This is a genomic window from Streptomyces sp. NEAU-174 (assembly GCF_052665095.1).
Genome location: NZ_JBQTCE010000005.1, coordinates 115,343 through 172,264, shown reverse-complemented (window position 1 = coordinate 172,264; position 56,922 = coordinate 115,343). Strand labels below are relative to the sequence as shown.

The following is a 56,922-nucleotide window of genomic DNA, read 5'->3' as shown; positions in this document are numbered from 1 at the left end:
CCGTGGGGATCACGGCGCTCGGCACGGAGCGCGGGCTCGAGACCCGGCTCGTACCGGAGCGCGGCTATGAGCTGGGGCTCATCCCGGCCGTACCGCTGCCGCGCAAGCCCACCCCTGAACTGATCACCGTCCCCGGGCGGCTGCGCGGCACCATCAAGGCCGCCGAGCAGATCCTGGAGCGCACCAAGGCCGACTGCGTCGTCGGCTTCGGCGGCTATGTGGCCCTGCCCGGCTATCTGGCCGCCAAGCGGCTCGGCGTGCCGATCGTCGTCCACGAGGCCAACGCCCGCCCCGGCCTCGCCAACAAGATCGGCTCCCGCTACGCCCACTTCGTGGCGGTCTCCACCCCGGACAGCAAGCTCCGCAACTCCCGCTACGTCGGCATTCCGCTGCGCCGCTCCATCGCCACCCTCGACCGGGCCGCGGTCCGCCCCGAGGCCCGCGCGGCCTTCGGGCTCGACCAGAACCTGCCGACGCTGCTGGTCTCCGGCGGCTCGCAGGGCGCGCGGCGGCTGAACGAGGTGGTCCAGACGGTGGCGCCGTTCCTCCAGCGCGCCGGGATCCAGGTGCTCCACGCGGTCGGTCCGAAGAACGAACTGCCGCATGTGGACAACATGCCCGGAATGCCGCCCTACATCCCGGTACCGTATGTGGACCGGATGGACCTCGCGTACGCCGCGGCCGACATGATGCTCTGCCGCGCGGGCGCGATGACCGTCGCCGAACTGTCCGCCGTCGGACTCCCCGCCGCCTACGTCCCGCTGCCGATCGGCAACGGCGAGCAGCGGCTCAACGCCCAGCCGGTGGTCAAGGCGGGCGGCGGGCTGCTGGTCGACGACGCCGAGCTGAGCCCCGAGTGGGTGCAGAGCAATGTGCTGCCGGTGCTCGGCGATCCGCACCGGCTGTACGAGATGTCCCGGCGCGCCGCCGAGTTCGGCCGCAGGGACGCCGACGAGCTGCTGGTCGGCATGGTGTACGAGGCGATCAGCGCACGCCGCCAGGCGTGAGGAGGCAGGGAGCGTGGCCGGACCGTCGACCGCCGAGCGCGGTGCACGAGGGACGACTCCGTCCGGCCCGCCCCCACGCCTGCTCCGGGTGCGCCGTGGGCTCCGGCCGCCCGGCCGCCGCACCCTGCTGGTGACGGTGGTGGCGGTGACCCTGCTCGGCGCCGGGGCCGTCTGGCTGCTCTACGGCTCGAGCTGGCTGCGGACCGAGCGGGTGCGGGTCGCGGGCACCACCGTCCTCACCGCCGAGGACGTGACGGACGCCGCCGACGTATCCCTGAACACCCCGCTGGTGGCGGTGGACACGGGGGCGATCGAACATCGTGTGCGCGAGCGGCTGAAGCGGATTGCGAAAGTGGACGTATCCCGGTCATGGCCGCACACCATCAGTCTGGTAGTGACGGAACGCAGGCCCGAAGCCATTGTCGAAGAGGACGGGAAGTTCCACGAAGTGGACGCCACGGGGGTCAGGTTCTCCACCCTGAGCAAGCGTCCCAAGGGGGTTCCGCTGCTGGAAATGGAGCCGGATCGGTCGCCGAGTTCGCGCCATTTCGGCCCCACCGCACTGCGCCGCGAGGCGGTCCGGGTGGTCACTCAACTCCCCGAGAAGGTCCGCCAGGACACCCGTTCCCTCCGGGTCCGCTCGTACGATTCGATCACCCTGGAGCTGACCGGGGGCCGTACCATCGCCTGGGGGAGCGGAGAGCGCGGCGATGCGAAGGCCAAGGCGCTCACCGCCCTGATGAAAGCGCGGCCGGACGCCGACCACTTCGACGTCCAAGCGCCGAGTGCCCCCGCGGTGTCTCGCAGTTGACGTGGATAGCGGCAGGCCAGCACCCTGGTTGGCTAGCCCACTGGGTGATCACATAGGGTGAAAAGAAAAGCGGGAGGTTCGGCGTGTTCATTGAACGCGCGCCACTTGTCGACTTAGTGTCCTGTTCCGAAGAGTCCGGGAAACAGAGGCACTGGTAACCCTAAACTTCAGCGTTAGGGTTGGGGTCGGCAATCGGAACCGTCCCATTCGGCATCAGTCGGCGCACCGCACAACGGCGGGGTGACGACACGTAACTCGAGGCGAGAGGCCTTCGACGTGGCAGCACCGCAGAACTACCTCGCAGTCATCAAGGTCGTCGGCATCGGCGGCGGTGGCGTGAATGCCATCAACCGGATGATCGAGGTCGGGCTCAAGGGCGTCGAGTTCATCGCGATCAACACCGATGCGCAGGCCCTGCTGATGAGTGACGCGGACGTCAAGCTGGACGTCGGTCGTGAGCTCACCCGGGGCCTGGGAGCCGGCGCCAACCCCGATGTCGGCCGTAAGGCGGCCGAGGACCACCGCGAGGAGATCGAGGAGGTCCTCAAGGGGGCCGACATGGTCTTCGTGACAGCGGGTGAGGGCGGCGGCACGGGCACCGGCGGTGCCCCGGTGGTCGCGAACATCGCCCGCTCGCTGGGCGCACTGACGATCGGTGTGGTCACCCGTCCGTTCACCTTCGAGGGCCGTCGCCGCGCCAATCAGGCGGAGGACGGCATCGCGGGTCTGCGGGACGAGGTCGACACCCTCATCGTGATCCCGAACGATCGGCTGCTGTCCATTTCGGACCGTCAGGTGAGCGTGCTCGACGCGTTCAAGTCGGCCGACCAGGTGCTGCTGTCGGGTGTTCAGGGCATCACCGACCTGATCACCACCCCGGGTCTGATCAACCTCGACTTCGCGGACGTCAAGTCCGTGATGTCGGAGGCCGGATCGGCGCTCATGGGCATCGGCTCGGCCCGCGGTGACGACCGCGCGGTGGCCGCGGCCGAGATGGCGATCTCCTCGCCGCTGCTGGAGGCGTCCATCGACGGCGCCCGGGGCGTGCTGCTCTCCATCTCCGGCGGCTCGGACCTCGGTCTGTTCGAGATCAACGAGGCCGCCCAGCTGGTGAGCGAGGCCGCCCACCCCGAGGCCAACATCATCTTCGGCGCGGTGATCGACGACGCGCTCGGCGACGAGGTCCGGGTCACCGTGATCGCGGCGGGCTTCGACGGCGGTCAGCCGCCCGCGAAGAACCGCGACAAGGTGCTCGGTTCCTACAGCGGCGGCAACCGCGAAGAGGGAACCGGCGGCTCCTCGAACCGCCCGGCCGGCCAGGAGAGCGGCAGCCGCCCGTCCTTCGGCGGGCTCGGCAGCGTCACCCCGCGCGAGGAGGAGCCCGCCCCGGCGGACCCCGCCCCGGTCGCCGAGGTGCCGCCGCCCCCGGCGCCCACCCCGCACCCCCAGGTCCCCCCGGCTCGCCCCTACCCGGAGAGCCAGGCCGAGGAGCTGGACGTCCCGGACTTCCTGAAGTGAGCCGTCCGGTATGGCTCGACGGCGACTTTGAAGTGAACCAGACGTGATAGCGCAACAGCACGACGCGAGCGGCGCGCACTTCGCCTTCACCGACCGGTGGGGCGGGGTGAGCGCCGCTCCGTATGAGGAGCTCAACCTCGGCGGGGCGGTCGGCGACGACCCCCAGGCCGTACGGACCAACCGCGAGCTGGCCGCCAAGGCGATGGGCCTGGACCCGGCGGCGGTCGTCTGGATGAACCAGGTGCACGGCCGGGACGTCGCGGTGGTCGACGGACCGTGGTCGGACGAGGAGATCCCGGCGGTGGACGCGGTGGTGACGCGGCGTCGGGGCCTCGCCCTGGCCGTCCTCACCGCCGACTGCACCCCGGTGCTGCTGGCCGATCCGGTGGCCGGGGTCGTCGGCGCCGCCCACGCCGGGCGGCCGGGACTGGTCGCCGGAGTGGTCCCGGCGGTGCTGAGGGCGATGACCGAACAGGGCGCGGAGCCCGCCCGGATCGTCGCCCGCACCGGTCCCGCGGTCTGCGGCCGCTGCTACGAGGTCCCCGCGGAGATGCGCGCCGATGTGGCCGAGACCGTGCCGGAGGCGTGGTCCGAGACCAGCTGGGGTACCCCCGCCGTCGATGTGGCGGCCGGTGTGCGGGCCCAACTGACACGCGCGGGTGTGCGGATGGACGAGATGGATGGACAATCTCACATCTGCACCCTGGAGTCGGCGGACCACTTCTCGTACCGGCGCGAGCGCACCACGGGGCGGCTCGCGAGCTATGTCTGGTTGGGCGGCTGAGCTGTGACGGATCGCAAGGCGGAACTGGCCGCGAATCTGGCCCGGGTGGAGGAACGTATCGCTGCCGCCTGCGCCGGGGCCGGTCGCAAGCGCGAAGAGGTGACCCTGATCGTGGTCACCAAGACCTATCCGGCGAGCGATGTCCGTTTGCTCGCGGAACTCGGCGTACGGCATGTCGCCGAGAACCGCGACCAGGAGGCCGCCCCCAAAGCCGCGGAATGCGCGGATCTGCCATTGATCTGGCACTTTGTCGGGCAGTTGCAGACCAATAAGGTGCGTTCCGTATCGAGTTATGCCGATGTGGTGCAATCTGTCGATCGCAAGCGATTGGTCGACGCGCTCTCCCGTGCGGCCGTGGGGGCCGCGCGGGAGCTGGGCGTCCTGATTCAGGTCGCGCTCGACGTGGACTCCAGTGACCGGGGAGAGCGCGGAGGGGTGGGACCGGACGGAGTGGAACGGCTCGCCGAGTCCGTGGTCGAGGCCGAAGGGCTCAGGCTCGACGGTCTGATGACCGTCGCCCCGCTGGCGGGTCCCTACGAGGGGCGGCCGCGGGCGGCGTTCGACCGGCTGATGGAAATCTCATCCCGCCTGCGCGTGGCCCATCCGGCTGCGAACATGGTCTCGGCGGGGATGAGCTCGGACCTCGAGGAAGCGGTGGCGGCGGGGGCGACACATGTGCGCGTCGGCACTGCGGTACTCGGAGTCCGACCCGGGCTCCGGTAACGTCGCGAAGAAGTCGGACCACAGCAGAAAATATGGTCATTCCCGTCAAAAGGCGGGCGGGCCACGTGGATCCATGGCATCCGGTGGCGGAGCCGATCCACCACAGAGCGGAGGACGCAGAAAATGGCCGGCGCGATGCGCAAGATGGCGGTCTACCTCGGCCTCGTGGAGGACGATGGGTACGACGGCCGGGGATTCGACCCCGACGACGAGTTCGAGCCCGAGCCGGAGCCCGAGCGGGAGCGGGACCGCCGGCGGCATCAGGTGGTGGAGACCGAACCGCGGCCGGAAAGGGGCGAATCTGTGCGAGTCGTCCACCCTCCCGCACAACGCGAACCGGCTCCACTTGCGGTGGAAACCGGGCGACCCGCGCGAATCGCCCCCGTGGCGTCCATCACACCTGAACGTCAGAACTTGGAGAAGAACGCCCCAGTGATCATGCCCAAGGTCGTGTCCGAGCGGGAGCCGTACCGCATCACCACACTGCACCCCCGGACCTACAACGAGGCCCGTACTATCGGGGAACACTTCCGTGAGGGCACTCCCGTGATCATGAATCTGACGGAGATGGACGACACGGATGCGAAGCGACTTGTCGACTTTGCGGCCGGTCTGGTGTTCGGTCTCCATGGGAGCATTGAGCGGGTGACGCAGAAGGTGTTCCTGTTGTCTCCTGCTAACGTCGATGTCACGGCGGAGGACAAGGCCCGTATCGCAGAGGGCGGGTTCTTCAACCAGAGCTGAGACGCAAAAACGGCAAACCGGCAACACCGAGTCATCCGAGGCCGAAAGGCCGAGTACGAACCAGGGGAGAGGGACGCGCGGGATGGGCATCGCACTACAGGTGATCTACATCGCGCTCTACTGCTACCTGATCGTGCTGATCTTCAGGCTCGTGATGGACTACGTCTTCCAGTTCGCGCGCTCGTGGCAACCCGGTAGGGCGATGGTGGTCATCCTCGAGGCCACCTACACTGTGACCGATCCGCCACTCAAGCTGCTACGGCGGTTCATTCCGCCGTTGCGTCTCGGGGGTGTGGCGCTCGACCTGTCCTTCTTCGTGCTGATGATCATCGTCTGGATCCTGATCACCGTCGTGAGCAATTTTGCGAGCAGGGTGTGAACGATACGGTCTTGCCGATTGCCGACGACTACGTTGAGGTGAAGTAGAGATGCCGTTGACCCCCGAGGACGTGCGGAACAAGCAGTTCACGACCGTCCGCCTCCGAGAAGGCTATGACGAGGACGAGGTCGATGCCTTCCTCGACGAGGTCGAAGCCGAACTGACTCGGCTGTTGCGGGAGAACGAGGACCTGCGCGCCAAGCTGGCCGCCGCGACACGTGCCGCGGCCCAGAGCCAGCAACAAGGCATGCGCAAGCCACCCGAACAGCAGGAGCGGCCGGGCGCACCCGTGCCCGCCGCCATATCTGGACCGCCGCAGCCGGTGCCGCCCGGCCAGCAGCAGATGGGTGGCCCGCCCCAACTCCCGGGCGGAGCCCCGCAGCTGCCGGCCGGACCGATGGGCCAGAACGGCCCCGGTCCCATGCAGCAGGGCGGTCCCGGCCAGATGCAGCAGGGCGGCCCTGGTCCGATGCAGCAGGGCGGACCCGGCCCCATGGGCCAGAACGGTCCCATGGGTCCCGGCGGCCCCATGGGTGGCCCGATGGGCGGTCCCGGTGGCCCGGGTGGCCCCGGCGGTCCTGGCGGCCCGCAGCTGCCGCAGCCGGGGCAGGGCCCGGGCGGCGACAGCGCCGCGCGCGTGCTCTCGCTCGCGCAGCAGACCGCCGACCAGGCGATCGCGGAGGCCCGTTCCGAGGCCAACAAGATCGTCGGCGAGGCCCGTAGCCGCGCCGAGGGCCTGGAGCGGGACGCCCGCGCCAAGGCCGACGCGCTGGAGCGGGACGCGCAGGAGAAGCACCGTGTCGCGATGGGCTCCCTGGAGTCCGCTCGTGCCACGCTCGAGCGCAAGGTCGAGGACCTGCGCGGCTTCGAGCGCGAGTACCGCACGCGGCTGAAGTCGTACCTGGAGAGCCAGCTGCGCCAGCTGGAGAACCAGGCCGACGACTCGCTCGCCCCGCCGCGCACCCCGGCGACCGCCTCGCTGCCGCCGTCCCCCTCGATGAGCGGCTCCATGGCCTCGGCCGGCGCCGGCACGATGGGTGGCCACACGATGGGTGGCAACCAGTCCATGGGCGGCCACAACCAGAACGGTGGAGCGCCGTCCTACGGTGGCCAGCAGCAGATGTCTCCCGCGATGACCCAGCCGATGGCACCGGTGCGGCCGCAGAGTCCGCAGCCGATGCAGCAGGCGCCGAGTCCGATGCGGGGTTTCCTCATCGACGAGGACGACAACTGACGTTGGCGCGGGGCGCGTAGGCGCGGAGCGTTCGGCAATCACAAGGGCCGGGGCCCAGGAGCTTCCTCCTGGGCCCCGGCCCTTTGCCGTGCGCCCGGGGGCGGCGGGGGTTTGTTCCCGTACCCGCCCCTTCCCACAACCGGGGCTCCGCCCCGGACCCCGGTCCTCAATCGCCGGACGGGCTGGTTTCAGCCCGTTCGCCCCGGTCCCTGGTCCTCAATCGCCGGGCGGGCTGGTTTCAGCTCGTTCGCCCCGGTCCCTGGTCCTCAATCGCCGGGCGGGCTGATTTCAGCTCGTTCGCCCCGGTCCCTGGTCCTCAAGCGCCGGAGGGGCTGTTTTCAGCCCGTCCGGCGATTGAGGACACGCCCGAAGGGCGTCCGGGGTCCAGGGGGCGGAGCCCCATGGTTCGGGAAGGGGCGGGTAGGGGAACAAACCCCCGGTCCGGGTTACGCCTTGCGGAGGCGGAACGTCAGGCCCAGGGAGGCGTCCTCGAAGGGGGCGCCGTACGCCGCATCGGCCTCGCCCGCCGCGAAGTCGGTCGCGAGGACCTCGTCCGCGATCAGCTCGGCATGGTCGACGAGGGCCCGACGCAGCTCCTCGTCGGCCGACTGCCACCGCAGCGCGATCCGATCGGCCACATCCAGCCCGCTGTTCTTACGGGCCTCCTGGATCAGCCGGATCGCATCACGGGCCAGCCCCGCGCGCCGCAGCTCCGGAGTGATCTCCAGGTCGAGGGCGACCGTGGCGCCCGCGTCGGAGGCGACGGACCAGCCCTCGCGCGGCGTCTCGGTGATGATGACCTCGTCGGGGGAGAGGGCGACCGTCTCGCCGTCCACCACGACCGACGCGTTCCCCTCGCGCAGCGCGACCGACAGCGCGGCCGCGTCGGCCTCCGCGATCGCCTTGGCAACCGGCTGGGTGCCCTTGCCGAAGCGCTTGCCCAGGGCGCGGAAGTTGGCCTTCGCGGTCGTGTCGACCAGCGAGCCGCCGACCTCGCTCAGCGACGCGAGCGAGGAGACGTTCAGCTCCTCCTCGATCTGGGCGCGCAGTTCGGCGCCGAGGGCTTCGAAGCCGGAGGCGGCGACCAGCGCGCGCGACAGCGGCTGGCGCGTCTTCACACCGGACTCCGCGCGGGTCGCGCGCCCCAGCTCCACCAGGCGCCGCACGAGCGCCATCCGCTCCGAGAGGGCCGGGTCGATCATCGACCGGTCCGGCTCCGGCCAGGTGGTCAGGTGCACGGAGGCGGGGGCCTCCGGGGTCACCGGGACGACCAGGTCCTGCCAGACCCGCTCGGTGATGAAGGGCACCAGGGGCGCCATCAGCCGGGTGACCGTCTCGACGACATCGTGGAGGGTGCGCAGCGCGGCGGCGTCGCCCTGCCAGAAGCGGCGGCGCGAGCGGCGCACGTACCAGTTGGACAGGTCGTCGACAAAGGCCGACAACAGCTTTCCGGCGCGCTGAGTGTCGTACGCCTCCAGGGACTCGGTGACCTGCTCGGTGAGCGTGCCCAGTTCACCCAGCAGCCAGCGGTCCAGCAGCGGCCGCTCGGCCGGGGCCGGGTCGGCCGCGGACGGCGCCCAGCCCGAGGTGCGGGCGTACAGCGCCTGGAAGGCCACCGTGTTCCAGTAGGTGAGCAGCGTCTTGCGCACGACCTCCTGGATGGTGCCGTGGCCCACCCGGCGGGCCGCCCACGGTGAGCCGCCGGCGGCCATGAACCAGCGCACCGCGTCCGCGCCGTGCTGATCCATCAGCGGGATCGGCTGAAGGATGTTGCCCAGGTGCTTGGACATCTTGCGACCGTCCTCGGCCAGGATGTGACCGAGGCAGACCACGTTTTCATACGAGGACTTATCGAAGACGAGCGTGCCGACCGCCATCAGCGTGTAGAACCAGCCGCGGGTCTGGTCGATGGCCTCGGAGATGAACTGCGCCGGGTAGCGCCGCTCGAAGAGCTCCTTGTTGCGGTACGGATAGCCGTACTGCGCGAACGGCATCGAGCCCGAGTCGTACCAGGCGTCGATGACCTCGGGCACCCGCTCGGCCGTCAGCGAGCAGCCGTCGGCGGTGCAGGTGAAGGTGACCGCGTCGATGTACGGCCGGTGCGGGTCCAGACCGCTCTGGTCGGTGCCGGTCAGCTCGGAGAGCTCGGCGAGGGAGCCGACGCAGGTGAGATGGGACTCGGCGCAGCGCCAGATGGGCAGCGGAGTGCCCCAGTAGCGGTTCCGCGACAGCGCCCAGTCGATGTTGTTATTGAGCCAGTCGCCATAGCGACCGGTCTTGACCGACTCGGGATACCAGTTGGTCTTCTCGTTCTCCCGCAGCAGCGCGTCCTTGATCGCGGTGGTGCGGATGTACCAGGACGGCTGGGCGTAGTAGAGCAGCGCGGTGTGGCAGCGCCAGCAGTGCGGGTAGCTGTGCTCGTACGGCACATGCCGGAACAGCAGCCCGCGCTCCTTGAGGTCCGCCGTCAGCGCCTCGTCGGCCTTCTTGAAGAACTGGCCGCCGACCAGGTCCAGGCCCTCCTCGAAGGTGCCGTCCGGGCGGACCGGGTTGACCACCGGCAGCCCGTAGGCCCGGCAGGTCAGCAGGTCGTCCTCACCGAAGGCGGGGGACTGGTGGACCAGACCGGTGCCGTCCTCGGTCGTCACATAGTCGGCGTTGACGACGAAGTGGGCGTCGGGGATGTCCACCAGCTCGAAGGGGCGCCGATAGCCCCAGCGCTCCATCTCGGCCCCGGTGAAGGACTCGCCGGTGACCGTCCAGCCCTCGCCGAGCGCCTTCTCGACCAGCGGCTCGGCGACGACCAGCTTCTCCTCGCCGTTGCTGGCGACCACATAGCGCACCTGCGGGTGTGCGGCCACGGCGGTGTTGGAGACCAGGGTCCACGGCGTGGTCGTCCACACCAGCAGTGCCGCCTCGCCCGCCAGCGGGCCCGAGGTCAGCGGGAAGCGGACGAAGACCGAGGGGTCGACGACCGTCTCATAGCCCTGGGCCAGCTCGTGGTCGGACAGCCCGGTGCCGCAGCGCGGGCACCAGGGGGCCACGCGGTGGTCCTGGACCAGCAGCCCCTTGTTGAAGATCTCCTTCAGGGACCACCACACCGACTCGATGTAGCCGGGGTTCATGGTCCAGTACGCGCCGTCGAGGTCGGTCCAGAACCCCATCCGGGTGGTGAGCTCGGCGAAGGCGTCGGTGTGCCGGGTCACGGACTCCCGGCACTTGGCGTTGAACTCGGCGATGCCGTACGCCTCGATGTCCTTCTTGCCGTTGAAGCCCAGCTCCTTCTCGACCGCCAGCTCGACCGGCAGGCCATGGCAGTCCCAGCCCGCCTTACGGTCGACGTGGTAGCCCCGCATGGTGCGGAAGCGCGGGAAGACGTCCTTGAAGACGCGGGCCTCGATGTGGTGGGCGCCCGGCATGCCGTTCGCGGTCGGGGGGCCCTCGTAGAAGACCCACTCGGGCCGTCCCTCGGACTGCTCGAGGCTACGGGCGAAGATCTTGTTCTCCCGCCAGAAGTCGAGCACGGCGTGCTCGAGGGCGGGCAGGTCGACCTGGGCGGGCACCTGGCGGTACTGCGGCGTCATCGGGGCTCTTCTTCCTCCGGCGGACACGTGCTCTTCCGTTTCCGTCGGAGGGACGAGAGCCGTGCGCTCCCGCGGTACCACCCTCCTTGGCCGGCAGCGGCTGGCTCCCGGCCCCCTCATTGGGATCGCGATGCCGGTTCTACTGACCCAGGGCGGGCGTTCTTCCGGCGGCTCCGGGGTGATCCTTCACATCGCGCTCGCCCCCGGGCTCACACCGTCCCCGGGTCGCTCTGGGCCGCCTACGACGCTACTCGTCCCCATCCACGCCTCTCGCTGCGCCCAGTGTACGGGGCCGAGGAGACCGGGGCCGACCGAATATGGCACTGCTCGGTCACCGCCGGGTCACTGCGCCGAGTGGGGGACGGCCGGGTCCGGCGGACTGCCCCGAATGGCCGGACGCCCGGGGCCGCGATCAGGCCCGTCACGCTGGGTAACCACCGGAGACCGGATCCCGGACGGATTACCGGGCGTGGAGTGGGGCACAACGGTGGAGACCGGGTTGTCGTACGGGCAAGCCGGGCGAATCGGGCGGCGTGCCCCGTTGCCGCCCGCTCGGAGTCGATTTATCGTTCCGGAACGATTCGCGCGCAAGATCACAATATGTGAAGGGGCCGCGGCCATGGTGGCGAGAAAGACCACCGTGCAGAAGAGCACGGCGAAGGCGACGAAGGCCGCGCCCGGCAAGAAGAGCGCCTCGGGCAAGAAGGCCGTCAACAAGACCGTCAACAAGACCGCGGCACCCGGCAGGGCCGCCGCGCAAGGCGCCGCCAAGGCGGCGAAGAAAAGCGCACCGAAGAAGAAGTCGGAGACGCCCGCCAAGAAGGGCGCGCCCGTCGACAAGGCGGTGCCCGCGAAGAAGACGGGAGCCAGGAAAGTGGTTGCGAAGAAGACCTCGGGTGGTGCGCCGACGAACAAGAAGGCCACGACGACCGCGCCGCCCCTGCCCAAGGCCCGTGCGGCGGGCGCTCCCGTCGACCCCGGTGAGCTCGCGGTCCGCCCGGGCGAGGACCCCTGGTCGGCCGAGGAGGTGGACGAGGCGCGCTCCGGGCTGCTGACCGAGGCCGGCCGGCTGCGCACCGAGATCCTCGCCTCCGAGGAGGCGATCACCGGGCTGATGCGCGACTCCGGTGACGGCGCGGGCGACGACCAGGCCGACACCGGCACCAAGAACATCACCCGCGAGCATGAGATGGCCCTGGCCGGAAACGCCCGCGAGATGCTGCTCCAGACCGAGCGGGCCCTGGACCGGCTGGACACCGGGACGTACGGGCTGTGCGAGAGCTGTGGCAACCCGATCGGCAAGGCGCGGATGCAGGCGTTCCCCCGGGCCACGCTGTGTGTCGAGTGCAAGCAGCGCCAGGAGCGGCGCTGACGCCCGTACGTGTGTGCCGTACCCTCGTCCCTCACAGGGGGAGACAGACTCACGAGGTTGAGGGACTCACGTGACAGAGGCGGAGCAGGCCATCGGTACGCCGGACGCGGGGAAGGCGGAGGGGGGCGCCGGGACCAGCGCCGCCGGATCCGGTGAGGCCGTGGCGGGCAGGGGGAAGCGGCGCGTCGGGGTGCTCCTCGTGGTGGCGGCACTGGCCTATCTGATCGATCTGACCAGCAAGCTGGCCGTGGTCGCGAAGCTGGAGCACCACGCCCCGGTCGAGGTGATCGGCACCTGGCTCCAGTTCGAGGTGATCCGCAACCGGGGCGCGGCGTTCGGCTTCGGCGAGGCCATGACCATCGTCTTCACGGTGATCGCGGTCGGCGTCATCGTGGTGATCGCGCGGCTGGCCCGCAAGCTCCACAGCCTGCCCTGGGCCATCGCGCTCGGGCTGCTGCTCGGCGGGGCCTTCGGCAATCTCACCGACCGGATCTTCCGGGCGCCCGGGGATTTCCAGGGGGCGGTCGTGGACTTCATCGCGCCCTCCCACTTCGCGGTCTTCAACCTCGCCGATTCGGCCATCGTGTGCGGTGGCTTCCTGATCGTGATCCTGTCCTTCCGCGGTCTGGACCCGGACGGCACGGTCCACAAGGACTGACGGCGCGGCCCACCAGGGCTGACGGCAGGGTCCACAAGGACTGACGTACGAACCGGGCCGCGCGGTCCGGCATACTCGTCGGGTGAGTACGATTCCCGAGATCCGCACCCTGCCCGTACCGGACGGTCTGGAGGGCGAGCGCGTCGACGCCGCTATCGCCCGCATGTTCGGTTTCTCCCGGACCAAGGCGGCCGAGCTGGCCGCCGCCGGAAAGGTGCAGCTCGACGGCAGTGTCGCCGGGAAGTCCGACCGGGTCTCCGGGGGTGCCTGGCTCGAGGTCGAGATGCCGCAGGCCGCGCCGCCGGTGCGGATCGTCGCCGAGCCCGTCGAGGGCATGGACATCGTGCACGACGACGAGGACATCGTGGTCGTCTCCAAGCCGGTCGGCGTCGCCGCCCACCCCAGCCCCGGCTGGAGCGGCCCCACCGTGATCGGCGGGCTCGCCGCCGCCGGTTTCCGCGTCTCCACCTCGGGCGCCGCCGAGCGCCAGGGGATCGTGCACCGGCTGGACGTCGGCACCTCCGGGCTGATGGTCGTCGCCAAGTCCGAGCTCGCGTACTCCGTGCTCAAGCAGCAGTTCCGCGAGCGCACCGTGGAGAAGCGCTACCACGCGCTGGTCCAGGGCCACCCGGACCCGCTGAGCGGCACCATCGACGCCCCGATCGGCCGCCATCCCCAGCACGACTACAAGTGGGCGGTGACCGCGGAGGGCAAGCCGAGCGTCACCCACTACGACCTCATCGAGGCGTTCCGGGCCGCGAGCCTGCTGGACATCAAGCTGGAGACCGGCCGCACCCACCAGATCCGGGTGCACATGGCGGCCCACCGCCACCCCTGCGTCGGCGACCTCACCTACGGCGCGGACCCGACGCTCGCCAAGCGGCTGAAGCTGACCCGGCAGTGGCTGCACGCCGTGCGGCTCGGCTTCGAGCACCCCGCGCACGGCGGCTGGGTCGAGTTCGAGAGCGTCTACCCGGACGATCTGCGCGGGGCGCTGGACATCGTGAAGGCGGAGAGCGCGTGATCGAGGTCGTGACCGACGGGGACCTGTCCGGCTGCTTCGCGGTCCGCCGGGAGGTCTTCGTGGTGGAGCAGCGGATCCCCGAGGAGGAGGAGATGGACGCGTACGACGCGCACGCCGTCCACCTCCTGGCCACCGACGACGGGGGCCGCCCGGTGGGCACCGTCCGCTTCCTGCACGGCGCGGCCGCGGACAAGAAGTACGGCCACGCCGGTGTGGACGGCGCCACCACCGCCGCGCTCGGCCGCCTCGCGGTGGCCCGGGCGGCGCGGGGCACCGGGCTGGGGGCCGAGCTGGTCCAGGCCGTCGAGGCGGAGGCCCGCCGGCGCGGTCTGGCCGAGGTCTATCTGGAGTCCCAGACCCATGCGCTCGGCTTCTACGAGCGGCTGGGCTACGAGGCGTTCGGCCCCGAGTTCGACGAGGGCAGCGGCATCCCGCACCGCGCGATGCGACGGTCGTTGTAGCGACCTGCCACCGGCTTCACCGCGAGCCGGCTTCAATCGCGAGCCGGCTTCACAGCGAGCGCGAGGAGTCCTTGCGCAGCCCGTCCTCGAAGCGGGCGAAGTGGTCATGGCGCTCACGGCGCCGCTCGCTCTCCAGCAGCGACTGGGGGGCCTGGACGGCCGGGGCGGTGGCGATGCGCGGCAGGGCGTACGGATGGGCGTCCCGCAGCCACGTGATCATCTTCTCGCGCACCTCACAGCGCACCGTCCACGCGTCGTCCGGGTCCCGCGCCGTGATGAGCGCCCGCACCACGATGGTGCTCGGGGTGGTGTCCGTCACCACCAGGTTCCAGTCCCGGCCGTCCCAGGCCGGAGACTTCTGCACGATCTCGCGCAGGTGCTCCCGCATCTCCTCGATCGGCGCGGTGTGGTCCAGGTGGAAGAAGACCGTGGCCACCTTCTGGGTGCCGCCGCGCGACCAGTTCTCGAACGGCTTGTTGGTGAAGTACGACACCGGCATGGTGATCCGGCGCTCGTCCCAGGTCCGTACGGACAGGAAGGTCAGCGTGATCTCCTCGACCGTGCCCCACTCGCCGTCCACGACCACCGTGTCGCCGATCCGCACCATGTCGCCGAAGGCGATCTGGAGCCCCGCGAAGAGGTTCCCCAGCGTGGACTGGGCGGCCACACCGGCGACCACCCCGAGGATCCCGGCGGAGGCCAGCATGGAGGTGCCCACCGTGCGCATCGTCGGGAAGGTCAGCAGCATGGCGGAGGCCGCCACCACGCCGACGATCGCGGCCACCACCCGCTGGATCAGCGTCACCTGGGTGCGCACCCGGCGCACCCGCGCGGGGTCGTGGGCGCTGGAGGAGGCGTAGCGGAAGTAGGAGGACTCCACCACCGCCGAGGAGACCCGCACCATGAGCCACGCCGTGGCCGCGATGAGCACCAGCGCCAGCAACTGGCCGATCGCCGACTCGTGCTCCTGGACGACCCTCGCCCGCGTCTTGTCGTACGAACCGCTCAGCAACGCCGTGCACACGGTCACCTGAAGAGGGAGCCGGCAGCGACGCAGATGGCCCCACAGGGGGGTCTCGGGATGCCGGGCATCGACCCTCCGCAGCAGCCAGTCGACGGCCCAGCCGATGAACAGCGTGATGGCCAGTGAGCCGCCGATGACGATGAGCGGACGCAGCACGTCCTCCATGGACACCTACCTCATCCTTCCCCAGGGAGACTCCAGGGTGTCCTGTCCCGCCTTCCCCGGATCGGGTGTCCTCAGACTGTGACTGGCACGATAGGAGGGGGCGACCCACGGAAAGTGAAACGGGAAGGAAAGTGACGGCGGTGGCCGATACCTCGACGATTGTGCTGTTCCACTCCGCGTACGGGCTGCGGCCCGCCGTGCACGAGGCGGCCGACCGGCTGCGCGCGGCCGGGCATGAGGTGGTCGTGCCGGACCTGTACGAGGGGGAGACCGCCGAGACCGTCGAGGACGGCATGGTGATCAAGGAGCGGATCGGCCGCGACGAGCTGCTGAAACGGGCCATCACCGCCGCCGCGCCGTACTCGGACCGCGGGCTGGTCTACGCCGGGTTCTCGCTCGGCGGCTCCCTGGCACAGAACCTGGCGCTGGGCGACGACAAGGCGCGCGGACTGCTCCTGCTGCACGGCACCTCGGACATCGCCGACGACGCCGCGGCCGACGACCTGCCGGTGCAGCTGCATGTGGCCGACCCCGACCCGTTCGAGCCACACGACTGGCTGAACGCCTGGTATCTGCGGATGCGGCGGGCCGGTGCCGATGTGGAGGTCTTCCGCTACGGCGGGGCCGGGCACATCTTCACCGACCCCGAGCTGCCGGACTACGACAAGGAGGCCGCCGAGGCCACCTGGCGGGTGGCGCTCGGCTTCCTGGCGAGCCTCTGAGCCTCTGACGTACGGGTGAGCCTTCGCCGTACGGGGTGAGTCTCTGACGTACGGGATGAGCCTTCAGCGCACGGGCGCGTCGGCGCGCTCGATCTTCTGGCTGCCCGCCTGGGTGCGGTACGACCGCGTCCAGGCGCTCGTGGCGTGCGGATCGGTCCGGTCGGAGACGGTGTAGTAGTCCATCTGGGCCCGCAGCGGGGTGACATCGAGCACGCCGTAGCCGTGCGAGTCCATGTCCACCCACTTCACATGGCGGTTGGCGGCCCTGATCGCGGCGGCCGCCGCCAGGGACACCGTCTGTGGCGCCACATGCAGCAGATCGTCGAGGTTGTCGGAGGTCACCGAGGTCACCACGAACTCGGTCGCGGCCGAGCGGGAGAGCGGATAGGTGGCGGCCTTCACCGGTACGTCGTTGGCCCACGCCATATGGATGTCACCGGTGAGGAAGACCGTGTTGCCGATCCCGTGGTCGGTGAGGTGGGCGAGCAGCTCGCGCCGGTCGTCCGTATAGCCGTCCCACTGGTCGGTGTTGATGGCCAGCCCGCCCTTGGGCAGCCCCAGCAGCTCGGCCAGCGGGCCCAGCAGCTCGGCGGGGAGGGCCCCGAAGGCGACCGGTGAGATCATCACCGAGTTGCCCACCAGCCGCCAGGTGGTGTCCGAGGCGGTCAGGCCCGACTTCAGCCAGTCGAGCTGGGCGCGCCCGGTCAGGGTCCGCTCCGGGTCGTCCACGTCCCCGCTGCCGGTGGCCGCCTGCTGGGAGCGGAACGAGCGCAGGTCGAGCAGGTGGAGATCGGCGAGGTTGCCGTAGCGCAGCCGCCGGTAGGTGGTGCCCTGGGTGGAGGGGCGCACCGGCATCCACTCGAAGTACGCCTGCTTGGCGGCGGCCACCCGCTGGGCCCACGCCCCCTCGGTGCCGGGCGTGTGGTTCTCCGCCCCGCCGGACCAGGCGTCGTTGGCGAACTCGTGGTCGTCCCAGATCGCGATGAGGGGGAGCGCGGCGTGCAGCGCCTGGGCGTCGGGGTCGGTCTTGTAGTTGCCGTGCCGGACGCGGTAGTCGGCGAGCGTGACGATCTCGTGGGTGGGGGCGTGCGGGCGGACGACGTCCTTGGCCGCCGGGTACTCGCCGCTCTTGTACTCGTAGATGTAGTCGCCCAGATGGAGCACCGCGTCCAGGTCGGTGCGGGCGGCCAGATGGCGGTACGGGGAGAACCAGCCCGCCTCCCAGTTGGCGCAGGAGACCACGCCGAAGCGCACCCCCTCGGTCGTGGCGTCGTGCGCGGGGGCGGTACGGGTGCGCCCCACGGGGGAGCGGACGCCGCCGTCCACGCCGAAGCGGTAGAAGTAGCCGGTGGCGGGCCGCAGCCCGCGCACATCGGCCTTGACGGTGTGGTCGGTGTCGGCGGCGGCCTTGACGGTGCCGTGGGCGACGACCGAGCGGAAGTCCCGGTCCTCGGCGACCTCCCAGGTCACCTCGACGGCGGGGCCGAGCCCCGAGCCGGGCACGGCGTCGGGGGCGGGCGTGATACGGGTCCACAGCAGGATCCCGTCGGGCAGCGGGTCGCCCGAGGCGACGCCGTGCAGGAAGGCGGGTCCGGAGGCGGCGGCGGTGGGGCCCGGGACGAGGGGCAGCAGGGCGGCGGCGGCCGCCGCGGCCGTGACGGCGCTTCGGCGCGATATGTGGAGGTCGGTCACGGCCGAGGAGATTACTGACAAGTAGCCCGCGGGGACAGGGGGCTTGGGGGATGTTCGCCCACCCGTCGCCGCCAGGTCACCGGGGCCGTGGCCCGCGGGGGCCGAACGCCGTCGGCGGGCGCACCCTCGAGGGCACGCCCGCCGACCCGGCCTGAGAGGGGCCGGACGCTACTTCTTGAGGTTCTCCTTGACGAGCGGGGTGAACTGGTCCGGGGTCATCGGCGGGTTCTCGCCCACTTGGAGCTTCTTCCCGTTCAGCTTGAAGGACGGGGTGCCGGTGACGTCCTTGGTGTCGTTGAACGTCTTGGACATGGCCAGCGCCCACCGGTCGTAGGTGCCGTTCTTCACGGCCTTCTCGAAGGCCGTGTTGCCCTTGAGCTCCTTGACCTGCTGGGCGACGTCGATGAGCTTCTGGTCGTTCGCGAAGGCGTCATCGGTCTCCTCCGGGTGGTTCTTCGGCGCGTACAGCGCCTCCTTGTAGTCCAGGAACGCCTGCGGGCTGACATCGAGGGCCGCGCCGAGCGCGCTCAGCGCGTTCTTCGAGCCGGCGCCGGGCTGCTGCTTGTTGTCGTCGAGGAAGGTGCCCATGGTGAACTGCGCCTTGTAGGTGCCGTCCTTGATGTCCTTGAGCACGGTCGGGCCGGTGTACTTCTCGAACTGGGAACAGACCGGGCAGCGCATGTCCTCGTAGACGTGCAGGGTGTTCTTGGCCTTCTTGTCGCCGATGACGATCGTCGTGCCCTGGGGGCCGGTGGCGTTGGCGGGCTTGGCGAACGTCTTCTTCTCGGCCGCCGCCCGCCACTTCTGGTTGGGGTTGTCCGAGTTCATGTTGGTGACGGCGTAGCCGATGCCGCCGGCTATCGCGAGGACCGCGACGACCGCGCCGCCGACGAACAGCTGGCGCCGCATCCGGTCCTTCTTGGCCTGGCGCTCGCGCTCGGCACGCAGCCGTTCGCGCGCGGCCTGCTTGTTCTGCTGGCTGTTGCGGTTGCTCATGATGGTTCGATCTCCGTGGGTGTGCGTCGTCAGTGATGCGTACGGGGGTGTGGAGCGCTGTGCTCAGGCAGCGGCCGAGCGGGGCGGTCCACGACGCACCACGGAGTGCACGAGGAGAGGGAGGGCCGGTGCCGGGCGCACCGGACGTACGGGCCGCGGGGCCCGGCGGTGGGGCAGCAGGGCCGCCGCGTGGACCGCGACGGCCAGCAGCAGCGGCCGGAAGGCGAAGGCGGCCACGGAGGCCAGCAGACGGCTCAGGGCGGCCTCGCCGCGGCGCAGCCAGGCCGAGGCGATCAGACCCACCGCGATATGCGCGGCGAGCAGCAGCCAGGGGGTGGCGGAGCTCACGGCGGCCGCCAGCGGGGTGGCGACGCCGTTCTGCGAGACCCCGGGCAGCGGACCGCCGAGGTCGCCGCCGCACAGCACGGTGACGCCCATGGAGCGCAGGGAGCCCGCCACCGGGCCGCCGGACTGTCCGTAACAGGCCTGCTGGCCGGTGGTGAAGATCGTGTCGGCGGCCAGCTCCAGCGGGATCATCAGGGCCGCTATGGACCAGAAGCCCCGCTCCCGGCCCGCCAGGGCGTACGCGACGGCGAAGACGGCCACCGCGAGCGCGGCGACGGTGCCCAGCGGCAGCGGGGCCCGCGTCAGCAGGACATGCGAAGCCGAGGACAGCGTGACACACAGCGCCGTGAAGAGCGCCGCGCGCACTGTCCTCAGCTGCGGTCCGGTGCCGTCCATGACTTCGAATTCTGCCATGAACGGCTGTAGGGACCATGTGAAGAACCGGCCCGGCGGCCGACCACCCGCCCCTGACCTGCGCGTTTCACCTCTTGAGCGTTTTGTCCACCGCGTCTGTGAACTCCGCCGCGGTCGCGGGGGTGGAGCCGCCGCTGCCGGTGAGCTGGGAGCCGTCGAGCTTGACGGTGGGGGTGCCGCTCACCCCGGAGGCGTCGAAGTCGGCGATCATCTTCTTCGCCCAGGGGTCGTAGGTGCCCTCGCGGAGAGCCTCCCGGAAGGAGGCGTTCGTCTTGAGCGCGTACACCTCCTGGGAGACGGTCAGCAGCTGGTCGTCGTCGGCGTAGGAGTCCTCGCTCTCCTCGGGGTGGTTCTTCGACGACATCAGCGCGGCCTTGTAGTCGAGGAAGGTGTCGGGGCTCACGTCCAGGGCCGCCCCGAGGGCGCTCAGGGCGTTCGCGGAGCCGCCGCCGCCCATGTTCTTGTCGAGGATGGCGGCGAAGTGGAACGAGGCCTTGTACTTGCCGGACTTGATGTCCTTGGCGATGGTCGGCCCGACCGCCTGGTCGAAGGAGGCGCACGGCGGGCAGCGCAGATCCTCGTAGACGTCGAGGGTGTGCTTGGCCCCGGCCTCGCCGATCACCACGGTGGTGCCGCCGGGCCCGGAGCTGTGGGCGGGCGTGACGAGGTTTCCCGGGCCCTGTGAGCCACCGGAGGCGTCCGGCTCCCCGGATCCGTCCGAGCCGCCGGAGCCCGGCGCTCCCGGTGGGCCCTGGACGACATCGTCCGACGAGCCGCCCCGGGAGCCCTTGCCGTCATCCGTGACCACGAGAACGCCCGCGACCACCGAGGCGGCGGCCGCCACCGCGATGACGGCCGTAAGGCCGCCATTGCGCCGCCGGTCCGCCGGGCCAGGGGCACCGGGGGCAACTGGGGCGCCGGGAACTTCGGGAGCGCCGCCCCAGGGCCCGCCTCCAGGGCCCGGCGGCGGGCCCTGGGGCGGCGGGGGAGCGGGCGGGAAGCCCGGAGGCTGATCCGGGGGCGGCGGCTGACCCGGCTGCTGGTACGGATTCTGCTGCGGGTCTCGCTCGCCCCCCGGCGGCTGCTGTCCAGGCCACATGACCGTCAACGATAGGGGGGCGAGCGCACCCCGGCCATGGCCGGGGTGGTGATCAACGGTCCTGGGGGGACGGGTGCCCCCCAGGGAGGCGATCAGAGGCCGGGGATGCGGCCGTTGCGGAAGAGGTCCACGAAGATCTGGTGGTCGGCCCGGGCGCGGGCACCGTAAGAGTGCGCGAAGTCCACCAGGAGCTCGGCGAAGCCGTCCTCGTCGGCGGCGATCACCGCGTCGATGGCGCGCTCGGTGGAGAACGGCACCAGGGAGTGGCCGCTCTGGTCGTCCGCGGCCGCGTGCATGGTGGCCGTGGCCCGGCCCAGGTCGGCCACGACCGCCGCGATCTCGGCCGGGTCGTCGATGTCGGACCAGTCCAGGTCCACCGCGTACGGCGACACCTCGGCCACCAGCTGCCCCGCCCCGTCCAGCTCGGTCCAGCCCAGCCACGGGTCGGCGTGGGCCTGGAGCGCGCGCTGGGAGATCACCGTGCGGTGGCCCTCGTGGTGGAAGTACGACCGCACCTGTTCATCGGTGATGTGCCGGGAGACCGCCGGGGTCTGCCCCTGCTTCATGTAGATCACCACATCGTTCTCCAGGGCGTCGCTGTTGCCCTCCAGGAGGATGTTGTACGAGGGGAGCCCGGCGCTGCCGATGCCGATGCCCCGGCGGCCCACCACGTCCTTGACGCGGTAGGAGTCCGGGCGCGAGAGACTGGACTCGGGGAGCGTCTCCAGATAGCCGTCGAAGGCGGCCAGGACCTTGTAGCGGGTGGCCGCGTCCAGCTCGATGGACCCGCCGCCGGCCGCGAAGCGGCGCTCGAAGTCGCGGATCTCGGTCATCGAGTCCAGCAGCCCGAAGCGGGTCAGCGAGCGGGCGTCGCGCAGCGCGTCCAGCAGCGGGCCCTCCGCGGTCTCCAGGGTGAAGGGCGGCACCTCGTCGTTCTTGGCGCCGGTGGCCAGGGCGTGGATGCGCTCGCGGTAGGCGCCGGCGTACGTCCGCACCAGCTCGGTGATCTTCTCGTCGCTGAGCGCCTTGGTGTAGCCGATGAGCGCCACGGAGGCGGCGAAGCGCTTGAGGTCCCAGGTGAAGGGGCCGACATACGCCTCGTCGAAGTCGTTCACATTGAAGATCAGCCGGCCGTTGGCGTCCATGTACGTACCGAAGTTCTCGGCGTGGAGGTCGCCGTGGATCCACACCCGGCTGGTGCGGTCGTCCAGGTACGGTCCGCCGGAGCGCTCCCGCTCCACATCGGAATAGAACAGGCAGGCGGTGCCGCGGTAGAACGCGAACGCCGAGGCGGCCATCTTCCGGAACTTGACGCGGAAGGCGGCCGGGTCGGCGGCGAGCAGCTCGCCGAAGGCGGTGTCGAATACGGCGAGGATGTGCTCGCCGCGCTGTTCCGCCTGGGTCTGCTGGGTCGACATCGCGGAACGCCTCCTGGGCATGAGAGAGATGATCGGTGGGGCAGATACGACAGGGTATGTTCCGTCTCGCCGGGTGCGCGGGAAGACCGGATGCCCCGTCGGGATCAACGCCTGAGGCTACCCGCGAGTGCCCGGCTCTTGTCAGTGCGGAGGGGTAACCTTCGGAGCTGTCTCGCACTGCCGTCATCGATTGTTCGCCGGAGGTCTTCCACCGTGACCAAGCCGCCCTTCACGCACCTGCATGTCCATACCCAGTACTCGCTGCTGGACGGTGCGGCGCGGCTCAAGGACATGTTCAACGCGTGCAACGAGATGGGCATGACCCACATCGCCATGACCGACCATGGCAACCTCCACGGCGCGTACGACTTCTACCAGCAGGCGATGGGCGCGGGGGTCACCCCGATCATCGGCATCGAGGCGTATGTGGCCCCCGAGTCGCGGCGCTACAAGCGGCGGGTGCAGTGGGGCCAGCCGCACCAGAAGCGCGATGACGTCTCCGGCTCCGGTGGTTACACCCACAAGACCATCTGGGCGTCGAACAAGACCGGTCTGCACAACCTCTTCCGGCTCTCCTCGGACGCCTATATGGAGGGTTACTTCGTCAAGTGGCCGCGGATGGACAAGGAGACCATCGCCCAGTGGTCCGAGGGCCTGATCGCCTCCACCGGCTGCCCCTCGGGCGAGCTCCAGACCCGGCTGCGGCTCGGTCAGTTCGACGAGGCCCTCAAGGCCGCCTCCGAGTACCAGGACATCTTCGGCAAGGACCGGTACTTCCTGGAGCTGATGGACCACGGCATCGAGATCGAGCGCCGGGTCCGGGACGGGCTGCTGGAGATCGGCAAGAAGCTGGGCATCCCGCCGCTGGTCACCAATGACTCGCACTACACCTACTCCCGCGAGTCCGCGGCGCACGACGCGCTGCTGTGCGTCCAGACCGGCAAGAACCTCTCCGACCCGGACCGCTTCCGCTTCGACGGCACCGGCTACTACCTCAAGTCCACCGACGAGATGTACGCCATCGACTCCTCGGACGCCTGGCAGGAGGGGTGCCGCAACACCCTCCTGGTGGCCGAGCAGATCGACAACACCGGCTGGTTCGAGAAGCGCGACCTGATGCCGCGGTTCGACGTGCCCGAGGGGTACACCGAGGTCACCTGGTTCCAGGAGGAGGTCCGCAAGGGGATGGCCAAGCGCTTCCCCGGCGGCGTCCCCGAGGACCGGCAGAAGCTCGCCGAGTACGAGATGGACGTCATCATCCAGATGGGGTTCCCGGGCTACTTCCTCGTGGTCGCGGACTTCATCATGTGGGCCAAGAACAACGGCATCGCGGTGGGCCCCGGCCGAGGCTCCGCGGCCGGTTCGATCGTCTCGTACGCCCTGGGCATCACCGACCTCGATCCGGTCGAGCACGGGCTGATCTTCGAGCGGTTCCTCAACCCCGAGCGTGTGTCCATGCCCGATGTCGACATCGACTTCGACGAGCGCAGGCGCGGCGAGGTCATCCGGTACGTGACCGAGAAATACGGCGCCGACAAGGTCGCCCAGATCGGCACCTACGGCACCATCAAGGCCAAGAACGCCATCAAGGACTCCGCCCGCGTGCTCGGCTATCCGTACGCGATGGGCGACCGCATCACCAAGGCCATGCCCGCCGACGTCCTCGGCAAGGGCATCCCGCTCTCCGGCATCACCGACGAGAAGCACCCCCGCTACAGCGAGGCGGGCGAGGTGCGCGGGATGTACGAGAACGAGCCGGATGTGAAGAAGGTCATCGACACCGCGCGCGGAATCGAGGGCCTGGTCCGGCAGATGGGCGTGCACGCGGCCGGTGTGATCATGTCCAGCGAGACGGTCACCGACCATGTGCCCGTCTTCTCGCCGAAGAACGACGGCCAGGTCGTGACCCAGTGGGACTACCCCACCTGTGAGTCGCTCGGCCTGCTGAAGATGGACTTCCTCGGCCTGCGCAACCTCACCATCATGGACGACGCCGTCAAGATGGTGCGCGCCAACAAGGGCATCGACCTCAAGCTGCTCGATCTGTCCCTGGACGACCCCAAGACCTTCGAACTGCTCTGCCGCGGTGACACCCTGGGCGTCTTCCAGTTCGACGGCGGCCCCATGCGCTCCCTGCTGCGCATGATGAAGCCCGACCACTTCGAGGACATTTCCGCCGTCTCGGCCCTCTACCGGCCGGGCCCGATGGGCATGAACTCGCACATCAACTACGCGCTGCGGAAGAACGGCCAGCAGGAGATCACCCCGATCCACCCCGAGCTGGAGGAGCCGCTCAAGGAGGTCCTGGGCATCACCTACGGCCTCATCGTGTACCAGGAGCAGGTGCAGAAGGCCGCCCAGGTGCTCGCGGGCTACTCGCTCGGACAGGCCGACCTGCTCCGCCGCGCGATGGGCAAGAAGAAGCAGGAGGTCCTCGACAAGGAGTTCGTGCCCTTCCAGAAGGGCTGCCGCGAGCGCGGCTACTCCGACGAGGCCATCAAGGCGGTGTGGGACGTCCTGGTCCCGTTCGCCGGATACGCGTTCAACAAGGCGCACTCCTCCGCGTACGGCCTGGTCACCTACTGGACCGCGTACCTCAAGGCCAACTACCCCGCCGAGTACATGGCGGCGCTGCTCACCTCGGTCCGCGACGACAAGGACAAGTCGGCGGTCTATCTGAACGAATGCCGCCGCATGGGCATCAAGGTGCTGCCGCCGAACGTCAATGAGTCCGAGGCCAACTTCACCGCCCAGGGTGATGATGTGATCCTCTTCGGTCTCACGGCGGTCCGGAACGTCGGTCAGAACGTGGTGGAGGCGATCATCCGCGGCCGCAAGGCCAAGGGGAAGTACGCCTCGTTCCCGGACTACCTGGACAAGGTCGAGGCGGTCGTCTGCAACAAGCGCACCACCGAATCGCTGATCAAGGCGGGCGCCTTCGACGAGATGGGCCACACCCGTAAGGGGCTCATGGCGCACTACGAGGCCCTGATCGACAATGTGGTCGCCGTCAAGCGCAAGGAGGCCGAGGGGCAGTTCGACCTCTTCGGCGGCATGGGCGGCGACGGCGGGGACGGCGACGGGCCGGGCTTCGGGCTCGACGTCGAGTTCGCGGACGTCGAATGGGACAAGACCTATCTGCTGGCCCAGGAGCGGGAGATGCTGGGCCTGTATGTCTCCGACCATCCGCTGTTCGGCATCGAGCATGTGCTGAACGAGAAGGCGGATGCCGCGATCTCCGCGCTCACCGGCGGTGAGCACGCGGACGGCGCGATCGTCACCATCGGTGGCATCATCTCTGGCCTCCAGCGCAAGATGACCAAACAGGGCAACGCCTGGGCGATCGCCACCGTGGAGGACCTGGCCGGCTCCATCGAGTGCATGTTCTTCCCGGCCACCTATCAGCTGGTCTCCACGCAGCTGATCGAGGACGTGGTCGTCTTCGTCAAGGGGCGGCTGGACAAGCGCGAGGACGTGCCCCGGCTGGTCGCCATGGAGCTGATGGTCCCCGATCTTTCCGAGGCGGGCGCCGACGCGCCCGTGACGATCACCATTCCCACGGTCAAGGTCACCCCGCCGCTGGTCGAGAAGCTGGGCGAGGTGCTCACCCACCACCGCGGCTCCACCGAGGTGCGGATCAAGCTCCAGGGGGCGCGGAAGACCACCGTGCTGCGGCTCGACCGGCACCGCGTCACCGCCGACCCGGCGCTCTTCGGCGATCTCAAGGTGCTGTTGGGGGCGTCCTGCCTGGCCGGGTGACGGCCCGGCTACGACGAAGGCAATGAAGAACGTCCAAGGGGCGCGCCCGTGTCGGGCGCGCCCCTTGTGGCCATGTCACACGGCCTGACACCGCGGGGGCCAAGCGCCGGTGGCTCAGCGCCGGTGGTCCAGCGCCGGTGCGCGGTGCGTCAGTTGTGGCCGAAGCTCTTCTGCCGGTCCTTGCGCGGCGTCGAGGGGCTGCCCTCCGCCCGCATCGCCTGCGACTGCGCGTCCATCGAGGACTGCTGGTCGGCGGGGCGGTCGGCCATGCCCCGCTCCTGACGCCGCTCCTGCTGCTGCTTGCGATCGCGGTTCTTGTTCTTGCCCATGGTGGTGTTCCTCCAGTTGGGATCAGCCCCCCGGTGAAGGACCCTCCGGGAGATGCCCTCCGGGACGCCCTTCGGAAGAAGCCCGAAGAAGCCCTTCGGGAAGAACAGTGACATGCTGCGGTGACCCGTGCATTTCGGGCAATTACGGTGAGTGAGAAGGGGGGTCTTGGCGGGTAGGCCGTATCCGCCACGCCGGTGATCCAGTTCGGACTGATAACCCCCGCACGGTCGGGCAGACTCGAAGGAAAGCCGAAAGACCACATCCGGGGACGGCTGTGCGCGGGGGGCGACCGAGGACTGATTCGTCAGGGAAGAGGGTGGAACGTGGACCGCTGCGTCGTCCTGGTGGACGCCGGGTACCTGCTGGGCGCCGCCGCGAGCCTGCTGGCCGGGGAGCCCGCCCGATCGCGCATCTCCGTCGACCACGCGACCCTGATCCAGGGCCTGCGGGAGCGGGCGGAGGCCGAGACCGAACGTCCGCTGCTGCGGATCTACTGGTTCGACGGCGCCCCCGACCGCGTACCCCAGCCCGAGCACCGGCGGCTGCGGGTGATGCCCCGGGTGACCGTGCGGCTCGGCGCGCTCACCCGCAGCGACGGCCGCTGGGCCCAGAAGGGCGTGGACGCCGCCATGCACGCCGAGCTCACCGAGCTCGCCCGCAACCGGGCCTGCTCCGACATCGTCCTCGTCACCGGCGACGGGGACCTGCTGCCCGGGCTGATGTCGGCCAAGGAGCACGGGGTCGCCGTCCACCTCTGGGCGGTGCAGGCCGCCGACGGCGACTACAACCAGTCCGAGGACCTCGTGGCCGAGGCCGATGAGCGGCGCGTCCTGGACCGCGTCTGGATCACCCGGGCGGTGCGCGCCAAGGAGCTTCCCGGGCCCTGTACGCCCGTCTCCGAGCCGCGCCCGGAGATCGCGGCCATTCTCTCCGCCCCGCTGCCGGAGACCGCCACGGCCGCCGCTGCCGCTGCCGCCGCGGCTGCGGCGTCGCCCGGCGCGGGGGAGGCGGCCTCCGGCCGCAACGGTGCCGCCCGGCCCGGCGCCGACGGGAGCGGCCCGGCCGACGACCCCGGGCGTCCCGCCGCCGCGGCCGCCGAGGCGGGCGCGGACGTCGCGGCGGGGGCCGCGGCCAAGGGTGTGCCCACCCCCAAGGACCTCGCCGACCTGGGCCGCGGCCCCGCCGGCCCTGCCGGGCCCGGCGGCCAGGCGGACCGGCCGGCGGCCGGCGCCACGCTGCGCTGGTCCTCCGACAAGGGCTGGATCGACCGGGGCCCCGGCTCCGGGGTGGGGGAGCCGCCGGAGACCGCCAACCTCCCCATGCTGGCCCAGCTCACCAGCGCCGAGCAGCGCTGGGCCGACCGTGAGGAGGACATCACCGCGGTCAGCGGCGACCCGTTCGAGGTCGGCCAGGTCTTCGCCCGCCGCTGGACCGAACGGCTCGCCGATTCGGGCCATCTCCAGCAGCTCTCCACGGAGTACCCCCGCATCCCGCACCGCATCGACGGCGAACTGCTGCGCTACGCGGCCCGCTTCGGGCTGCTGGCCCACAAGGACGACCAGATCGACGAGCACGACCGCTATGCGATCCGGGCGGGCTTCTGGCGCGAGATCGACCTCCGCTCGGCAGCGGAACACGCCCAAACCGGCGGCTAGGCCCATCCAGCGGCCCGCACCGCCCACGGCGTGCTGCTCCCCTCCCCGCCCCTTCCCGAAACCGGGGCTCCGCCCCAGCCCCCGAAACCGGGGGCTCCGCCTCAGCCCCCGAAACCGGGGGCTCCGCCTCAGCCCCCAAGCCGGGGCTCCGCCTCAGCCCCGAAGCCGGGGCTCCGCCTCAGCCCCGAAGCCGGGGCTCCGCCTCAGCCCCGAAGCCGGGGCTCCGCCTCAGCCCCGAAGCCGGGGCTCCGCCCCAGCCCCCGAAGCCGGGGCTCCGCCCCAACCCCCAAGCCGGGGCTCCGCCCCAGCCCCCGGGCCGGGGCTCCGCTCAGGCTCCCGGTTCGGGGCTCTGCCCCAGACTCCGGGCCGGGGCTTCGCCCCTTCCCGCAGTGTCGATTTGTGGCTCTGTCGTGTGGTGGGGCCCGCCATGGGCCTCGGGGTCCAGGGGCGGAGCCCCTGGTATCGGGAAGGGGCGGGGAGGGGGAAAGCGCCCTCTTGCGGCTTCGCCGCGTGGTGTGCCGGACGCGCCGTCGGCCGCGTTGCGGGCCCGTCCCGCGAATCGCGGTTCGAGGGGCCCGAGGGGCCCGAGGGCCCCGAAGGCGGGAGTGGGTGTTTGGGCGCGTACCCTCATAGCTCGTGAGGACGGGCGCGAAACAGGCGACGAGTGGCGATCTGGTGTGCACCGTGCGCGGCCTGGTAAAGACCTATCCCGCGGCGCGCGGCCGCCGCGGCGCGCCCGCCACACCCGCCGTCCGGGCCAGCGACGGCATCGACCTCGATGTGGTGCGCGGCGAGGTCTTCGGGCTGCTCGGACCCAACGGCGCCGGCAAGTCCACCCTCGTACGGCAGCTCACCGGCCTGCTGCGGCCCGACGAGGGCCAGGTGCGGGTGCTCGGCCACGATCTCGTACGCCACCCCGAGCGCGCCGCCCGGCTGCTCGGCTATCTCGGCCAGGACTCGACCGCGCTGGACGAGCTGACCGTCTCCCTCGCCGCCGAGACCACCGCGCGGCTGCGCGGCCTGGAGACCCGCGCGGCCCGCGCCGAGCGCGACGCGGTGATCGAGGAGCTGGGGCTCGGCGAGGTCGCCGGGCGCCCGCTGAAGAAGCTCTCCGGGGGCCAGCGGCGGCTGGCCTGCGTCGCCGCCGCGCTGGTGGGGGAGCGGCCGCTGCTGGTGCTGGACGAGCCCACCAGCGGGATGGACCCCGTCGCCCGGCGCGCCGTATGGGCGGCCGTGGACCGGCGGCGGGCCGAGCGGGGCGTGACGGTGGTGCTGGTCACCCACAACGTGATCGAGGCGGAGACGGTGCTGGACCGGGTCGCCGTGCTGGACCGCGGCCGGGTCATCGCCTGCGACACGCCCGCCGGGCTCAAGGCGCTGGTGGCCGACGAGGTGCGGCTGGAGCTGGTGTGGCGCACCGAGCCGCCGCTGGAGGTGCCCGAGGTCGCCGCCCTGTGGAAAACCGCCGAGGCGGCCCGAGCCGCCGGTGGCGCTTCCGGGCGGCGCTGGACGCTCCGGCTGCCGCCGGACGACGCGCGCGCCGCCATCGCCACCGTGACCGGCGGCCCCGCCTTCGCCGCGCTGGACGATTTCACCCTTGCCACGCCGAGCCTGGAGGATGTGTACATCGCCCTGGGGGGCCGTGCGGAGGGCGCGGAGGGGCTGGTGAAGGCGTGACCGCCGGGGCGAGCCGGTGAACGCGTCGGTGACCGTGACCGTATTCAAGCCGCAAGAGGCGAAGAGGAGCAGCACAACGTGAGTGTCATGCCCGCCGTGTCCGGGGTTTCCGGTGTATCCGGTGTGCCCGGGGCCACTGGTGTGCCTGGTGTGCCTGGTGTGTCCGGTGCGTCTGCTGGGCTGCCCGGTGCGTCCGGCGTCTCCGGTACCCCGGGGGCGTCCGGTGTCTCCGGTGACGCTGGTACCTCGGGTGCGTCCGGTGTCTCCGGGGCGTCCGGTGACGCCGGTGAGGCCGGTGACATGCCCGCGCCGCTGGCGGCCCGGGCGCGGCTCTTCCCCGCGCTCGTCGCGGTCTACCGCGCCCAGCTCTCACGGGCCCGGGTGGCCCGGATCCCGCTGCTCTTCGTGGCCACCTTCCAGTCCATCGGGATCATGATCCTGATGCGCGGGGTGGTGGACGGCGGAAGCGAGGCGCGGTCGGTGGTGGCCGGGTCGAGCGTGCTGGTCGTCGCCTTCGTGGCGCTCAACCTGCTCGCGCAGTACTTCGGCCAGCTGCGGGCCAGCGGCGGTCTCGACCACTACGCGACCCTGCCGGTGCCGCCCTCGGCCGTGGTGCTCGGGGCGGCCGCCGCGTACGCCTCCTTCACCGTGCCCGGGACCGCCGTCACCGCGGTGATGGGCAGTGTGCTCTTCCAACTGCCCATGACCAACCTGTGGATCCTCCTCGCCGTGATCCCCCTGTCCGGCGCCGCCCTCGCCGGACTCGGCGCCGCACTGGGGCTGCTCGCCCCGCGCCAGGAACTCGCCACGCTGTGCGGGCAGTTGGGGATGTCCGCCGCGCTGCTGCTCGGCGTGCTGCCCGCGGCCCGGATGCCGCAGGTGGTGTCGTACGCGCGCGATCTGCTGCCGTCGACGTACGGTGTGGAGGCCCTGGCCCGGTCCTTCGACGGACAGCCCGACTGGTGGGTGGTCTGCGCCGACCTCGGGGTGTGCGCCGGAGTGGCCGTGGTGTCCCTCGCCGCCGCGACCTGGGCCTATCGGCGGGCGGCGGTGCGGTGACGCGCCGCAGCGAACGTCCCGCCGACCGAAGTACGCCGTCCGCCTGGCACGATGACGGGGTGACCGCACCGTTGACGCCGCATGATCAGCACTCGCCGCACGACGAGCCCGCCGAGGGCCGGCCGCCGTCCCATGAGCAGCCCGCCGGGGACGCCGCCGTGCCGTACCCCACCGGGTATCCCGCGCACCCGGGGCAGGCTTCGGGGCATCCGGAGCACGCCGGGCACACCGAGCACGCCGAGCACTCTGATGAGCACGCCGAGTTCTCGGAGCACTCCGAGCACTCCGAGCCCGGGCCCGAGTTGCGTGCCGAACTGGTGCAGGCGTCGCTGGTCGCCATCGCGGTGGCGGTCTCCGGGGTGCTTCTCGGGCTGCTGTGGCTGTGGTTGGCGCCGAAGGTCCCCCTGGTCTCGGACGGCTCCGCCGTCTATCTGAAGAACTCGGAAGGGGAGGACGCGGTCGGCGCGGACGGGATGTTCACGCTGCTCGGGCTCGCCTTCGGCGCCGTCTCGGCCATCATCGTCTTTCTGCTCTTCCGCCACGGCGGTATCGCGCTGGTCGTCGGGCTGGCGATCGGCGGGGTGCTCGCCTCGGTGATCGCCTGGCGGCTGGGCGTATGGCTGGGGCCCACCTCGGACGTCGTGGCGCACGCCAAGGCGGCCGGTAAGGGCGTCACCTTCGACGGGCCGCTCAAGCTGGGCGCGAAGGGTGCGCTGCTGGCGTGGTCGGTGGCGGCGATGGTGATCCACCTGGCGCTGACCGGCCTCTTCGGCCCCCGGGATCCGGAGCCGGGTCCGGCGGGGCAATGGCAGGGCGCCAAGTAGCCGCCCTGGCCTCAAGGCCTTCCGGGGGCTCCCCTGGCCGGAGCCCCCGGGCCGGCGAGACCGGAGCCCCTGGGCCAGTCAGCGAGAGGGCACGCTGGAGGCGCGGACGATGAGTTCGGGGCGCAGCCGCTTGGACTCCACGGCCTCGCCCTCCAGCAGCCGCAGCAGCGTCCGCAGCCCCTCGCGCCCCATGTCGAGCATGGGTGACCGCACCGTCGTCAGCGGCACCGGCAACTCCGCCGCCAGCGGCGTGTCGTTGAAGCCCACGACGGCCACATCGTCCCCCGCCCGCAGCCCCTGGTTGCGCAGCGCGCCTATCGCGCCGATGGCCGCGAAGTCGTTGACCGCGAAGATGGCCGTGGGGGGGTTCGGGGTGTCCAGCAGCCGCGCCGTCGCGGCGTGGCCGCCGGAGACGTCGAAGCGGGACTGGGCGATGCGGTCCGCCGGAACGGACAGCCCCGCCTCCCGATAGCGGTCCACCAGGCCCGCGGTGCGGTCGATACCGGTACTGGCATACGGCTCGCCCGCGACGACGGCGACATCGCGGTGGCCCAGCTCCAGCAGATGCTCGGCCACCAGCCGTCCGCCGAGATAGTCGTCGCAGGTCACCGAGGGATGGGTCCCCGCGGTGCGGCTGACCAGGACGAACGGAATGCCGCGGTCGGCCACCTCGTCCAGGAACCGCCCGTCCACATACGCGTCGCCGAAGATCATGCCGTCCACGCGCCGTCCGATGACCATATTGGTGCGGGTGCGCTGCGCCTCGGGACGGTCGCCGGTGTTGGCGACGAACGTGGACAGTCCGTGCTCGGCGGCGGCCTCCTCGATGCCCTCGTAGATCGTGGCCAGCACCATGTCGGACAGCCGGGGTACCAGCACGCCCACCAGATTGCTGCGCCGGGTGCGCAGGCTCGTGGCGTGTGGGTTGGGCTGATAGCCGAGTTCGTCGGCGAGGCGGCGGATGCGCTCGACCGTGCTGGTCGAGGCGGCGCGCAGGCTCTCGTCCGGTTTGGCGTGCAGCACCCGCGAGACGGTCGAGACATGCAGACCGAGCTGATCGGCGATGGTGCGCAGGGTGACCGGTCGTGATCGCTGCGTGCCCACTCCGCTCGGCCTCCGGTTGTTCCGCCGCCGCAGCCGGACCTCGGTTACGGCCAGTTGACGCGATGGTAACAGCGGACCTCTTGACACCCGCTGCCGGTGACCCACATCCTACCCAAACGATTGGCCCAAACGTTTGGGTGCGAGATCGAGCCACACAGGAGCGATTTCGCGTCATCGATGAGGAGGCAGGGTGCGCAGGATCGTCGTGCTGTCGACGGGCGGGACCATTGCCACGCGGCAGGACGCCCATGGCACCAGGCTCGCCGCCGAGCCCGCGGACGCCCTGTTGGAGCGGCTCCCGTGGCCGCCGGGGGTGGCGATCGAGGCGAGGGACGTGTTCTGCCTGGGCAGCTATCTGCTGACCCCGGCCGATATGCACGGCGTTGCCCTGGCCGTCCGCGAGGCGCTGGCCGACGAGTCGGTGGCCGGGGTCGTCGTCACCCACGGCACCGACAGCCTGGAGGAGACCGCCTATCTGGTGGATCTCTTCCACGGCGACCCCCGGCCCGTGGTGTTCACCGGGGCGATGCGCCCGGCGGACGCCCCGGACGGCGACGGTCCGCGCAATCTGGCGGACGCGATCGCGGTGGCGGACGCTGTCGCCACCCGCGACCTGGGGGTGCTGGTCTGCTTCGACGGGCAGATCTACCCCGCGCGGGGTACCCGTAAGGCGCACACCACCGCCCCCGCGGCGTTCTCGGCGCCCGACGGCGGGCCGCTGGGACGGGTGGACGACGGCGAGGTGGAGATCTCGGCGGTGCCGGTGCGCCCCAAGCCGCTGGACCTCGCCGCCTTCCGCCCCGACGGGGTCCGTGCCGACATCGTGGCGTGCTACCCCGGATGCGATATCCGGGCCCTGCGCGCGGTGGCCGACGCGGGCGCCCGAGGGGTGGTGCTGGAGGCCACCGGGGCGGGCAACGCCAACCCGGAGGTCGCCGCGGAGGTCGCCCGGCTCACCGCGTCCGGCGTCGTCGTCGCCCTGTCCACCCGGGTGCACGCCGGCCCCGTGGCCGCGCTCTATGGAAACGGCGGCGGCGCGGATCTGGTGCGGGCCGGGGCCGTCCCCACCGGAACCCTGCGTCCCTCCCAGGCGCGGGTCCTGCTCATCGCCCTGCTCGGCGTCCATGGCGATCCGGACCGGGTGCGGGCCGAATTCAATGATTCATTGGAGAGGAATACCCATGGCTAAAGAGATCTTCGTGGCGTTCGGCGTCGATGTCGACGCGGTGGCGGGCTGGCTGGGCTCCTACGGCGGCGAGGACTCGCCTTGTGACATCTCCCGCGGGCTGTTCGCCGGGGAGGTCGGGGTGCCCCGGCTGCTCCGGCTGTTCGAGCGGAAGGAGCTGCGCACCACCTGGTTCATCCCCGGCCACTCCCTGGAGACCTTCCCCGATCAGACCCGTCAGGTGGTTGACGCGGGTCATGAGATCGGCGCCCACGGCTATTCGCACGAGAACCCGATCGCGATGACCCGGGCCCAGGAGAGCGCCATCCTGGACCGCAGCATCGAGCTGATCGAGAGGGTCTCCGGGCGCCGCCCGACCGGCTATGTCGCACCCTGGTGGGAGTTCTCGCCGGTGACCAACGAGCTGCTGATCGAGCGCGGCATCACCTACGACCACTCGCTGATGCACAACGACTTCACGCCCTACTACGTCCGGGTGGGCGACAGCTGGACGAAGATCGACTACTCGCGCCCGGCCGAGGAGTGGATGAAGCCGTTGGTGCGTGGCGAGGAGACCGGACTGGTCGAGATCCCGGCCAACTGGTACCTCGACGACCTGCCGCCCATGATGTTCGTCAAGGCCAGCGCCAACAGCCACGGTTTCGTCTCCCCGCGCGAACTGGAGCGGACCTGGCGCGACCAGTTCGACTGGGTCTACCGCGAAATGGACTACGCGGCCTTCACCATGACGATCCACCCCGATGTCTCCGGCAGGCCCCAGACGCTGCTGATGCTGGAACGGCTCATCGAACACATCGGCGGCCACGAGGGCGTGCGCTGGTCGACCTTCGACGAGATCGCCACCGACTTCAAGGCTCGTTTCCCCCGCGCCTGATCAACCCGTTCGCCGCCCCGCCCCCAGTGCGGTCATCCCGCACATGACGCGGCCCCTTTCCCGGACGACAGGTTTCATGCCGCCAGGCCCCGGCCCCACCCCCGGCCGAAGCACCTCCGTCCCCGCATCTCCGTCCCCGCATCTCCGCTCCCCTCGCCGCGACGGCGCGGCGATCCCCCCGCTTCCGACAAGGGGCACCCGTCATGACCACAGTCTCCTCCGACTCCGTCGCGCCCACCCGCAGACTGCCGCGCATCGGGGTGCGGCCCACCCGTAAGGCAACGGCCATCGCGTTCTTCGCATGGGTCTTCGCCGTCTACGACTACATCCTCTTCGGCACCCTGCTGCCCGAGATCTCCGACCGCTTCGGCTGGAGCGAGGAACGCGCGGCGTTCGTCTCCACCCTGATATCGGCCGGAACGGCCATCGTGGTCCTCGGGGTCGGCCCGCTCGTCGACCGGCTCGGCCGCCGTAAGGGCATGATCCTCACCGTCTCGGGCACCGCGCTGGCATCCGCCGCCTCGGCCGGCACCGTGAATGCCGGGTACCTGGTCGGCGTTCGCTCCCTGGGCGGTATCGGGCTGTCCGAGCAGTCCGTCAACACCACCTATCTGAACGAGATCTACGCCGTCACCGAGGACAAGGCGATCCGCAAGCGCCGCGGCTTCATCTACAGCCTGGTGCAGGCCGGTTGGCCCACCGGCACCCTCGTGGCCGCGGCGTTCGTCGCCGTGTTCCTGCCGCTCGTCGGCTGGCGCGGCTGCTTCCTGCTGGCCACCTTCCCCGCCATCGTGATCGCCCTGCTGCGCCGGGGACTGCCGGAGACCCCGCAGTTCGAGCTCCAGCAACGGCTGCGCCGGCTGCACCGGGAGGGCAGGGCGGACGAGGCCCGGCGGCTCGCCGCGGAATACGGCGTGGACGAGACGCCCTCCGCACCGCTGCTGGAGATCTTCCGCGGCCGCGCCCGGCGCAACACCCTGGTGCTCAGCTTCGCCTGGCTGGCCAACTGGTTCGGCATCCAGACCTTCAGCGTCCTGGGCACCACGGTGCTCACCAAGGCCAAGGGTGTCAGCTTCTCCAACTCCCTGGTGCTCTTCATCGTCATCAACGCCGTGGCCTTCGCCGGATATCTCTTCCACGGCTGGGCCGGTGACCGCTTCGGACGCCGGAATGTGATCGCCTGCGGCTGGATCCTCTCGGGCGTGCTCTTCGCCCTCATGCTCACCGTCGCCCACGGCACCGTCGCCGTGGTGGTGCTCTACTCCCTGGGGATGTTCTTCCTGGTCGGCCCGTACGCGGCGATGCTCTTCTACATGGGCGAGTGCTACGACACCCGCTGCCGGGCCACCGGCACCTCGTTCATCAACGCGTTCAGCCAGCCCGGGGCCATCGCCGCCGGGGCGATCGCCACCGCGATGCTCGCCTCCGGCGCCCACTGGGACCGGACCGCGCTGCTCGTCGGGGCGGTCGGCACCTTCCTGTCCGGCTTCGTGATGTTCGCCGCCCGGCGCGTCGACACCGTCGAGGACTGAAACCCACACCGCAAACCCACGCCTGACATCCATGCCGGAAACCCATCGGGAGAAAACCGCAGTGGCAAGGACAGATCATCCGACCGACCGGCGCGTCGCCGTCATCACCGGGGCGGCCAGCGGCATCGGCCGCGCGCTCGCCGTGGAGTACGCCCGCCACGGGGTGCGCACCGTCATCGGCAGCTACCCCGGCGACCCCCACGACCCCACCGAGACCGAGCGCCTGGTGACGGCGGCGGGCGGGGAGTGCACGCGGTACGAGGTCGATGTGCGGGACCCCGCTCAGGTCGAGGCGTTCGCCGAACACGCCCTTACGGCCTTCGGCCGCCTGGACATCGCCGTGGCCAACGCGGGGGTGCTGCGCCGGGCACCGCTCGATCAGCTCACCGACGACGCCTGGGACGACATGCTCTCCGTCGACCTCACCGGGGTGCTGCGCACCCTGCGCTCCGCCGCGCGGCGGATGGACGGGCCGGGCGCGATGGTGGCCGTGTCCTCCATCGCGGGCGGGGTCTACGGCTGGGGCGACCACGCCCACTACGCCGCCGCGAAGGCCGGTGTGCTCGGGCTGTGCCGCAGTCTCGCGGTCGAACTCGCCCCGCGGGGCATCCGCGTCAACTCCGTCATCCCGGGGCTCATCGAAACCCCCCAGTCCTCCGACCCCGTCAACTCGCTCGGTCCCGAGGGGCTGTCCCGTGCCGCCGGGGACATCCCCTGGGGACGGGTCGGGAGGCCCGGGGAGATCGCCTCCGCGATCGCCTACCTGACCTCGGACGGCGCCTCGTACATCACCGGTCAGAGCCTGGTCGTCGACGGCGGCCTCACCGTAAGGATGCCGGCATGAGGAGCGAACGCCGCATGAGGAGGGAGCGCTGATGGGTGCGCTGGACGGACGGACCGCGTTCATCACCGGCGGGGCCAGCGGCATCGGCCGCGCCGTCGTCGAGGCATATGTGGCCGAGGGCGCCCGGGTGGTGGTCGCCGACCGCGACGCGGAACGGGCCAAGGCCGTGGCCGGGCGGACCGGCGCCGCGGGGCACGCGGCGGTGGACGTGAGCGATCCGGCCGCCGTGGAGGCGGTGGTGTCGGCCGTGGTCGGGGAGTTCGGCGGGATCGACGTCCTCGTCAACGCCGCGGGCATCCTCACCGAGTCACCGCTGATGGAGATGGACCCGCGGGTGTGGTCCGAGACCCTCGCGGTGGATCTGACCGGTGTCTTCCTCTGCTGCCGCTACGCGGTCCCCCAGATGGCGGAACGGGGCTGGGGGAGGGTCATCAACATCGCCTCACAGCTCGGCATCAAGGGCGGCAGGTCGCTGTCCCACTACGCGGCCGCCAAGGCCGGGGTCATCGGGCTGACCAAGTCGCTGGCCCTGGAGGTCGCGGAGCGGGGTGTCCTGGTGAACGCCATCGCACCGGGGCCGATCGACACCCCGCTGGTCGCCGGGATCACCCCGGAGTGGAAGGCGGCCAAACAGGCCGAGCTGCCACTGGGGCGGTTCGGCCGGCCCGAGGAGGTCGCCCCGACCGCCGTGCTGCTCGCCAGCGACCCCGGCGGCAATCTGTACGTCGGCCAGACCCTCGGCCCCAACAGCGGAGATGTGATGCCGTAGCGGCCCTCGGCGCCGGCCGCGGCCCTGTCCTCCCCGCGTCGGGGGCGCACCGGGGACCCGGTGGGCCGGGGCCGGGCCCCTACGGCTCGGGAGCGGCATGCGGAAGGAAGGTGGCGGGATGTGCGGAGCCTGCGGTGAGCGGGGCGCGTTCGACTGGGCGCGGCCCTGGGTCAGCGGGGCCGCCGCCCGCCGGGCGGTGGCCGCCGCCGCGGTCGGCGCCGTGGACCGGCCCGGGGTGCGGGTGGCGGTCGGAAGCGGCGGCTGGCTGGTGACCGGACCCACCGGAGCGACCACGGCCTGTGCGGGGCTGGTCGCCCTGGTGACCGCCGTACGGCAGTGGGCCCCCGGAGCGGAACCGGCATTCCCGGACCGCGCGCGGCCGTCCGGCCCGCTGTCCGTGCCCGAGGAGGAGGACCGGCGCCGGAGCGTCGTACTGCGCGTCGCCCCGGGCGGGGCCCGCCGCGCCGACGCCGCGTTGGAGGCGCCCGGGACGGTGGCGGTGGTGGACTCCGGGGCCACGGCCCGCGCCGTCGTCGCCGCGCTCGCCTCGCCCCGGTGGTCCCCCCGCCGCTATCTGGAGGCGGTGGAGGGCGTGGCGGACGCCTGGGCCCGTCCGGCGCCCGCCCTGTGGCCGCCGCCGGCCGGCCCGGACCCCTGCGCTCTGGCCGCCGACACCCTGGTCCGGCTCGAGTGGATCCGGCAGAGCGGGCGGCTGGACGGGGACGCGCTCGTCGTCCGGGGCCCGCTCGGTCCCACCGCCGGGTACGACGTGGAGATCCGCGACGGGCACGTGGTGCGGGCCCGCACCTGCCGCGCGAGCCATGAGCGGGCCCGCGGCGAGAGCTACGAGCGGGCGATCGGGGCCACCACCGCGTTCGTCAGCGATGCCAGGTCCTTGGGGGACAGTTCGACCTCCAGACCGCGGCGGCCCGCCGAGACGCAGATCGTCTCGTGGCCGTCGGCCGACGCGTCCAGGGCCGTCGGGAGGCGCTTGCGCTGGCCCAGGGGGGAGATTCCGCCGCGTACGTAGCCCGTGGTGCGCTCGGCCACCGCCGGGTCCGCCATCGTGGCGCGCTTGCCGCCGACCGCCGAGGCGAGCGCCTTGAGGTCGAGCGTGGCAGAGACGGGCACGATGGCGACCGTAAGGCGGTCATCGACGCTCGCGACGAGGGTCTTGAAGACCCGCTCCGGTGCGACGCCGAGCGCCTGGGCGGCCTCCTCGCCGTAGGACGGGGCCGCCGGGTCGTGCTCGTAGGAGTGCACGGTGAAGTCCGTGCCCGCGGCGGTCAGGGCGGTGGTGGCGGGGGTGCCCGCCGAGTTCTTCTTGGTCTTCTTCGGCATGTTCGTCCGCGTCAGTTGGGGCTGGTGGGACCGCGGGTCAGATCGACGGCGGGGAGCGACGGGAGCTTACCGATGACCGCGCTCTCGGCGCGAAGGAGTTTCAGCTCGTCGGCGAGACGGCTCGCGGTGTCCGGCGCCTGGAGCAGCCGCTGCTTCGCGGGCGTGTCGAGCACGGCCGCGGCCGCCACCAGGTAGGAGAGGACGGACGGCTCGCCCGGCAGGTCCTGTTCGGCGGCCAGGGTGCGCTCCCGGGCGCCCGCGAGCCGCTTCTGGTACATCCGGAAGGCCCGTACGACCCCGGAGGCCAGCGCCCCGGCGCCCTCGCCCTGCTCCTCCTCCAGCTCCTTGACCTCGGCCGTCAGATACGGGCCCGAGGAGTCCACGGAGACCAGCTCGAAGCGGGTGGTGCCGGTGGCCAGCACCTCGAAGGTGCCGTCCTCCTGCTCCCGGATGGTGGCCGCGTCCGCCACGCACCCCACGGAGTAGAAGGACTTGGCGGGGTCCGGGCCGAACCCGGCCGTGGGGCCGGGGTCCGGCCGCGTCTGGGTGTCCGGGAGGCCGATCGCGCTCGGCGCGACCTCATGGCCGTCCCTGATCGCGATCACCCCGAACCGGCGCGGCGCGTCCTCGGGGAGCGCCGACAGATCGCGCATCAGGGAGCGGTACCGCTGCTCGAAGACGTTCAGGGGCATGACGAGCCCCGGGAACAGCACCGTGTTCAGCGGGAAGAGCGGAAGGCGCGCGGAGGTCACGGGGCGTAAGCCTAATGGCCCCGCGCGTTCCCTTTCACTGGCGCCGGAGCAACGGTCCCCGAGCAACGGTCCTGGAGCAACGTCCCTGAGCAACGGTCCCCGAGCAATGTCCCGGAGCAATGGTCCCGAAACACCGGTCACTGCCGCCGCAGCAGCCGGGACGCGCCGGCGGCGACCGCGGTGGCCAGCACCCAGCCCAGCAGGATCATGATGATGGACGCCCATTGGACGGCGCCCTGGGGTTTCCAGTAGCCGTCCATGCCCAGATCGATGACCGGGATCAGCAGGTCGAGGGTGTACAGCGAGGCGTTCCAGTTCGGCGCTTCATCGGGCTTCAGCGCCTCCGGCCGGTTGTGGGCGAAGAACACCGAGCCGACCGCCCACAGCACCGCCATCCACACCGCCGCCCGGCCCGGGCGGTAGCCGTAGGCCACCGTCCAGTCCTGGAGATAGCCCCACACCTTCCCGGCGAGCGGCAGCGTCTCCCGGCGCCGCCGCTGCTTGGCGAGCTGCACCTCGCGCGCGTCGGCGTCCTCGCCGCTGGCCCGCATCGTGTTGGCCAGCATCTCGTACGGCTCGGGCGCGTACTCGGGCGTGGCGGCGGCCACCCACTCCAGCCGCCGGGCCAGCGGGAAGTGGCCGCGCGGGATCAGGCACTCATAGCTGAACCCGGCCATGGTCAGCCCGCCGGGACCCGGCCAGCTCACCGACTTGTCGACGAGGTTGACCACCCGGGCGCCGGAGAGGATCACCCGTCCGCGCTGCGGCCGCTCCCCGAGGAAGCGCAGCTCGGGCGTCTGGACCCGGCGCAGCGACAGCTCCTGGTCGTTCTCCATGATGAAGCGGGCCTGGTCGAGGTCGATCGCGTCGCCGATCCGCCCGTCGTCCAGCCGGATCCCGCCCTCGCACTCGAAGCGCTGGATCCGGGTGCCGCGGGTGGGGGTGGAGGCGGTGCCGTACGGCGGGGTGGAGCCGCTGGAGTACGTGCTCACCCCGCCCGCCGTGAGGTACAGGCTGCGCTCCACGGTCAGCTGCGGCGCGTTCAGCGCGCGGCGGCCGTAAGGGTTGCGCAGCCGGCTGCCGCGCAGGCTGAGCGACACGCCGATCTGCGCCCCCCGCAGGCTCAGCTCGCCGTACGACTCGATCATGTCGGCCTGGAAGTCCTGGGCGACGGTCAGCCCGTCGGCGCTGATCGACATGCCCCGGCGGTCGCGGCGCACGATGAGCTGGTTGAGGAGTAAATCGGTGCCGATATGGGCGTCGGTGAGCCTGATGCCGTGTTCGACCACACAGCGCGGCAGATGCAGATCGCCCTCGGTGCGCAGCCGGGCCGCCTCCAGCCGGGGGAGGGAGCAGCCCACCAGGCGCAGGGTGGTGAACTGCGCCTCGGGGACCAGCACCTCCCGCTCGAAGCGGCAGTTCTTGAGCTCCACATAGGGCTCGATGTTCCCGCCGGCCAGATCGAGCGTGCCGGTGATGTGCACCCCGTTGAGCTTGAGCGCCGAGACCCGGCCCGGCTGCGCGGGCGGCCCGTCCAGCAGCAGGAGGGCCACGACACGCGCGCGGACACTGCGCTCCGGGCCCCAGGCGTACGGTCCTGAGGGGTCGTTCCGCTGGGGGTGGGAGGTGCGCAGATCATGGGTGCTGCCATTGCGGAACGCCTGCCACATGCCCCATTCGGCGGTGGTCAGATCGAGGCCCGGGGGTGGGTCGCCATCGTGCGGCTCGGTCACAGCCGTGTCCCCTCCTGATTCTCCGTGTCCCCGTACGGAGCACATTCCCGCTGAGTAACCGGTTGAACGCCAACGGTCAGGGTCAACTTAGGGGGTCCGTATCACTGGCTGATACGGGGGGAGGGGCCTCGTGGCGGGTCTGAGACAATTGATCGCGTGATCTCCCGTATCGATCTGCGCGGCGCCGCCTTCCCGGAGGGCGGGATCGACCGCGACCTGCTGCCCCGTGCCGAGCTCGACGTCGAGGCCGCCCTGGAGAAGGTGCGGCCCATCTGCGACGACGTGCGCCATCGCGGTACCGCTGCGCTGATCGACTACGCCCATCGGTTCGACGGCGTGACCATAGAGCGGGTGCGGGTCCCCGCGGCGGCGCTGGAGAGCGCCCTCGCCGAGCTGGACCCGGCCGTGCGGGCCGCCCTGGAGGAGTCCATCCGGCGGGCCCGGCTGGTCCACCGCGACCAGCGGCGCGCCGACCACACCACCCAGGTGGTGCCGGGCGGCACGGTCACCGAGCGCTGGGTGCCGGTCGAGCGCGTCGGTCTCTACGTACCGGGCGGGCGCTCGGTCTACCCCTCGTCCGTGGTGATGAACGTGGTGCCCGCGCAGGAGGCCGGGGTCGCCTCGATGGCCGTCGCCTCCCCGCCGCAGGCGGAGTTCGGCGGGCTGCCGCACCCCACGATCCTCGCGGCGTGCGCGCTGCTCGGCGTGGACGAGGTGTACGCGGCGGGCGGCGCCCAGGCCGTGGCGATGTTCGCCTACGGCACCGAGGACTGCCGTCCGGTCTCGATGGTGACCGGTCCCGGCAACATCTGGGTCGCGGCGGCCAAGCGGCTGCTCAAGGGCCGGATCGGCATCGACGCCGAGGCCGGGCCGACCGAGATCGCCGTCCTCGCCGACGCCACCGCCGACCCGGTGCATGTCGCCGCGGACCTGATCAGCCAGGCCGAGCACGACCCGCTGGCCGCGTCCGTGCTGGTCACCGACTCCGAGGAGCTGGCCGCGGCGGTCGAGAAGGAGCTCGAGGTCCAGGTCGGGGCCACCAAGCATGTCGCGGACCGGATCGGTCCGGCGCTGGCCGGGCGGCAGTCCGGCATCGTGCTGGTGGACGGCCTGGAGCAGGGCCTGGCCGTCGTGGACGCGTACGCGGCCGAGCACCTGGAGATCCAGACCGAGGACGCGGCGGCCGTCGCGGCCCGGGTGCGCAACGCCGGGGCGATCTTCGTCGGGGCCTACGCCCCCGTGTCGCTCGGCGACTACGCGGCGGGCTCCAACCATGTGCTGCCCACCGGCGGCTGCGCCTGCCACTCCTCCGGGCTGTCCGTGCAGTCCTTCCTGCGCGGCATCCATGTGGTGGACTACACCCGGGACGCGCTGGCCGAGATCGCCGGCCATGTGGTGACGCTGGCCGAGGCGGAGGATCTGCCCGCCCACGGCGCCGCGGTGAAGGCAAGGTTCGACTGGAAGGTGCCACCGAGCAAGTGACCGGCATTGACGATCTCCCGATCCGGGACGAGCTCCGTGGCAAATCCCCGTACGGCGCTCCGCAGCTGGACGTGCCCGTACGGCTGAACACCAACGAGAACCCCTATCCGCTGCCCGAGCCGCTGGTCGCCCGGATCGCCGAGCGGGTCGCCGAGGCGGCCCGGAACCTCAACCGCTACCCGGACCGGGACGCGGTCGAGCTCCGCACCGGGCTGGCCCGCTACCTCAGCCGTACGGCCGGTCTCGAGGTCGGCGTCGCCCAGGTGTGGGCGGCCAACGGGTCCAACGAGGTGCTCCAGCAGCTGCTCCAGACCTTCGGCGGCCCGGGGCGCACCGCGATGGGCTTCGAGCCCTCGTACTCGATGCACGCGCTGATCTCCCGTGGCACCGGCACCGGCTGGATTTCCGGCCCCCGGAACGCGGATTTCACCATCGATGTCGATGCCGCCCGTAAGGCCATCGCCGAGCACCGCCCCGATGTAGTCTTCATCACCTCGCCGAACAATCCGACGGGGACGGCGGTCGGCGCCGAGACGGTGCTGGCGCTGCACGACGCGGCGCAGGAGGCCAGGGCGGACACCGCCGGGGCGCTCGTCGTCGTGGACGAGGCGTACGGGGAGTTCAGCCACCGACCGTCGCTGCTGCCGCTGATCGAGGGGCGGCCGCGGCTGGTGCTCTCGCGGACCATGTCCAAGGCGTTCGGCGCGGCCGGGCTGCGGCTGGGCTACCTCGCCGCCGACCCGGCGGTCGTCGACGCCGTCCAGCTGGTCCGCCTGCCGTACCACCTGTCCGCCATCACCCAGGCCACCGCGCTGGCCGCCCTGGAGCACACCGATACGCTGCTGGGGTACGTCGAGGCGCTCAAGGCCGAGCGCGACCGGCTGGTCAGCGAGCTGCGCACCATCGGCTGCGAGGTGACCGACTCCGACGCCAACTTCGTCCAGTTCGGCCGCTTCGAGGACGCCCACGCGGCGTGGCGGGGCCTGCTGGACCGGGGCGTCCTGGTCCGGGACAACGGGGTACCGGGATGGCTGCGGGTCACCGCGGGGACCCCGGCCGAGAACGACGCGTTCCTCGACGCGGTACGCGAGCTGATGAAGGAGGCGAGCGCATGACCCGCGTGGGACGCGTGGAGCGCACCACCAAGGAGACCTCGGTCGTCGTCGAGATCGATCTCGACGGCACCGGCCAGGTCGATGTGTCGACAGGGGTCGGCTTCTACGACCACATGCTCGACCAGCTCGGCCGCCACGGCCTCTTCGACCTCACCGTCAAGACCGAGGGCGACCTGCACATCGACACCCACCACACCATCGAGGACACCGCCCTCGCGCTCGGCGCCGCCTTCAAGCAGGCGCTCGGCGACAAGGTGGGCATCTACCGCTTCGGCAACTGCACGGTGCCGCTGGACGAGTCGCTGGCCCAGGTGACGGTCGACCTCTCCGGCCGCCCGTACCTGGTGCACACCGAGCCGGAGAACATCGCGCCGATGATCGGCACCTACGACACCACGATGACCCGGCACATCCTGGAGTCCTTCGTGGCCCAGGCGCAGATCGCCCTGCATGTCCACGTGCCCTACGGGCGCAACGCCCACCACATCGTGGAGTGCCAGTTCAAGGCGCTGGCGCGGGCCCTGCGCTACGCCAGCGAGCGCGACCCCCGCGCCGCCGGGATCCTCCCCTCCACGAAGGGCGCGCTCTAACTGTGAGCGTCGCACGCGCGGCCGCCGGGCCGCAGACGACATTCGACCCGCGCTTTCGCCGCGCGGGCGGAGAAGCGAACGAGGTAGCTTCGTGAACGGCTTGTCGACCGTTTTCATCCTCCTGGGACTGTTTCTGCTCGGCGGGGTCATCTCCTTCGTCAAGCAGGGCATGTCCAAGAGCATCATCACGCTGCTCGGGATCGGCGCCACGATGGCGCTGCTCGCCGGCGTCCTGCGGCTTGAGGTATGGAATTGAGCAACAAGAGCGTCGTTGTCCTCGACTACGGATTCGGCAACGTCCGGTCCGCCGAGCGGGCCCTCGCCCACGTCGGCGCGCAGGTCGAGATCACCCGTGACTACGACAAGGCCATGGCCGCCGACGGCCTGCTCGTCCCCGGCGTCGGCGCCTTCGCCGCCTGCATGAAGGGGCTGCGCGCGGCGCGCGGCGACTGGATCGTGGGGCGCCGGCTGTCCGGTGGCCGCCCGGTCATGGGCATCTGCGTCGGCATGCAGATCCTCTTCGGGCGCGGCATCGAGCACGGAGTCGAGGCCGAGGGCCTGGACGAGTGGCCCGGCACGGTCGAGCCGCTGCGCGCCCCCGTCGTCCCCCACATGGGCTGGAACACGGTGAAGGCGCCCGGCGACTCCCAGCTCTTCGCGGGCCTCGACGAGGGCGAGCGGTACTACTTCGTCCACTCCTACGCGGTCCGCACCTGGGAGCTCGAGGTCACCAACCCGCATATCCCCGCCCCCAAGGTCACCTGGTCCACCCATGGCGAGCCGTTCGTCGCCGCCGTCGAGAACGGCCCGCTGTGGGCCACCCAGTTCCACCCCGAGAAGTCGGGCGACGCCGGGGCGCGGCTGCTCCGCAACTGGCTCGACACGCTCTGACCGGCGCCCCGCGTCAGCTCTCACCGCCCGCACGCTCTCACCGAAGGTTGTCCGCATGCGCACGAACCGCCTCGAACTCCTCCCCGCCGTCGATGTCCGCGACGGCCAGGCCGTCCGCCTCGTGCACGGCGAGTCCGGCTCCGAGACGTCGTACGGCGATCCGATGGAGGCCGCCCTGGCCTGGCAGCGGGCGGGCGCCGAGTGGCTGCATCTGGTGGACCTCGACGCCGCCTTCGGCACCGGGGACAATCGCGCGCAGATCGCCGAGGTGGCCCGCGCCATGGACCTCAAGGTCGAGCTGTCCGGCGGGATCCGCGACGACGCCTCGCTGGCCGCCGCCCTGGCCACCGGCTGCGCCCGGGTGAACCTCGGCACGGCCGCCCTGGAGACCCCCGAGTGGGTCGCCAAGGTCATCGCCGAGCACGGCGACCTCATCGCCGTGGGCCTCGATGTGCGGGGCACCACGCTGCGCGGCCGCGGCTGGACCCGGGACGGCGGCGATCTGTACGAGACGCTGGCCCGTCTCGACTCCGAGGGCTGCGCCCGCTACGTCGTCACCGACATCGCCAAGGACGGCACCCTCCAGGGCCCCAACCTGGAGCTGCTGCGCAATGTCTGCGCCGCGACCGACCGCCCCGTCGTCGCTTCCGGCGGCGTTTCCTCGCTTGACGACCTGCGTGCCCTTGCGACCCTGGTACCGGAAGGTGTCGAGGGCGCCATCGTGGGCAAGGCGCTCTACGCCAAGGCATTCACCTTGGAAGAGGCGTTGGAGGCGGTGGCCGTATGACCTCACCCGAGATCGGGCGACGGGTCCAGACCGAGAGTCCCTGGGAGCAGACCATCGGGTTCGCCCGGGCCGTCGAGGCCGGTGACCTGGTGCTCGTCGCCGGGACGATGCCGCTCGCCGAGCGCGGCGTCCTGGAGGGCGAGGGGGATCCGTACGAGCAGACGCTCGCGGCCTTCCGCCATGCGCTGGACGCGCTGAAGAGGTTCGACCTCGGCATCGAGTCGGTGGTCCGCACCCGTATGTACCTCACCCACGCCCGCGACGTGGACGAGGTGGGCCGCGCGCACAAGGAGCTCTTCGACGCCGTGCGCCCCGCCGCGACGCTGGTCGTGGTGTCCGGCTTCGTCGACTCGCGGGTCCTGGTGGAAGTCGAACTGGAAGCATTCCGAGGAGCACGACAGTCATGACCCTGGCGGTCCGAGTCATCCCCTGCCTGGACGTGGACAACGGCCGGGTCGTCAAGGGCGTCAACTTCCAGAATCTGCGCGACGCGGGCGACCCGGTCGAGATGGCCAAGATCTACGGCGAGGAGGGCGCGGACGAGCTCACCTTCCTCGACATCACCGCCTCCTCGGGCGACCGCGAGACCACCTACGACGTGGTCCGCCGCACCGCCGAGCAGGTCTTCATCCCGCTCACGGTCGGCGGCGGCGTCCGCACCCCGGAGGACGTCGACAAGCTGCTGCGCGCCGGGGCGGACAAGGTCGGCGTCAACACCGCCGCCATCGCCCGCCCCGAGCTGATCCGCGAGATCGCCGAGCGCTTCGGCAGCCAGGTGCTGGTCCTCTCGGTCGACGCCCGCCGCTGCCCCGAGGGGACGGTGACCCCGTCCGGCTACGAGGTCACCACCCACGGCGGCCGCCGTGGCACCGGTATCGACGCCGTCGAGTGGGCCCACCGCGCGGCGGAGCTGGGCGCGGGGGAGATCCTGCTGAACTCCATGGACGCGGACGGCACCAAGGACGGCTACGACACGGCCATGATCGAGGCCGTCCGCAAGCATGTGACCGTCCCGGTGATCGCCAGCGGCGGCGCCGGCAAGGCGGCCGACTTCGCGCCGGCGATCGACGCGGGGGCCGACGCGGTGCTCGCGGCCTCCGTCTTCCACTTCGGCGATCTGCGGATCGGCCAGGTGAAGGACGCGCTGCGGGACGCGGGGCACCCGGTCCGCTGAGGCGTCGGCGCGCCGTGTAGGCGGCGCGCCGTTGGGGGGGCGCGGGGTGGGGCGTCCGGCTACTCGGCCGGGACCGACGCCGCCTCGATCACCTCGTCCAGGACCTCACGGGAGCGGAGCAGGTCCGCGATCATGCGGTCGATGCGCTCCCGCTCCACCGTCAGATCGGAGACCAGCTGCCCGTTGGCCCTCCGCGACGGGCCGCCGTCCGAGTCCCGCATGCAGGGGAGCAGTTGGGCGATCTTCTCGCTGCACAGCCCCGCGGCGTACAGCTCCTGGATGCGGATGACGCGGTCCACCGCGCCCGCCCCGTACTCGCGATGGCCGCCTGGGGTGCGCTCGGCCGTCATCAGGCCCTGCTGCTCGTAGTAGCGCAGCGAGCGCTCGCTGACGCCGGTGCGCCGGGCCAGTTCGCCGATCCGCATTCCTCGCCTCACCTCGTCTGCCGGTCCGGGCTTGAATCTGACATCAATGGCAAGTTCTACCGTACCCGCATGACGCACACACCCGAGATACCCAGCCTCTTCGAACCCGCCCGGCTCGGCCCCCTCGACCTCCCCAACCGCCTGGTCATGGCGCCGATGACGCGTAACCGTGCCGCCGCCGACGGCGTGCCCCTGCCGATCATGGCCACCTACTACGCCCAGCGCGCCACGGCCGGGCTGATCGTCGCCGAGGCCGCCACGCCCAACGCGGTGGGGCAGACCTACCCCGACATCGCCGCGATCCACAACGCGGCGCAGGTGGCCGGGTGGCGGCGGGTGACCGACGCGGTGCACGCGGCGGGCGGCCGGATGTTCCTCCAGCTCCAGCACGGCGGCCGGGTCGGCCACCCGGAGACCAGCGGGCTGCTCCCGGTGGCGCCCTCGCCGGTGCCGCTCCCGGAGACGATCTTCACTCCGAACGGCCATCAGGAGGCCGTCGTACCGCGCGAAATGACGCTTGACGAGATCCGTTCCACGATTGCCGACTTCGCCGCCGCCGCGCGCAACGCCCGGAGCGCGGGCTTCGCCGGAGTGGAGGTGCACGCCGCCAACGGCTACCTCCTCCACCAGTTCCTGGCCCAGGGCACCAACCGCCGCACGGACGCCTACGGCGGCTCGGTGGCCGGGCGCGTCCGGTTCGTGGCCGAGGTGGTCCACGCCGTCGCCGACGCGATCGGCCCCGAGCGGGTGGGGCTGCGCGTCTCGCCCGGATCGACCGTCAACGGCATCGAGGAGGGCGACACCGAGGCCCTCTACCCCGCGCTCATCAAGGAGCTCGCGGACACCGGTCTCGCCTATCTGCACATCGTCCGCGCCCGGCCGGACCAGCCCCTCTTCCGGGAGCTCCGCGCCTCCTGGCCGGCCACGCTGATCGCCAACCCGTCACTGCCCGGCGACGGCGTACCCGCCGACGGCGGTATGCGCCAGGCCCGGGCGCTGCTGGCCGAAGGCGCCGACCTGATCGCCCTCGGCCGCACCTTCCTCGCCAACCCCGACCTGGTGACCCGCCTGCGCACCGGCGCCCCGCTCAACCCCATCCGGGACGCCTACCTGATGTACGTGGGCGGCGAGACCGGCTACACGGACTACCCCACCTTGGGGGCGGCCTGAGCTCAGCCGACCCGGACGGCCGGCTGGTGGCGAACGGGGAAGTTGACCGAGTTGGCGATGAAGCACGCCCGATGGGCGTCCTCGTGCGCCGAACGCGCCCGCTCCAGCATCGCCTCGTCCGCGACGGTGACCACCGGATTGAGCACCACCTCGGTGAAGCGCCCGCTGTGCCCGGCCGTCTCCTCCATGACCCCGGCGGCGACGTCCTCGTACGCCGTGACCGTCACCCCGTCCCGGGCGCATACGGAGAGGTAGGTCAGCATGTGGCACTGCGAGAGCGAGGCCAGCAGGAACTCCTCCGGATTCCAGCACTCCGGATCCCCCAGGAACGCCGGATCGGCACTGCCCCGCAGGGTCGGCTTCCCCTCGCCGAAGATGTCGTGCGACCGCCCGTAGTCCCGGTAACCACTCGTCCCCGAACCGGTGTTACCGGTCCACCGGACGGTGGCGCGGTAGGTGTGCTGTCGGCCCATTGTCGGTGCGCTCCCCTTCGTGTCCCAGCGGTGGCGGAACTGGCCTCCGCCCCTCGTGCCGTGCTGACTGGGAGTGTCGCACCCAGGAGGAGCGCGTCCTGGTACGGGGGTCCTGACCTGCGCAGACTCGGTGGGGTCGGAACAGAGCGGCACCAGGACGGAAAGGGACACCGCCATGAACGCCATGAACGCCATGACCGGGACCGGCAAGGTCGTGCTCATCACCGGGGCCAGCAGCGGAATCGGGGCGGCGACCGCGCGCCGGCTCGCCGCCGACGGGCACCGGGTCTATCTGGGGGCGCGGCGGACCGAGCGGCTGGGGGAGCTGGCCGGGGAGATCACCGCCGAGGGCGGCAGCGCGGCGTACCAGCGGCTTGACGTCACCGCGGCCGACGACATGCGGGCCTTCGTGGCGGCTGCCCGGGAGCGGTTCGGGCGGGTGGATGTGATGGTCAACAACGCCGGGGTGATGCCCCTGTCGCCGCTCGAGGCGCTGAAGGTCGACGAGTGGGACCGGATGCTCGATGTGAATGTGCGCGGTGTGCTGTACGGCATCGCCGCGGCGCTGCCGGTGATGCGGGAGCAGGGCGGCGGGCATGTCGTGAACGTCGCCTCGGTCGGGGCGTACGAGGTGTCGCCCACCGCCGCGGTGTACTGCGCCACCAAGTTCGCCGTACGGGCCATCTCGGAGGGGCTACGCCAGGAGTCGGCCGGTGACATCCGGGTCAGCCTGGTCTCCCCGGGTGTGACCGAGTCCGAACTCGCCGAGTCCATCTCCGATGCGAGCGCCCGCGAGGCCATGAAGACCTACCGCTCGGTGGCCATCCCCGCCTCCGCGATCGCCGACGCCATCGCGTACGCCGTCGGGCAGCCGCCCGAGGTGGACGTCAACGAGATCGTGGTGCGCCCGGCCGCGAGCGCCCAGTAGGGGCGGGCGGTCAGGGAGGGGCGGCCCGTACGGGAGGGGCGGGCGGAAAACCGGTGGGGCGATCGGTGGCGGCGGCTGACACTGGCGGGTGCGCCATGGCGACCACGCGTTCCTGACGTCGGCGCGGGCCCGCGAACTGCTGGCGGAGGAGGGCATCGTGGTGATCGACTACCGGCCGCTCCAGCGGATCTGGTCCGGCGGGCGGGCGATGTGACGCCGTCCGGTCCAGGGGAACAGCCGACTTGACGCCGTCCGGTCCGGGGGACGGCCGATGTGACGCCATCCGATCCAGCGGGACGGCCGACTTGACGCCGTTGCCGGGGCCCGCTTTGATCGCAGCAGCCGCACGGTGTATCTGCCCCGTGCCGCGCAAGAGGTGCGCCCAGCCGGTAGGGGACCCGGTGCCGGTCCCGAGCCCGGACACAGTCGCCAGGACGGCGGATGCCATCCGAGGCGGGGACGCTACCCGCGAGTGTTGGAGCTTTCATGCCAGCCAGCCATGCCGCACGCCTTCGTCGCCGCTGGGCCCTCGCGTCGGTCGTGACGGCCGCCGCCGCCGCGGCCGCCGTCGTGACCGTGTCCATGTCCTCGGGAGCCAGCGCGTCCGAAGTGGCGCTGCCGCCCGTCCACGGTGGCTTCGACTACCAGATCGGCGGGGCGTACACCCCGCCTAAGGGTGTCGACATCGTCAGCCGCGACCGCGGGGACTCCCCGGCGAAGGGGCTGTACAACATCTGCTACGTCAACGCCTTCCAGGTCCAGCCGGGCGAGCGCGACCAGTGGCCGGACGACCTGCTGCTGCGCGACCGCAACGGCGATCTCGTCATCGACACCAAGTGGAAGGAACCGCTGCTCGACCTCCGTACCGCCGAGAAGCGCGAGCGGGTGGCGGACAAGGTCGACGGCTGGATCGACGGCTGCGCCGACAAGGGCTTCGACGCCGTCGAGCCCGACAACTACGACAGCTACGAACGCTCCAAGAAGCTGCTGACCACCGCTCACGCCAAGGCGTTCATGGCCCTGCTGTCGGAGCACGCGCACGCCCAGGGGCTGGCCATCGCGCAGAAGAACACCGCGGAGCTGCTGCCCGACCGGAAGGCGGCCGGGCTGGACTTCGCGGTGGTCGAGGAGTGCGGCGAGTACGACGAGTGCGGTGAGTTCGCGAAGGCGTACGACGACCACGTGGTGGTGGTCGAGTACGGCGACGAGGGCTTCGCCAAGGCGTGCGACGGCTGGGGCGACCGGCTCAGCGTCGTCCGGCGGGACGAGGGCGTCTCTCCGGCGGGCGAGGACGGCTACGTTCGCGAGACCTGTTAGGGGATCCCCCCGGTGTCGTCCCCGTCCGCGGCGCGCGGACGGGGACGCTTCGCGTTCGACTTCGCGTCCGGCGGGCGGCTCAGATGCCCAGCTTGGCCTCTCAGATGCCCAGCTTGGCCTTGTGCGCCTTGGCCACGGCGTCCTTGTCGCCCTCCAGCTCGACCCGGGCGGAATCCTGGCGGCCGGTGAGGAAGAGCGCCAGCTCGCCCGGTTCACCGGTGACCGTGACGACCGGGGTGCCGCGGTGGGCCACCGCCGTACGGCCGTCCGGGCGCCGCAGCACCAGGCCGACGGGGGAGCGGCGGCCGAAGATCCGGGCGCCGCGCTCGATGCGGGACCACAGCGTGTCGGCGAAGACCGGGTCCAGCTCGCGCGGCGTCCAGTCCGGCTGGGCGCGGCGGACATCCTCGGCGTGGACGTAGAACTCGAAGCTGTTGGCCGCCTCGTCCACCTGCTTCAGCGCGAACGGCGACATACGTGGCGGGCCGGTGCGGAACAGCTGGAGCAGCTCCTCGTACGGCCGCGCCGCGAACTCCTCCTGCACTCGGGCCAGCCGCCCGGCCAGCGGCTTGACCAGCACCCCGGCGGCCGCGTCGGGGCGGCGCTCGCGGACCACCAGATGGGCCGCCAGATCGCGGGTACTCCAGCCCTCGCACAGCGTCGGGGCCGCAGGGCCCGCACCGTCCAAGAGGTCGGCGAGGAGCAGGCGTTCGCGCTTAGCGTGAGTGGACATGCGCCCACCCTACGACCGCGGCCCGCCCCCTGCCACGAGGAGCGCCCCCGCGCGCCCCGCCGGGGCGGCTGCGTCAGGGCCTACGGGGTGTGCGACTCCGCCGGGTGGCAGAGGCTTCGCCCCTGGATTCCAGGATCCGGGGCGCGACCCAGGCGCGGGCTCCGGGCCGGCGCCCCGGTCCGGGGTCTGGGGCCCCCGTCCGGGGTCTGCGGCGGAGCCCCGCCTTCCAGCCTCTCCAGGGGGCACCTCCCAGCGGTAGCTGGGGGAGTTTGAGGAGCGGGGTCTGGGGCGGAGCCCCAGTTGTGGGAAGGGGCGGGGAGGGGAGCAGTCCGCCGCAGGCGACACGGTCCGCCGGGCGACACGCCCCGCCTAACCGGCGACACGCGCCGACTAACCCGGCAGGGGCTTGCTCAGCTTCTTGCCGTCGCGCCCGGCGCTCAGCGTGAGCGCGCAGGAGACCTGGTCCTCCCCCTGGATGGAGTACGTGCCCAACGCGGGGTACAGCGCGTAGTAGTAGTACATCCGCCCGTCGTTGGGGACGCTCTTGAGCCGCTTCTTGGCATCCGTCGCGCACAGCGCCAGCGCCTTGGTCTGAATCGACTTCTCGGTGGAGAAGTCGCCGCTCAACGTCTCGTTGGCGATCACCTCACCGTCGTGCGGGCCATGGCAGGACCGCTTCTCGACCTTGGTGACGCTGCTGTCCATCGCCGGGTGGTCGAAACACTGGCCGGGGTCGAGCACCACATACGGCACCTTGTCACCGGGCGCGCCGGACTCCGACGCGTCCGGGGCCGCCGACTCCGAGGCGGCCGGATCCCGGTCGGGGGCCTCGCTTCCACCGCCCAGTGGCGCGCCCTCGCCGGGGTCCTCCGAGCCCGCCGGGGCGGCGGACGACTCGGCGTCCGAGGGCGAGGAGAGCGGGCGGTCCGAGGCCGAGGCCGAGGTGGACGGGCCGGTGTCGGCCGCCGTCTTCTTGCCGCCGTCGTCCTTGGTCCCGATGACGATCGCGCCGACGACCACCGCCACGGCCACCACCGCCGCGATGACGATCGCCGTGGTCCTGGACCCGCCGGTGCCGGGCGGCGGGGGAGGGGGCGGCAGCGCCCCCGGGGGTATGGGCCCCGGCGGCAGCGCACCCGGCGGCGGGCCGCCGGGCAGCAGGGCCGGCGGGGTGGGCGGACCGAAACCGCCGCTCGGCTGCGCGGGCGGACCCGGCTGGGGCTGCGGCCCCGTCCCACCCGGCTGCGCGGGCTGGTCCGCCGGCGGCGGCGGCCCGAAGCCTTGCTGCGGTTGCTGGGCCTGCGGGACCTGCGGGGCCTGCGCGGGCTGCTGCGGGTGCGCGGACGGCGGCTGCGTTGGTTGCTGCTGCGGCTGCGGCGGTGGACCGAACCCCCCGCCGTTTCCAGGCCGGTTGGGGTCGTTCGACGGCGGCGGATACGTCATGCCCGAAGCATGCCCCATTCCACTGACAATCCGTCCATCGGGCCCGGCCTACCGGCCGGTTTCCCAGCCCGGTTTCGCGGCCCTGTCTCCGCCCCGGCGCCCGGTCCGGCGGAGATCATTCGCGGGGACCCCCCTCCGGCCGTGCAGAATGGTCGCATGACCGGCTCCGACCGCCCCTCCGCCCTCGACCCGGCCCTCGCCGCCCGCCTCAAGCGCGGCGTCGACGGCCTACTGCCCGCCATCGCCCAGCAGTACGACACCGGTGAGGTGCTGATGCTCGGCTGGATGGACGACGAGGCGCTGCACCGCACCCTCACCACCGGCCGCTGCACCTACTGGAGCCGCAGCCGCCAGGAGTACTGGGTCAAGGGCGACACCTCCGGCCATGTCCAGCTGGTCAAGTCCGTCGCGCTGGACTGCGACGCCGACACCGTCCTCGTCAAGGTCGACCAGGTCGGCGCCGCCTGCCACACCGGCGACCGCACCTGCTTCGACGCGGACGAGCTCCCGCTCGGCCCGGAGAGCGGCCAGACCGGCCCGCAGCCCGCCCAGTAGATCGCCCGATAGGCCCAGTGGACGGGTCCGCGCACCGTCCACTAAACCGGTCCGCGTACCGGCCACCGCCCCGACCAAGCTCCCAGCGAGCCCTCAGCCCCCGTGCCCCGCCGGGCTCCCCAGCCCCAGACCCAGGACGCTGTCACGATGGATCTCGAGACCTTCCGCAAGCTGGCGGCCGACCGCCGCGTCATCCCCGTGAGCCGCAAGCTGCTCGCGGACGGCGACACCCCCGTGGGCCTCTACCGCAAGCTGGCCGCCGAGCGCCCCGGCACCTTCCTCCTCGAATCCGCCGAGAACGGCCGCTCCTGGTCCCGCTACTCCTTCATCGGCGTCCGCAGCGCCGCCACCCTCACCGAACGCGACGGCCGCACCCACTGGCTGGGCACCCCGCCGGTCGGTGTCCCCACCGACGGCGACCCCCTCCAGGCGCTGCGCGCCACCGTCGAGGCCCTGCACACCCCGCGTGACCTCGGCGGGCTGGCCCAGCTGCCGCCGTTCACCGGCGGCATGGTCGGCTACCTCGGCTACGACATCGTCCGCCGCCTGGAGAAGGTCGGCGAGCATGGCCGGGACGATCTGGGCCTGCCCGAGCTGACCATGCTGCTCACCTCGGACCTCGCGGTGCTGGACCACTGGGACGGCACCGTGCTGCTGATCGCCAACGCGATCAACCACAACGACCTCGACACGGGCGTGGACGAGGCGTACGCGGACGCCGTGGCCCGGCTCGACGCGATGGCCGCCGACCTGGTCCGCCCCGTCGCGACCGACCCCGCCGCGCTGCCCGAGTCCGAGCTGCCCGAGTACACCGCGCTGTGGGGCGGCGAGGACTTCATGGCAGCGGTGGACGACATCAAGGAGCGCATCCGCGCGGGCGAGGCGTTCCAGGTCGTCCCCTCACAGCGGTTCGAGACGCCGTGCTCGGCCAGCGCCCTCGATGTCTACCGGGTGCTGCGGGCCACCAACCCGAGCCCCTATATGTACCTCTTCCGGTTCGAGGGCTTCGACGTGGTGGGCTCCAGCCCCGAGGCCCTGGTCAAGGTCGAGGACGGCCGGGCCATGCTGCACCCCATCGCCGGCACCCGCCACCGGGGGGCCACCCCGCAGGAGGACGCCGCGCTCGCCGAGGAGCTGCTCGCCGACCCCAAGGAGCGGGCCGAGCACCTGATGCTCGTCGACCTCGGGCGCAATGACCTCGGGCGGGTCTGCGAGCCGGGCAGCGTGGAGGTCGTCGACTTCATGTCGATCGAGCGCTACAGCCATGTCATGCACATCGTCTCGACCGTCACCGGCAGCCTTGCCGAAGGCCGTACGGCCTTCGACGTGCTCACCGCCTGCTTCCCCGCGGGCACCCTCTCCGGCGCCCCCAAGCCGCGGGCGCTCCAAATCATCGAGGAACTGGAGCCGAGCCGCCGCGGGCTGTACGGCGGCTGTGTCGGCTATCTCGACTTCGCGGGCGACTCCGACACCGCGATCGCCATCCGCACCGCGCTGCTGCGCGGGGGCACCGCGTATGTCCAGGCGGGCGCCGGGATCGTCGCCGACTCCGATCCGGTGGCCGAGGACGCGGAGTGCCGTAACAAGGCGGCGGCGGTGCTGCGGGCGGTGCATGCGGCGGGCTGTCTGGGTCGGTAGTTCATCGGCGGCGGGTGGCTCCCGAGGCGGTGGTTCGTCGGGGGCGGGTGGCTCCTGAGGGCGGTCGTTCCCGGTGGCCGGTGGCTCCCGAGGCGGTGATTCATCGGCGGCCGGTGGCTCCCCAGGGCGGTGGCTCCCGACGGCCAGTGGCTCCCGGTAGGTCCCATATCCCCCACCCGGGAACGATCCCGTACCCGGGTGGGGGATAGTGGTAGGCGTGACTTCAGCAGCCGTACCCCAGCCCAGGGCCGAGCACGAGCCCTCCGCCTCCGCCGCCCGCGGCCGCCGAAGCAGCCTTGCCATCGCCCTGCTCGCCGGTGCGCTCGGCGCCGCCATGGTCCTGCTGGCCACCAGCCGCAAATGGGCCGAGGGCACCGCTTCCGTCGCCCAGGGATCCCTCTCGCAGAGCGCCAACGGCGATGACATCACCGGGCTCCCCGGCGCCCTCGCGGTCGTCGGCCTCGCCGCGCTGGTCGCAGTCTTCGCCGTGCGCCGCCTCGGCCGCGTCGTCGTCGCGGCGCTGCTGGCCCTCAGCGGTGCGGGCATCGTGGTCAGCTCGGCGCTCGGCGCGTCCGACAAGGCGGCGCT

Annotated in this window: 54 protein-coding genes (2 of these 54 only partly in view); 38 read left to right on the top strand and 16 right to left on the bottom strand. The window is 71.5% G+C overall.

What is annotated here, in order from left to right; translation table 11 throughout:
- The 8 genes from murG to ACT2CW_RS16410 all read left to right on the top strand — a co-directional run.
- Positions 1-1,007: the 3' portion of an undecaprenyldiphospho-muramoylpentapeptide beta-N-acetylglucosaminyltransferase gene (gene murG / locus ACT2CW_RS16445; protein WP_037948994.1), read on the top strand. The gene continues 88 nt to the left of window position 1, outside the view; 1,007 of the gene's 1,095 nt are visible here — the last part of the coding sequence; its start codon lies off the left edge, out of view; its stop codon occupies positions 1,005-1,007.
- Between the two features lie 13 nt (positions 1,008-1,020).
- Positions 1,021-1,818 (top strand): cell division protein FtsQ/DivIB, encoded by a 798-nt coding sequence (locus ACT2CW_RS16440; protein WP_445517100.1) that lies wholly within the window; start codon positions 1,021-1,023, stop codon positions 1,816-1,818.
- A 276-nt stretch (positions 1,819-2,094) separates the two neighbouring features.
- The gene (gene ftsZ, locus ACT2CW_RS16435) at positions 2,095-3,336 is read left to right on the top strand and encodes a cell division protein FtsZ (RefSeq protein ID WP_138911099.1); all 1,242 of its coding nucleotides are present in this window, start codon (positions 2,095-2,097) and stop codon (positions 3,334-3,336) included.
- A gap of 43 nt (positions 3,337-3,379) precedes the next feature.
- The gene (pgeF, locus tag ACT2CW_RS16430) at positions 3,380-4,120 is read left to right on the top strand and encodes a peptidoglycan editing factor PgeF (protein WP_445517099.1); all 741 of its coding nucleotides are present in this window, start codon (positions 3,380-3,382) and stop codon (positions 4,118-4,120) included.
- 3 nt (positions 4,121-4,123) lie between these two features.
- Complete coding sequence (locus ACT2CW_RS16425) at positions 4,124-4,843, top strand: YggS family pyridoxal phosphate-dependent enzyme (protein ID WP_164437001.1); 720 nt, start codon at positions 4,124-4,126, stop codon at positions 4,841-4,843.
- 123 nt (positions 4,844-4,966) lie between these two features.
- Entirely contained in the window at positions 4,967-5,587 is a 621-nt protein-coding gene (locus ACT2CW_RS16420) for a cell division protein SepF (protein ID WP_030831675.1), read from the top strand.
- An 82-nt stretch (positions 5,588-5,669) separates the two neighbouring features.
- Positions 5,670-5,966, top strand: a complete 297-nt coding sequence (locus tag ACT2CW_RS16415; RefSeq protein WP_014060001.1) for a YggT family protein — start codon at positions 5,670-5,672, stop codon at positions 5,964-5,966.
- 49 nt (positions 5,967-6,015) lie between these two features.
- Positions 6,016-7,200, top strand: a complete 1,185-nt coding sequence (locus ACT2CW_RS16410; RefSeq protein ID WP_164437003.1) for a DivIVA domain-containing protein — start codon at positions 6,016-6,018, stop codon at positions 7,198-7,200.
- Between the two features lie 446 nt (positions 7,201-7,646).
- Here ACT2CW_RS16410 and ileS read toward each other — a convergent pair whose 3' ends face one another.
- On the bottom strand, positions 7,647-10,784 hold the full coding sequence (ileS, locus tag ACT2CW_RS16405) for an isoleucine--tRNA ligase (RefSeq protein WP_445517098.1): 3,138 nt from the start codon (positions 10,782-10,784) through the stop codon (positions 7,647-7,649).
- 619 nt (positions 10,785-11,403) lie between these two features.
- Here ileS and ACT2CW_RS16400 point away from each other — a divergent pair.
- From ACT2CW_RS16400 to ACT2CW_RS16385, 4 genes are all read left to right on the top strand, one after another.
- A complete protein-coding gene (locus tag ACT2CW_RS16400; RefSeq protein ID WP_445517097.1) occupies positions 11,404-12,156 on the top strand; it encodes a TraR/DksA C4-type zinc finger protein in 753 nt (250 codons plus the stop codon).
- 70 nt (positions 12,157-12,226) lie between these two features.
- Positions 12,227-12,814, top strand: a complete 588-nt coding sequence (gene lspA, locus ACT2CW_RS16395; RefSeq protein ID WP_164436881.1) for a signal peptidase II — start codon at positions 12,227-12,229, stop codon at positions 12,812-12,814.
- 82 nt (positions 12,815-12,896) lie between these two features.
- On the top strand, positions 12,897-13,838 hold the full coding sequence (locus tag ACT2CW_RS16390; protein ID WP_445517096.1) for an RluA family pseudouridine synthase: 942 nt from the start codon (positions 12,897-12,899) through the stop codon (positions 13,836-13,838).
- Positions 13,835-14,299 carry a GNAT family N-acetyltransferase gene (locus tag ACT2CW_RS16385; protein ID WP_445517095.1) on the top strand — a complete coding sequence of 155 codons (465 nt, stop codon included), beginning with the start codon at positions 13,835-13,837 and terminating at the stop codon, positions 14,297-14,299. Before ACT2CW_RS16390 ends, ACT2CW_RS16385 begins: the two co-directional genes overlap by 4 nt.
- 49 nt (positions 14,300-14,348) lie before the next feature.
- On the opposite strand, the gene ACT2CW_RS16380 is transcribed toward ACT2CW_RS16385, so the two are convergent.
- Positions 14,349-15,488: a mechanosensitive ion channel family protein gene (locus ACT2CW_RS16380; protein ID WP_445517364.1), complete on the bottom strand. Its 1,140-nt coding sequence runs from the start codon at positions 15,486-15,488 to the stop codon at positions 14,349-14,351.
- Positions 15,489-15,619: 131 nt separating this feature from the next.
- Here ACT2CW_RS16380 and ACT2CW_RS16375 point away from each other — a divergent pair, with 131 nt between their 5' ends.
- Positions 15,620-16,210: a dienelactone hydrolase family protein gene (locus ACT2CW_RS16375; protein WP_037948965.1), complete on the top strand. Its 591-nt coding sequence runs from the start codon at positions 15,620-15,622 to the stop codon at positions 16,208-16,210.
- 63 nt (positions 16,211-16,273) lie between these two features.
- On the opposite strand, the gene ACT2CW_RS16370 is transcribed toward ACT2CW_RS16375, so the two are convergent.
- The 5 genes from ACT2CW_RS16370 to ACT2CW_RS16350 all read right to left on the bottom strand — a co-directional run bounded on the left by ACT2CW_RS16370 (position 16,274) and on the right by ACT2CW_RS16350 (position 22,174).
- Positions 16,274-17,902, bottom strand: coding sequence for an alkaline phosphatase D family protein (locus tag ACT2CW_RS16370; protein ID WP_445517094.1), 1,629 nt, complete (start codon positions 17,900-17,902; stop codon positions 16,274-16,276).
- A 168-nt stretch (positions 17,903-18,070) separates the two neighbouring features.
- Entirely contained in the window at positions 18,071-18,898 is an 828-nt protein-coding gene (locus tag ACT2CW_RS16365) for a thioredoxin domain-containing protein (RefSeq protein WP_445517093.1), read from the bottom strand.
- A 63-nt stretch (positions 18,899-18,961) separates the two neighbouring features.
- Positions 18,962-19,657, bottom strand: a complete 696-nt coding sequence (locus ACT2CW_RS16360) for a hypothetical protein (RefSeq protein WP_233361429.1) — start codon at positions 19,655-19,657, stop codon at positions 18,962-18,964.
- Between the two features lie 67 nt (positions 19,658-19,724).
- A complete protein-coding gene (locus ACT2CW_RS16355; RefSeq protein ID WP_445517092.1) occupies positions 19,725-20,501 on the bottom strand; it encodes a thioredoxin domain-containing protein in 777 nt (258 codons plus the stop codon).
- A 347-nt stretch (positions 20,502-20,848) separates the two neighbouring features.
- Positions 20,849-22,174, bottom strand: coding sequence for a DUF2252 domain-containing protein (locus ACT2CW_RS16350; protein WP_138911111.1), 1,326 nt, complete (start codon positions 22,172-22,174; stop codon positions 20,849-20,851).
- A gap of 213 nt (positions 22,175-22,387) precedes the next feature.
- Between ACT2CW_RS16350 and dnaE the strand changes: the two genes are divergently transcribed.
- Entirely contained in the window at positions 22,388-25,933 is a 3,546-nt protein-coding gene (gene dnaE / locus ACT2CW_RS16345; protein ID WP_445517091.1) for a DNA polymerase III subunit alpha, read from the top strand.
- Between the two features lie 149 nt (positions 25,934-26,082).
- On the opposite strand, the gene ACT2CW_RS16340 is transcribed toward dnaE, so the two are convergent.
- Entirely contained in the window at positions 26,083-26,262 is a 180-nt protein-coding gene (locus ACT2CW_RS16340; protein WP_445517090.1) for a hypothetical protein, read from the bottom strand.
- A gap of 324 nt (positions 26,263-26,586) precedes the next feature.
- On the opposite strand from ACT2CW_RS16340, the gene ACT2CW_RS16335 reads away from it, so the two are divergent.
- The 4 genes from ACT2CW_RS16335 to ACT2CW_RS16320 all read left to right on the top strand — a co-directional run bounded on the left by ACT2CW_RS16335 (position 26,587) and on the right by ACT2CW_RS16320 (position 31,478).
- Positions 26,587-27,918: an NYN domain-containing protein gene (locus ACT2CW_RS16335; protein WP_445517089.1), complete on the top strand. Its 1,332-nt coding sequence runs from the start codon at positions 26,587-26,589 to the stop codon at positions 27,916-27,918.
- Positions 27,919-28,554: 636 nt separating this feature from the next.
- Complete coding sequence (locus ACT2CW_RS16330) at positions 28,555-29,595, top strand: ABC transporter ATP-binding protein (protein ID WP_138911114.1); 1,041 nt, start codon at positions 28,555-28,557, stop codon at positions 29,593-29,595.
- Positions 29,596-29,895: 300 nt separating this feature from the next.
- A complete protein-coding gene (locus ACT2CW_RS16325; protein ID WP_020872096.1) occupies positions 29,896-30,654 on the top strand; it encodes an ABC transporter permease in 759 nt (252 codons plus the stop codon).
- Positions 30,655-30,713: 59 nt separating this feature from the next.
- Complete coding sequence (locus tag ACT2CW_RS16320; protein ID WP_445517088.1) at positions 30,714-31,478, top strand: ABC transporter permease; 765 nt, start codon at positions 30,714-30,716, stop codon at positions 31,476-31,478.
- A gap of 78 nt (positions 31,479-31,556) precedes the next feature.
- Here ACT2CW_RS16320 and ACT2CW_RS16315 read toward each other — a convergent pair whose 3' ends face one another.
- The gene (locus tag ACT2CW_RS16315) at positions 31,557-32,582 is read right to left on the bottom strand and encodes a LacI family DNA-binding transcriptional regulator (RefSeq protein WP_164428747.1); all 1,026 of its coding nucleotides are present in this window, start codon (positions 32,580-32,582) and stop codon (positions 31,557-31,559) included.
- Positions 32,583-32,772: 190 nt separating this feature from the next.
- Between ACT2CW_RS16315 and ACT2CW_RS16310 the strand changes: the two genes are divergently transcribed.
- From ACT2CW_RS16310 to ACT2CW_RS16290, 5 genes are all read left to right on the top strand, one after another.
- Positions 32,773-33,771 carry an asparaginase gene (locus tag ACT2CW_RS16310; protein ID WP_164428745.1) on the top strand — a complete coding sequence of 333 codons (999 nt, stop codon included), beginning with the start codon at positions 32,773-32,775 and terminating at the stop codon, positions 33,769-33,771.
- Complete coding sequence (locus ACT2CW_RS16305) at positions 33,764-34,642, top strand: polysaccharide deacetylase family protein (RefSeq protein ID WP_445517087.1); 879 nt, start codon at positions 33,764-33,766, stop codon at positions 34,640-34,642. The genes ACT2CW_RS16310 and ACT2CW_RS16305 overlap by 8 nt, the downstream gene beginning before the upstream one ends.
- A gap of 203 nt (positions 34,643-34,845) precedes the next feature.
- Positions 34,846-36,174, top strand: coding sequence for an MFS transporter (locus tag ACT2CW_RS16300; protein WP_445517086.1), 1,329 nt, complete (start codon positions 34,846-34,848; stop codon positions 36,172-36,174).
- A gap of 61 nt (positions 36,175-36,235) precedes the next feature.
- Entirely contained in the window at positions 36,236-37,018 is a 783-nt protein-coding gene (locus tag ACT2CW_RS16295; RefSeq protein WP_311766813.1) for an SDR family NAD(P)-dependent oxidoreductase, read from the top strand.
- A gap of 31 nt (positions 37,019-37,049) precedes the next feature.
- On the top strand, positions 37,050-37,787 hold the full coding sequence (locus ACT2CW_RS16290) for an SDR family NAD(P)-dependent oxidoreductase (RefSeq protein ID WP_445517085.1): 738 nt from the start codon (positions 37,050-37,052) through the stop codon (positions 37,785-37,787).
- Between the two features lie 843 nt (positions 37,788-38,630).
- On the opposite strand, the gene ybaK is transcribed toward ACT2CW_RS16290, so the two are convergent.
- The 3 genes from ybaK to ACT2CW_RS16275 form a co-directional block, all read right to left on the bottom strand.
- Complete coding sequence (gene ybaK, locus ACT2CW_RS16285; protein ID WP_037948938.1) at positions 38,631-39,128, bottom strand: Cys-tRNA(Pro) deacylase; 498 nt, start codon at positions 39,126-39,128, stop codon at positions 38,631-38,633.
- Positions 39,129-39,139: 11 nt separating this feature from the next.
- A complete protein-coding gene (locus ACT2CW_RS16280; RefSeq protein WP_414082567.1) occupies positions 39,140-39,880 on the bottom strand; it encodes an LON peptidase substrate-binding domain-containing protein in 741 nt (246 codons plus the stop codon).
- 137 nt (positions 39,881-40,017) lie between these two features.
- Entirely contained in the window at positions 40,018-41,613 is a 1,596-nt protein-coding gene (locus tag ACT2CW_RS16275; RefSeq protein WP_164428733.1) for an oxidoreductase, read from the bottom strand.
- Positions 41,614-41,769: 156 nt separating this feature from the next.
- Here ACT2CW_RS16275 and hisD point away from each other — a divergent pair, with 156 nt between their 5' ends.
- The 8 genes from hisD (at position 41,770) to hisF (ending at position 47,652) form a co-directional block, all read left to right on the top strand.
- The gene (hisD, locus tag ACT2CW_RS16270; protein ID WP_138911119.1) at positions 41,770-43,095 is read left to right on the top strand and encodes a histidinol dehydrogenase; all 1,326 of its coding nucleotides are present in this window, start codon (positions 41,770-41,772) and stop codon (positions 43,093-43,095) included.
- Positions 43,092-44,210, top strand: a complete 1,119-nt coding sequence (locus ACT2CW_RS16265; RefSeq protein ID WP_445517084.1) for a histidinol-phosphate transaminase — start codon at positions 43,092-43,094, stop codon at positions 44,208-44,210. Before hisD ends, ACT2CW_RS16265 begins: the two co-directional genes overlap by 4 nt.
- Positions 44,207-44,800, top strand: a complete 594-nt coding sequence (hisB, locus tag ACT2CW_RS16260) for an imidazoleglycerol-phosphate dehydratase HisB (protein WP_014059975.1) — start codon at positions 44,207-44,209, stop codon at positions 44,798-44,800. The genes ACT2CW_RS16265 and hisB overlap by 4 nt, the downstream gene beginning before the upstream one ends.
- A gap of 91 nt (positions 44,801-44,891) precedes the next feature.
- The gene (locus tag ACT2CW_RS16255; RefSeq protein ID WP_166483476.1) at positions 44,892-45,056 is read left to right on the top strand and encodes a hypothetical protein; all 165 of its coding nucleotides are present in this window, start codon (positions 44,892-44,894) and stop codon (positions 45,054-45,056) included.
- On the top strand, positions 45,053-45,691 hold the full coding sequence (gene hisH, locus ACT2CW_RS16250; protein ID WP_372455876.1) for an imidazole glycerol phosphate synthase subunit HisH: 639 nt from the start codon (positions 45,053-45,055) through the stop codon (positions 45,689-45,691). The genes ACT2CW_RS16255 and hisH overlap by 4 nt, the downstream gene beginning before the upstream one ends.
- 55 nt (positions 45,692-45,746) lie before the next feature.
- On the top strand, positions 45,747-46,478 hold the full coding sequence (priA, locus tag ACT2CW_RS16245; RefSeq protein ID WP_445517083.1) for a bifunctional 1-(5-phosphoribosyl)-5-((5-phosphoribosylamino)methylideneamino)imidazole-4-carboxamide isomerase/phosphoribosylanthranilate isomerase PriA: 732 nt from the start codon (positions 45,747-45,749) through the stop codon (positions 46,476-46,478).
- On the top strand, positions 46,475-46,885 hold the full coding sequence (locus ACT2CW_RS16240) for a Rid family hydrolase (protein ID WP_137977536.1): 411 nt from the start codon (positions 46,475-46,477) through the stop codon (positions 46,883-46,885). Before priA ends, ACT2CW_RS16240 begins: the two co-directional genes overlap by 4 nt.
- Positions 46,882-47,652, top strand: a complete 771-nt coding sequence (hisF, locus tag ACT2CW_RS16235) for an imidazole glycerol phosphate synthase subunit HisF (RefSeq protein ID WP_164428724.1) — start codon at positions 46,882-46,884, stop codon at positions 47,650-47,652. The genes ACT2CW_RS16240 and hisF overlap by 4 nt, the downstream gene beginning before the upstream one ends.
- A gap of 59 nt (positions 47,653-47,711) precedes the next feature.
- Here the strand turns inward: hisF and ACT2CW_RS16230 are convergent, their stop codons facing one another.
- The gene (locus tag ACT2CW_RS16230) at positions 47,712-48,077 is read right to left on the bottom strand and encodes a MerR family transcriptional regulator (RefSeq protein WP_445517082.1); all 366 of its coding nucleotides are present in this window, start codon (positions 48,075-48,077) and stop codon (positions 47,712-47,714) included.
- A 69-nt stretch (positions 48,078-48,146) separates the two neighbouring features.
- Between ACT2CW_RS16230 and ACT2CW_RS16225 the strand changes: the two genes are divergently transcribed.
- Complete coding sequence (locus ACT2CW_RS16225; protein WP_445517081.1) at positions 48,147-49,247, top strand: alkene reductase; 1,101 nt, start codon at positions 48,147-48,149, stop codon at positions 49,245-49,247.
- A gap of 2 nt (positions 49,248-49,249) precedes the next feature.
- Here the strand turns inward: ACT2CW_RS16225 and ACT2CW_RS16220 are convergent, their stop codons facing one another.
- On the bottom strand, positions 49,250-49,720 hold the full coding sequence (locus ACT2CW_RS16220) for an OsmC family protein (RefSeq protein WP_164428718.1): 471 nt from the start codon (positions 49,718-49,720) through the stop codon (positions 49,250-49,252).
- A gap of 184 nt (positions 49,721-49,904) precedes the next feature.
- Between ACT2CW_RS16220 and ACT2CW_RS16215 the strand changes: the two genes are divergently transcribed.
- From ACT2CW_RS16215 to ACT2CW_RS16205, 3 genes are all read left to right on the top strand, one after another.
- Complete coding sequence (locus ACT2CW_RS16215) at positions 49,905-50,648, top strand: SDR family oxidoreductase (protein ID WP_164428895.1); 744 nt, start codon at positions 49,905-49,907, stop codon at positions 50,646-50,648.
- An 88-nt stretch (positions 50,649-50,736) separates the two neighbouring features.
- Positions 50,737-50,862, top strand: a complete 126-nt coding sequence (locus ACT2CW_RS16210) for a hypothetical protein (protein ID WP_445517080.1) — start codon at positions 50,737-50,739, stop codon at positions 50,860-50,862.
- A 272-nt stretch (positions 50,863-51,134) separates the two neighbouring features.
- Entirely contained in the window at positions 51,135-51,965 is an 831-nt protein-coding gene (locus ACT2CW_RS16205) for an endo alpha-1,4 polygalactosaminidase (RefSeq protein ID WP_138911128.1), read from the top strand.
- A gap of 100 nt (positions 51,966-52,065) precedes the next feature.
- Here the strand turns inward: ACT2CW_RS16205 and ACT2CW_RS16200 are convergent, their stop codons facing one another.
- Both ACT2CW_RS16200 and ACT2CW_RS16195 read right to left on the bottom strand, forming a co-directional pair.
- The gene (locus ACT2CW_RS16200; RefSeq protein WP_445517079.1) at positions 52,066-52,698 is read right to left on the bottom strand and encodes a TIGR03085 family metal-binding protein; all 633 of its coding nucleotides are present in this window, start codon (positions 52,696-52,698) and stop codon (positions 52,066-52,068) included.
- Positions 52,699-53,088: 390 nt separating this feature from the next.
- Positions 53,089-54,141, bottom strand: a complete 1,053-nt coding sequence (locus ACT2CW_RS16195; protein WP_445517078.1) for a hypothetical protein — start codon at positions 54,139-54,141, stop codon at positions 53,089-53,091.
- A gap of 156 nt (positions 54,142-54,297) precedes the next feature.
- Between ACT2CW_RS16195 and hisI the strand changes: the two genes are divergently transcribed.
- The 3 genes from hisI to ACT2CW_RS16180 all read left to right on the top strand — a co-directional run.
- Positions 54,298-54,696: a phosphoribosyl-AMP cyclohydrolase gene (hisI, locus tag ACT2CW_RS16190; protein WP_445517077.1), complete on the top strand. Its 399-nt coding sequence runs from the start codon at positions 54,298-54,300 to the stop codon at positions 54,694-54,696.
- Positions 54,697-54,798: 102 nt separating this feature from the next.
- Positions 54,799-56,334, top strand: a complete 1,536-nt coding sequence (locus ACT2CW_RS16185; RefSeq protein WP_445517076.1) for an anthranilate synthase component I — start codon at positions 54,799-54,801, stop codon at positions 56,332-56,334.
- Positions 56,335-56,551: 217 nt separating this feature from the next.
- Positions 56,552-56,922, top strand: partial view of a TIGR02234 family membrane protein gene (locus tag ACT2CW_RS16180; RefSeq protein WP_445517075.1) — the 5' portion only. 319 nt of this gene lie beyond the right edge of the window; only the first 371 of its 690 coding nucleotides appear in the window; the start codon lies at positions 56,552-56,554; the stop codon falls past the right edge of the window.

Bases quoted from the DNA above. Each gene is read 5' to 3' on its own strand.
- ACT2CW_RS16420 (WP_030831675.1), top strand. From the start codon at position 4,967: ATGGCCGGCGCGATGCGCAAGATGGCGGTCTACCTCGGCCTCGTGGAG.
- ACT2CW_RS16415 (WP_014060001.1), top strand. From the start codon at position 5,670: ATGGGCATCGCACTACAGGTGATCTACATCGCGCTCTACTGCTACCTG.
- ACT2CW_RS16410 (WP_164437003.1), top strand. From the start codon at position 6,016: ATGCCGTTGACCCCCGAGGACGTGCGGAACAAGCAGTTCACGACCGTC.
- ileS (WP_445517098.1), bottom strand. From the start codon at position 10,784: ATGACGCCGCAGTACCGCCAGGTGCCCGCCCAGGTCGACCTGCCCGCC.
- ACT2CW_RS16400 (WP_445517097.1), top strand. From the start codon at position 11,404: ATGGTGGCGAGAAAGACCACCGTGCAGAAGAGCACGGCGAAGGCGACG.
- ACT2CW_RS16380 (WP_445517364.1), bottom strand. From the start codon at position 15,488: ATGGAGGACGTGCTGCGTCCGCTCATCGTCATCGGCGGCTCACTGGCC.
- ACT2CW_RS16365 (WP_445517093.1), bottom strand. From the start codon at position 18,898: ATGAGCAACCGCAACAGCCAGCAGAACAAGCAGGCCGCGCGCGAACGG.
- ACT2CW_RS16360 (WP_233361429.1), bottom strand. From the start codon at position 19,657: ATGGCAGAATTCGAAGTCATGGACGGCACCGGACCGCAGCTGAGGACA.
- ACT2CW_RS16350 (WP_138911111.1), bottom strand. From the start codon at position 22,174: ATGTCGACCCAGCAGACCCAGGCGGAACAGCGCGGCGAGCACATCCTC.
- ACT2CW_RS16340 (WP_445517090.1), bottom strand. From the start codon at position 26,262: ATGGGCAAGAACAAGAACCGCGATCGCAAGCAGCAGCAGGAGCGGCGT.
- ACT2CW_RS16325 (WP_020872096.1), top strand. From the start codon at position 29,896: ATGCCCGCGCCGCTGGCGGCCCGGGCGCGGCTCTTCCCCGCGCTCGTC.
- ACT2CW_RS16305 (WP_445517087.1), top strand. From the start codon at position 33,764: ATGGCTAAAGAGATCTTCGTGGCGTTCGGCGTCGATGTCGACGCGGTG.
- ACT2CW_RS16300 (WP_445517086.1), top strand. From the start codon at position 34,846: ATGACCACAGTCTCCTCCGACTCCGTCGCGCCCACCCGCAGACTGCCG.
- ACT2CW_RS16290 (WP_445517085.1), top strand. From the start codon at position 37,050: ATGGGTGCGCTGGACGGACGGACCGCGTTCATCACCGGCGGGGCCAGC.
- ybaK (WP_037948938.1), bottom strand. From the start codon at position 39,128: ATGCCGAAGAAGACCAAGAAGAACTCGGCGGGCACCCCCGCCACCACC.
- hisB (WP_014059975.1), top strand. From the start codon at position 44,207: ATGACCCGCGTGGGACGCGTGGAGCGCACCACCAAGGAGACCTCGGTC.
- priA (WP_445517083.1), top strand. From the start codon at position 45,747: ATGCGCACGAACCGCCTCGAACTCCTCCCCGCCGTCGATGTCCGCGAC.
- ACT2CW_RS16240 (WP_137977536.1), top strand. From the start codon at position 46,475: ATGACCTCACCCGAGATCGGGCGACGGGTCCAGACCGAGAGTCCCTGG.
- hisF (WP_164428724.1), top strand. From the start codon at position 46,882: ATGACCCTGGCGGTCCGAGTCATCCCCTGCCTGGACGTGGACAACGGC.
- ACT2CW_RS16230 (WP_445517082.1), bottom strand. From the start codon at position 48,077: ATGCGGATCGGCGAACTGGCCCGGCGCACCGGCGTCAGCGAGCGCTCG.
- ACT2CW_RS16225 (WP_445517081.1), top strand. From the start codon at position 48,147: ATGACGCACACACCCGAGATACCCAGCCTCTTCGAACCCGCCCGGCTC.
- ACT2CW_RS16220 (WP_164428718.1), bottom strand. From the start codon at position 49,720: ATGGGCCGACAGCACACCTACCGCGCCACCGTCCGGTGGACCGGTAAC.
- ACT2CW_RS16215 (WP_164428895.1), top strand. From the start codon at position 49,905: ATGAACGCCATGACCGGGACCGGCAAGGTCGTGCTCATCACCGGGGCC.
- ACT2CW_RS16205 (WP_138911128.1), top strand. From the start codon at position 51,135: ATGCCAGCCAGCCATGCCGCACGCCTTCGTCGCCGCTGGGCCCTCGCG.
- ACT2CW_RS16200 (WP_445517079.1), bottom strand. From the start codon at position 52,698: ATGTCCACTCACGCTAAGCGCGAACGCCTGCTCCTCGCCGACCTCTTG.
- ACT2CW_RS16195 (WP_445517078.1), bottom strand. From the start codon at position 54,141: ATGACGTATCCGCCGCCGTCGAACGACCCCAACCGGCCTGGAAACGGC.
- hisI (WP_445517077.1), top strand. From the start codon at position 54,298: ATGACCGGCTCCGACCGCCCCTCCGCCCTCGACCCGGCCCTCGCCGCC.